Origin of the sequence: Paenibacillus andongensis (assembly GCF_025369935.1) — a bacterium.
GTDB classification, from domain to species: Bacteria; Bacillota; Bacilli; order Paenibacillales; family NBRC-103111; genus Paenibacillus_E; species Paenibacillus_E andongensis.
Genome location: NZ_CP104467.1, coordinates 4147887 through 4205557, shown reverse-complemented (window position 1 = coordinate 4205557; position 57671 = coordinate 4147887). Strand labels below are relative to the sequence as shown.

The following is a 57671-nucleotide window of genomic DNA, read 5'->3' as shown; positions in this document are numbered from 1 at the left end:
TCCGCTATGCCTTCACAACGAAGGATGGGAATGCTTCGTCGAACCAATCGCCATATGAACAAAATCGAATTGTCGTTCACGGCGAAGATGATCTTGAAACATGGGCTCAGAAGCTTTCATATCCGGGAAGAGGGAGTAAAGCTTCCCCTTAGAGCCATTGAGTCTAGACGCTTTATCATTGCTTAATCACACTAAAGCTTTTGGTTTAGTAGTGGATTTACCGAGATTTTTTAGTATAATCGTAGATAGAGATGATAAGTTATAACTACACTATTTCCGGTTAAGGAGTCGTACAATGTCAAAAACACTAATTTTCGGACATAAAAATCCGGACACTGATTCAATCACATCCGCAATTGCTTATGCTGCACTGAAAAAGAAACTAGGCCTAGAGGTTGAGGCTGTTCGTCTTGGCAGTGTGAATGGTGAAACTCAATATGCTTTGGATACTTTTAAAGTTGCAGCGCCTCGTCAAGTTGAGACTGTAGCGAATGAAGCAGCCAATGTGATCTTGGTAGACCATGTTGAGCGCCAACAAAGTGCTACAGACATCGATCAAGTACGTGTTGTGGAAGTCATTGACCACCATCGGATTGCTAACTTCGAGACTAGCCATCCGCTTTACTATCGCGCAGAGCCGGTTGGTTGCACAGCAACAATCCTTAATAAATTGTACAAAGAAAACGGAGTTACTATCGACAAAGACATCGCAGGTTTGATGCTTTCAGCTATCATTTCGGACTCCTTGTTGTTCAAATCCCCGACTTGCACGGAGCAAGATGTTGCCGCTGCTCGTGAACTTGCTGCAATTGCTGGCGTTGACGCTGAGACGTACGGACTGGAAATGTTGAAAGCCGGAGCAGATCTAAGCGACAAAACTGTTGCACAATTGATTTCTTTGGATGCCAAAGAATTCCAAATGGGCAATTACAAAGCCGAAATCGCGCAAGTGAATGCGGTTGATGTTAACGATGTTCTTTCTGGGCAAGCTGAGATTGAATCCGCGCTTAATGCCATCATCGCTGAGAAGAACCTGGACTTGTTCTTATTTGTTGTGACAGACATTCTTAACAATGATTCCGTCGGTCTTGCTCTTGGACGCAAAGCAGATGCAGTGGAGAAAGCTTATAATGTTACGCTTGTAGACAACAAAGCGCTGCTCAAAGGCGTTGTTTCACGTAAATCACAGATCGTGCCTGTTCTTACGGATATCTTCAACACCCTGTAAGATTCAGCTTTATTACGAAGACACCGTTCGGATGGACGGTGTCTTTTGGTTCTTTGCTCATCATTTGGTATGATAGAAGGGATACGAAAGGAAGAGGTGAAGCAGAAATGGTTAATAACGTTCAACAAGGCAATTATGAAAAGGCAACTTTTGCTGGTGGATGTTTCTGGTGTATGGTTACACCATTTGAGGAACTGCCAGGTATTATATCCGTTGTGTCAGGTTATATTGGCGGTCACACAAGCAATCCGACATACAAAGAGGTATGTTCGGAGACAACAGGTCATGCAGAAGCCGTTCAAATTACATTTGACCCCGAATTATATCCTTATGATAAATTACTTGATACATTTTGGCGTCAAATTGATCCTACAGATAGCGGAGGTCAGTTCCATGACCGCGGATCTTCTTACCGGACTGGTATTTTTGCCCATAGTGACGAGCAGAAAGAGAAGGCTGAAGCTTCCAAGCAAGCCCTCCAGGATAGCGGCCGATTCGATCGTCCTATCGTAACGGAAATCGTTCGGATTGATGCGGAAGCCTTTTATCCTGGTGAAGACTATCATCAGGACTATCATCATAAAAATCCGCAGCATTACAAGGCCTACCGCAAAGGGTCAGGACGCGATTCCTTTATTGAGAAGCATTGGAACACAGCCAAGGATAAAGCTGAGCGCAAGCAAAAATTAACACCGCTTCAATATGAGGTAACGCAAAATAATGCGACCGAACGCCCATTTGAGAATGAGTTCTGGGACTCTCACGAGAAGGGTCTATATGTAGACATCGTTTCGGGCGAACCGTTATTTAGCTCCTATGACAAATTTGATTCAGGCTGTGGCTGGCCTAGTTTCACGAAACCCGTCTTCGAAGGCAGTGTAAAAGAGAAAGCGGATCATAGTCATTTCATGATACGTACAGAGGTGCGTAGTCATGAGGCGGATTCCCACCTAGGCCACGTGTTTAATGATGGTCCAGGGCCTAACGGACTTAGATATTGCATTAATTCGGCTGCACTTCGTTTTATTCCTTTAGCTGATTTGGAGAAGGAAGGGTACGGCGCTTATCTTCGTTTTTTTGAGGAGAAGTAAGACATTTAGGTGAGAATTATAAAAAAGACGCTAATTAGGAGGAAGATCCTGGCTAGCGTCTTTTTCATTGTATAGGAATTATAGGAAATTATGCGAGATGCCTATTTGTGGATAAGTGATGTAAAATAACGAAGTCGATTTTCGACTTCTCAGACTCTGTTAGCGAGCTTCGACTCGCAGAGCTCTCGCTGAAAGCGCGGAAAACGCGCTTATTTGTTCTTTAAAGGGAAGCACGATTGACTACATAGATAATCAGCGCAAGCACTCCAAGGGCAATAGCAATGACATAGAAGAATGTAAGTCGAGACCAATTGCCTCTGGTTTTGTTGTCATATTCGGGATTGCCTTCTTTATTTGTTCGGGAGTTTCCAATGATCACTGTAAATATGACAGCTGCTATTAAAATGACAGAAAAGATTAAATAATAAGCATTGCTTGACATCTCAGCACCGCTTTCTGTTATTTTTTTACATGTTATTCTTTGTACCAAGGGTTCAAATGGATAAGGACTTCATCGACGTCACCATGCTGTTCCATAATGGATTTCTTGATAGCACGGGAGATATCATGCCCTTGTTGGATCGTGAGCTCACCGGGAATGGCAACTCTGGCATCCACTAAAATGTAATGACCGTGCTCCCGTGCACGAATACGGTCGATTCGTTTTACCTGTGGAACCGCTTGGATTAATAGCGTATATTGATGCAGCTTTTGTTGATCCACTGTTTTCTCCATAAGGACATCGAAGGCTTCCTTGCCCATTTCCACGGCTAATTTCAAAACCAATAATGAAACGATAATTCCCGCTTCTGCATCTCCGTAAGATAACCAGTGAATGTTATAAGTTTTACCAACAAAGGCCAATCCAATTCCAACAACTGCCGCCAGAGAGGCGTAGACATCGGCTAGATGATCCTTGGCAGTTGCAATCAGCCCCTTACTGTTCGTTCTGCTGCCAATCCGCATCGTATATACATAGAGGACGTATTTCCAAACCATAGACACTGCTGCTGCAATAAAGGCAATTAAGCTAGGCGTCAGAGGCTCGTGGAAAAATGCGGCTGTCGAATGATAGGCAATATAAATGGCAGCTAGCGCAAGGATAAAAGCTACAAAACCCGACCCTAACACCTCTGCTTTGCCATGGCCATAGGGATGGTCTTCATCAGCTGGAAGCTTGGAAATTTGCATCGCACTGAGTGCTGCGATCGTGGCGATAATATCACCTGCGTTATGAACCCCATCAGCTAATAAAACTTCACTATGAAAAAGCAACCCAATTACGATTTTCATGATAGTGAGAATGATGTTGCTAATGAGGGATAGCCATATCGCCCAAACAGATGATTTGTTGTCGTTGTTCATCAATGATGACCTCCTACAGAAGTGTTTCCCCAAGGAAAAAAAATCCCTTGACCAAGGGTCAAGGGATTAGCTTCATTTTTTATATGAGAATCTAGCAAATTATAATAGGACATAGTTCAACACTTCACTTTACACAAATATCTTTGTATAATACCACACATAGCAGCAATTAACAAATCATGATTCCGTCGCCTTCACGTAAGTAAAACAAGATGGAAGGGGAGCAGAAATAGTTCAATGTTAAAGATTTGGTTGATTGAAATTGAACACCACTTGCTCCCGAATTTGGAGCTTTACAGTAAACAACCTTACGATCCAATTGTAGTACATTATATACCTAAGCCATGGAAGCTCGTTGGTTCTGGTAATTATGCAGCCGTACTAGCACACCCGGATTACCCTGAGGTCGTTGTTAAAGTGTATGCGCCAGGTCGACCGGGAATTGGAGAGGAAAAGGAAGTATATAGACGTCTAGGGAATCATCCCGCCTTTTCAGAATGCTTGCATGCAGGGGATAATTATTTGGTATTGCGCCGTTTGACGGGAGTTACTTTATACAAATGCTTACATCGAGGGATTCCGATACCACGCCAAGTCATTACTGACATAGATGAAGCACTCGCTTACGCAGTTAGCAGGGGCCTAAATCCTCATGACGTACATGGGAAAAATGTGATGATGAAAGATGGCAGAGGTTTAGTAGTTGACGTGTCTGACTTTATGAAAAGCGAATATTGTCCCATGTGGGACGATCTCAAAAATGCTTATGATCGTTTCTATTATCCGTGGGTTCGTAAAATGCCCATTCCCGATTTTGCCCTGAATGTTGTTCGGAGAAGCTATCGGAAATGGAAGAAATACCGCAGAAAAAGTAATGAAACCGAAATTTAAATAAAGGAAGGTTTGTTTTATGAGAGTACATGAATTTGTGATCCATTCAGATTTACAACGAGCCGCTTTATCGGCCATCTCTGCAAAGTCTTCTCATTTTATTTCGGACATTACAATAGACTTTGAGCTTGATCATAAGCACCATATTGTAGATGTGAAAAGCCTGTTGGGCATGCTTCTAGTCCCGATCAAAGCGGGGACGACACTTCGTTTGCTTACAAAAGGCAAAGATGAGGAAGAAGCCATGCACTTTATGTTTGATTTGTTTGCGCCATACCGATGAGATTCATGACTAGGCACAATATTTGACCCTATTCTCACAAGATTGGATAGAGATTGTCCCTAAGAAAAGGGATAAAATAAGCGTAATAAGGTAGCAATACGCAATTTAGGGATGATATTGGAGGAATGTGCGAGATGAGTAAGTATCACATCGTGGTCGTTGGTTGCGGCAGCATGGCGAATGTATGGGTTGAGTATATGTTAAAACGTGAGGATAGCGACATTGTTGCGCTTGTTGATATTAAGACGGAATTCGCACAAGCCATGGCTGACCGCCATGGTCTTTCCTGCGGCGTCTATACCAATCTAGAGCAAGCTATTCAGGAAAGCGGTGCTAATCTGGTGCTGGACATCACGATTCCGTCCAGCCATTTCCAGGTGTGCGGTACTGCACTTCGGCAGGGATGTGATGTCTTCGGTGAGAAGCCGATGGCCGCAACAATGGCGGAAGCGCGGGAGCTAATTCAGCTGGCGGAGCGGACGGGAAGATCCTTCTCCGTCATGCAGAACCGCCGCTACGACGCGAACATCCGTGCACTGCGTGAAATCATCAACGCGGGAACGATCGGCCGCGTTGGTTATGTCGGCGCCGATTTCTTCTTGGGGCCGCATTTTGGGGGCTTTCGCGAGGCGATGGAAAGCCCGCTCATTCTAGACATGGCGATCCATACCTTCGATCAGGCTCGGTTTATTACGGGGGCAGACCCCGTTTCGGTGTACTGCCAAGAATTCAATCCGCCCGGCTCGTGGTACGCCGGGAATGCCTCTGCGATCTGCATCTATGAGCTATCAGACGGCTCTGTGTTTTGTTATCGCGGCTCCTGGTGCGCGGAAGGGGCGCCGACCTCATGGGAGGCGGCTTGGCGTGTGACCGGCGAGCAGGGCACCGCTCTTTGGGACGGAAGCGGCGTGCCGTATGCCGAGATCGTAGCGGCCGGCGACCAAGCCGGCAAGTTCATCCGCGACTACACGAGAGTGGACGCGGAAGTGAACTGGCCCGGCCGCAGCGGCCATGCCGGCTGCCTGGACGAGATGTTCGCGGCGCTGGAAGAAGGCCGCCGCGCGGAGACGGACTGCCGCGACAACATCAAGAGCATGGCGATGGTGCTGGGTGCGCTTGAAAGCGCCAAGCTTGGTCAGAAGGTTGATCTGAGGAACTACTGGAACTAGGATGCTGTATGTGCAGCTGCCGCAAGCTGGTAGTTGAAGCCTGCTGATTCGCTGATGTCTACGTAAATTCTGGCTGCAGCGGTATTCTTCTACTTGTAGCAGTAACTCCGCACTTATAGTATATGCAACATTTCGCTCATCGCTTGGGACAAAGTTGTACAGAGTCAGCTGCTATTATGCGAGTTCATATTGGATTTTTAACAAAGTGGCGAGCGGTTTACCAACAAGATGCAGAATGTGCAGCAAATCTCAGATTATTTAAACTACTGAGGAGTTTATATGCATCTTGTACATCTAATTTTCATATTTCAGCCTAAATGAGCCAAATTCTTCGAATTAGCTGTACTATTGCACCTAGAATTAAAAGTGGACATCTCTTAAGTGAAACTAAGATAATATCAATAAGAGGGAGAGGTGTCCGGGATGGAACGAAATCGTTATAGTGAAGAATTTAAGAAGCAGACAGTGAAGTACATCTTAGAGCAAGGTAAATCAATGCCGCAGATGTCCGAAGAGCTCGGGATATCTGCGGGTGTTCTGCACAACTGGAAAGCTACATACCGTGACGAATTTCAGACGGAGTCAGTAATTACTCCGGAAAGAGTGCGCCAGCTTGAGCAACAGTTACGTGAAAAAGATCTGGAGTATCAGGAGAAAGAACGCCAAAATCAAGATCTCCAAGAGGAACTCGCTATTTTAAAAAAGGCGCTGCACATCTTCAGCAAAGAAAAGAACTAAGGTTCCAATTCATCGAGGATCATCGCTCCGAGTTTCGATTGGAGAAGATGTGTGACGTGCTACAAGTGTCTAGGAGCGGCTATTACAAATGGAAAACTGTTGTTGTGTCCGAGCGTAACAAGCGCAAAGAGGAACTAACTAAACGCATTAAGTGGCATTTTTATGATTCGGATGAAACTTATGGCAGCCCGAGGATATTCAAAGAACTTGTGAAAGAAGGCTGGACCGTAGCGGAACGTACGGTGGGTCTTATTATGCGCGAACATGGATTACGTTCGTGTATGGCGCGGAAGTTCAGGGTCACTACGACAGATTCTAATCACGATCAGCCCATTGCTCCCAATATCCTTGAGCAAGACTTTAAAGCAACGAAACCAAATGAAAAGTGGGTAGCTGACATAACCTACATTCCTTGCCGTCAAGGGAGGCTCTATCTGGCTAGCATCATGGATCTGCACACGAAACAAATCGTTGGATGGAAACTTAGCGATCGAATGACGACTGACTTGGTAATGGATGCGCTAAATCAGGCATACGCCTCAAAGAAGCCAGGCAAAGGCCTTATCCATCATTCTGATCGCGGCTCCCAGTATGCCTCAAAGGAGTACCGTGAGCAGTTAGCAAGCTACGGTATGAAGCCAAGCATGAGTCGTAAGGGCAACTGTTATGACAATGCTTGTATTGAGGCTTTTCACAGCATCTTAAAACGTGAGTGTATCTATAGCAAACCCAAATTTAAGACGAAGCAAGAAGCGCAGGAGAAGTTGTTCCGATACCTCGAAATCTTTTACAACCGGAAACGATCTAACAGCACGATTGGCTACATGTCTCCGTTACGCTTCGAAAAGTTGTACTACCAGAACGCAGCTTAACTAAAGAAGTGTCCACTTTCTTGACAGAAGAGCATATTTGCAGTATCTCTCGTGAAATTTCCTGTTGGGACAAAATTAGCTGCACTTTTTGCATCAAACTGAGGACCTAGCTGCAACCGTAGTGTCTCAATAGCTCCCATTGCTACTTTTGGCACCTTAGGGATGAAATCAACCTAAAAGAAGCCAAAACCGGTCTTATTCTATTTTATGACCACGTTACATAAAAACAAAGAAGAGGTTAAACAGAAAACTCTGTTTAGCCTCTTCTTGCCATTTAATGAATATCTTTCTTTTTAAATCTACCGCCTTTAACATCATGAATATTGCCTATGGCGAGGAAAGCTTTGGGATCCAATTCGTCCAAGATGGACTTCAGCTTGGCTTCTTCCAATCGGGTGATTACGCTGAAGATCACTTTCTTGTCATCTCCTGTAAAGGCGCCTTCGCCTTTAAGGTAGGTTACGCCGCGGCCAAGTCGGGATGTTATGGTGTCCCCAATTTTGTCGGACTCATCGCTGATGATCCAGACGGCTTTGGATTGATCCAGGCCTTCGATGGTGATATCAATCATTTTGAAGGCAATGTAATACGCAATGAGCGAGTACATCGCATGATCCCAACCGAAGACAAAGCCTGCGCTGGCGAGAATAAACAGATTGAAAAACATCACGATTTCGCCGACGGAGAATGGCGACTTTTTGCTAAATACAATGGCTACAATTTCTGTTCCATCGAGAGAACCGCCAGAGCGAATGACTAATCCTACACCAATACCAAGTATGATTCCACCGAATACTGCAGCTAGCAAAGGATCAATGGTAATTGCTTGTACCGGATGCAGCAGGGAGGTTCCTATGGACATAAGGACGACAGAGAATAAGGTGGAGATGGCAAATGTTTTGCCGATTTGTTTGTACCCTAAAAGTAAGAAAGGGACATTCAAAATAACGAGAAACACGCCTAATGGGATTTTTGTCAAATGTGAGACGATGATTGAAATCCCTACAACGCCTCCATCAATAATATTGTTGGGGACTAAGAAAATTTCTAAACCAATAGAAAATAAGGCAGATCCGACGATCATAAAAATAATTCTACGTATAAATTTAATGCGGGTTAACTTTTGATGTTGGGAGCGTGCTTGTTCAGTTCCAGCTGTTAGGTTTGACATAAAGGGTTCCTCTTTTCCACATTTTCATTCAGTTGGGTTCTAATGAATAATGAAGAATGAGGCCTGTGTAACCCGATATGAATTTGAGAAAAGCTAATAAGATACCTTTCAGTCGCTCCCATATGTTAGATAATATAAAAATAATAAAAACAACAAATACGGTCATTTCATATTGTTTATCATAATCATCGTGCCACTGAATCTTGTCTTCGTGAGCTCGTAATGTGTCTCTGGATGGCGGATGTGCTTGAACGGTTAAGACATGGGTCGTATTGGATAATACGATGCTATCGGTATCGAAAGAATAGTGGTGTGAAATTGGCGGTGTCAAAGGAAATACGAACAACCCAAGAATGATCCAGACCAAAATCGTCCATTGCCATTTATGTTTAAAATGATGCAGGAGCATTCCCTCCAATCATGTTTTGTAACCAAATTTGCTTGAATTGTAGCACTTCAGTCCCACTGAGTCAAACCTGAAAGCGGTATCATTTTTATATTCAAATCATGAACGGCGTGATAAGATTGGAGTGTATATGTGATTTCAAAGTTGTAAGCGCACTCATGTTGTACTCCTTCTCAAAATTCCTTCAAACGCTTGACCTTAACCTTAGGTTAAGGTTTATTCTTAGAAAAACTTGAAGGAGGAATGAGCATGTCTCGTGATACTAATATTTATCAAGATAACACTGAAACATACGATCTATTAATTAGTAAGCAACCAAATTTAGCAAAGGTAATTCATGAGATAAGGCCTTATGCGCATTTGGATGTGATAGACTTAGGAGCAGGTACTGGAAGGCTTTCCATGTTTCTGGCCGAAGAAGCCAATTCACTTTGGTGTCTGGATAGCTCAAAGGCCATGCTTCGTGTGTTAGAGAAAAAGTTAACTTCATCATCTTCTAAAACTAACTGGCGGACGATTGTTTCCGACCATAGAGCCCTGCCAATTGAGGACGCTAGCAAGGATCTCGTCGTAGCAGGGTGGAGCTTATGTTATCTTGCTAGCTCGAATAACGTGGGTTGGGAGAATAATTTGAAACAAATGATGTCTGAAATTAGACGCATTCTTAGACCAAGCGGAACAGCGATTATTCTGGAGACTTTGGGAACAGGTTTTGCGAAACCGACGAGATATGATTATTTGGCACCTTATTACCAGTTGTTAGAAACCGAATATGGGTTTGAACACACCTCGCTAGCCACCGATTATAAGTTCAAAGATGTGGATGAGGCTGTACAATTAACCTCCTATTTCTTTGGGGAGGATTTTGGAATGCAAGTAAGGGCAAATAATTGGCATGTGGTGCCTGAGTATGCGGGTATTTGGTATAAGCATTTCCATTAGCAGCACCAAAAATTATCGTAATAACTTATAATAGACAATTATCCATGGATATAGTCCAATAGACCTATAGAGTTTGTGAATTGCATGGTTTAGAAAATGATCCAGCATCCTTGGGGGGAGTTTGCTTGTTGAGGATCTCATTACAGAAATACAATTGGTTGAAGTATGTGATAGCAGGCATCGTTACTTTAAGTTTATACATCGGTTTAAATCACATCATCACCGTTGAAGGAGCCGATAATAATCCGCGATTCATGATGCTTCGGTTAGAGGACATAGGTCCTGGAGGCTATTATAGTACACCTGAAGGGCTCGGAAAGTTGAGAGCCGTCTTTGATTATTTGCATCAGCAGCATGTTCACTATAGTATGGCGGTCATCCCGCGTTGGATCAATATAAGTCAAGACGGTAAACGTTATGATCGCGCTATTGATCAGTTGGATAATGACTATATTCAAGCTTTTGATCGAGTTCTACGCGAAGCTGCGGAGCATGGCGGATCTATTGGCATGCATGGTTATACGCATCAAGTGGGTGATGTTTATCGTGAGGATGGACATCAAGCCTCCGGTATTGGCAACGAATTTAATATCGTTGATAAGCCTGAAACTGCGACTACTGCTTTTGCGGAACAGCGTGTGCAAGAAGGTTATCGCCGTTTTCGCCTTGCTAATTTATCACCTCATTTCTGGGAAGCGCCGCATTATCATACAACACCCGAACAGGATAAGGTGTTTCGTTCGTATTTCGGCCTTTTTTATCAACCTGATGTTACGATCGATTCCAACCCACCTGCAGCGCAATATATGAATGTTCTTAATAAGGGGTTTGGAAATACGTCGTTTGGCAATGTGTTCGTACCGACAACACTTTCCTATATCCCTAGTGGTAAAGATGAGAAGTTTATTCTAAATCAAATGGGGAAAACAGAGCGAATTAACTCATTTTTCTATCATCCTTTTTTGGAGTTCAGCTATCTCGTGCCGGTCGTGGATGATTGGGGAGAACAGATACTGAAGGACGGTATACCGCAATATCAATACGCTGGTGAGAATAAAAGTGTGTTACAAAGGTTAATCACGCAAATTCAATTGAAGGGTTATCCGTTCTATTCCATTCATGATTACATACCGTTTGCACCATCTGTGAGTTTGAAAGTTGGAAGCTCAAAATCCACACTCGTACAAATCGGCAATGTATCAGGCAGGAATCAAGATGACATTGTGACATGGGATAAGAAGACCTCCAATCTGTCGGTCATTCAAGCTCAGTACGATGGATTACGTAATGAAAACCAACCTGCACCAAGGGTTTGGGCGTCCTTGCCGTATACAGATGGCTCATCATTTACACTTAATAGTATGAATGACCGCCGTAAAAAAGGTCTTTGGGTCGTTCGACCTTCTGGCAAGCTGGAAAGCTACGCATCCAATGGGACTTCGTTCGAGCGACAACAAATTTGGGCGATTCCGGCTAAACGTTGGTATGATTTGTATGAATTGCGTCAGTCCAATGGGGACTGTATCCTTGCCGGTCAATCGCAAGATCGAAGTCAACTTCTAGGTGTATACATGCATGGTGGGAAAGTTAAAGAAATTAAGCCTTACACATTTAGGTCCAATTCTTCCAGGGATCTACTTGTGAAGAATTTACGAAATGAAGACAGTCAACGCTTGTTTTTGTTCAAAGAGAATACCTCCCAAGGCGTGGAATTTGAATTGGATACAGTGAACTTGCAATGGAAGCTGAATAAGGTTTCATTGAACATTCCCGATGAGCTTGGCGGCATCCGATTCGGCGATTTTAACGGGGATGGCAAGGAAGATATTTTACGCTCTGACTCCAAAAATTTAACGAACCGAGTGTATCTACAAACATCGGAGAATGAATACAAGCTACTCTCGGTTTTTGGACCATGGGGCCGAGCGAATGGACGTATCACCGTTGCAGATTTCGATGGAAACGGGAAAGTTGATATCGCGATGTTACCAAACGATGAGGGGCAATTAGATGTTGCTTTATCCTATCAAAGTCTGAATGTTAATGAATAATTAGCAGATAAGGGGCCATTTGGCTCCTTTTTTTGCTATATTTATACAATTTACAATGCAAGCAGCAATCTGATAAAATCAGTTAAATGTTAGTGGGATTTTAAGGAAGTCTGATAGGGATATGTTGATGAAGGGGGATCATTTTGAGAACACCTATTTTATATGGCTCTGTGCATGTGTTGTTTTATCGAAACGAAGAAGTTTTATTATTGAAGCGACAAAATACCGGCTTTCAAGACGGCAATTGGAGCGTTGTTGCAGGCCGAATGGATGGCGGTGAAGAGGTCATCGCAGCTGCAATAAGAGAAGCGAAAGAAGAAGCAGGGGTTGTCATCAAGCCTACAGATATTGAAATTATCGGTGTCATGCATCGTAAAAATACGACCTCGGAATGGGTGGACTTCTTTCTAAATGTACATAGCTGGCAGGGGGAGATCACGAATAAAGAGCCAGAGAAGTGCGAGCAATTGAAATGGTTTCATTTGCGGGAGCTTCCTGACAATATGGTTACATATATTCGGCTTGCCTTAGAGAAGAAACAACAGGGACTCTGGTTTGAAAGTGTGGGATGGTGAGTATATGAGTAGTACTAAGATTGAGATCAGAGATATCCGGGTAGAAGAAGCGAAGGCGTATTGGGCGCTGCGGCTTGAGGCACTGCATAAACACCCTGATGCGTTCGGTGCAGCATATGAAGAATCGGTTCTGCTGCCTTTAGAAGAAATTGTGAAACGAATTGGTCAAGATAGCAGCAATTATATATTGGGTGCTTTTACAACGGAAGGTCAGCTTATTGGGACAGTAGGTTTTAAAAGAGAGCAAAGTCTAAAGATGAAACATAAAGCCTTTATTTGGGGTGTATACGTATCGGAGAACTACCGCGGGCATGGGATTGCGAAGCAATTAATGGTAGAAGTGATCCGTAGAGGGAATCAGTTGGAAGGTTTAAAGCAAGTGACGCTTAGCGTGGTAACCACGAACGGAGCAGCTATTGACCTTTACCGCAAATTAGGCTTTGAGACGTATGGCGTTGAACGCAATGCTTTGGAATATGCGGGACAGGGCTATGATGAGGAAATGATGGTTTATATGTACAAGAAGCAATAGTTATGGAACCAGGAGAGCTGCCACCCCCGCGGCTCTTTTTTGCAGTAATTTGGACCAGGTGGACTCTGACTGCATACAGTGTAAAAGTGATCCTATTAGACGAAGGTGATGACGTGAGCAGTGTGGTTGGAATTCTTCTAGATCGAAAAACTTATTTGGGTATTCACAGGCAGCAGACCGGATATGAACGAATCGATCTTTATAATAATGCCGCTGAAAATCTGGGGATGACGCCATTCTACATGTGCCTTCAGCATATCAATGAGAAGTCTGTTTTAGGCTTATGCTATGAAAATAAAAAGTATCGACTCATTAGGCTGCCTATTCCCAAAGTCACTCATAATCGTGCGATGACCCTTACGCCGTATTTACAAAAGCAATTAAGTCTTCTTTCCAAATCAAGTATTGTATTCAATGGGCAAAATCGCCATGATAAACTTCGTATTCACAAGTTATTATCGACATTCAAAGCAATTCGAGAGTATCTTCCTGAAACTATGGCTTACTCAAGAGAGCAAATGGTAGATGCTATGAAAAGATTTTCATCTCTATACATTAAACCGACGAATAGCAGTGTTGGTAAAGGGGTGATTAAAGTCACTCAGAAGGAAAACGAGGATTGGCAGGTTTGCTGGAGTAATAACGAACCGAAAATGCTTAGTGAAAAGAAAGCCCAAGATTTTATCCATGAAAAGGTTGGAAAACAAAGCTATCTCATCCAACAAGCGATTTCATTGGCAACGTATAATGGTCGACCCTACGATCTAAGGATTTCCGCCCAGCGCGGGGATAAAGGAAAGTGGCAGATTACGGGTATTGCAGGCAAAGTTGCAGCGTCAGGTAGACATGTTACGAATTTGGCTAAAGGCGGAGAAGCTAGACGATGTGAAGAATTGTTTCGGGCTAGCGGCTTTGATCCATACCGAATAAAGGCATCTGTTGAGCAAGTATCTCTGTTGATCGTTGAAAACCTAAGTGAGCGCATCCCATCTATGGCTGACGTCGGACTGGATGTTGGCGTTGACCTGAATGGGCGAGTTAAACTTATCGAAGTGAATGGAAGAGATCAACGGTATGAATTTAAGCAATTAAAAATGCATCAGACTTTTAATAATACGTATGAGACACCGTTAAGATATGCTAAGTTTCTATTAAACCGATGAAGATCAATTAATCCAGCCCTATCTTTTGCGGGGCTATTACATAGTTAATAGAAGAAATGGGGAATAACACTACTATAATTGGCTTATTCAACTAGGACACAAACAGCGTGATTGGAATAAACTTTAATATGACGCTGTAAAGGTGGAATTCGAGGTGAAAAGTCGTTTGTTAATTATCAAAATGAATTTATTGCCCTGGTATAACGAACTTGATGATAATCTAGATATCCATCATTCCGAATTTCCAGGGCTTGTCCGTGATCAAATAGTAGCAATTGGCGAGTATTCGATAGAATTCATAAGTCGATTTGAAACGAGATTGAGGCAAATTAACGAAATTACTTAGCAAATTTGTAAGCTCGATACTCTTTGTACCATTGAAATAACCATACTCCTAATGTGAAGTAGACCCCGCTAGCTAAGTATCCGCCCAAGACATCACTCGGGTAATGAACTCCAAGATAAATTCGACTTATTCCAATAAGAACGATCATGATGCTGCAAATGATGATAGTGATGCTTCTACTGATTCTCGTAGAGAGGTGCCGCCAAAGGAGAAAAGCAAGCGACGCGTAAAGCGCGAAGGCTTCCATAGAATGCCCACTGGGAAAGCTGTAGCCAGTTTCTTGGATAAGTCTATGCAAGTCGGGTCTTTGACGAGCAAAATACAATTTGAGGAGCAAATTAACAATACCAGTACCAGCAACTATGGAAATAAAGAAAATGAGCTCAAAACGATGATGTAAAACAAAATAAAGAAAAAGTATGGCAGTGAGGGCAATGACGACAACGATCGGGGTTGAACCAATGAAAGTGAATACTTTCATGAATAGGGTGAGTCCAGGCGATTCCATTCCTTGAATGAGACTAATGACATTGTGATCGAAATGCGCGATTCGTTGGCCTTGAATCTGGGTAGCAACAAGGGAGAAGCAAATAAGTGAAAAGATGCAAAGAATGAGGACAAAGGTAATTTTAAGTTTCGGGATCATGTAGGTTCTCCAAATTCACAAGTTTTAATATTTACAAATATTTAGTATAACATATGGTTATTTATGTATACGAGCCTATTACTATTTAAAGGTATTTCATCATGCCTCTAGAATTATGGATCATGAAGAGGTGATCTAATGGTGTTATATCATTTTAGCCATGAACCCGATATTGAGGTATTCATCCCAAGAGTAAAGGCAAATCGTACAGATATGCCTCCAGTCGTTTGGGCAATAGACCCTGAGCATGCCTTTACTTTTTATGTGCCACGGAATTGTCCGCGCATTGTGTACAAGAGAACAGAAACGATGAGTGAAGAAGATGAGCGAACATTTTTTGGAGTAAGTTCCTCTGACACGGTTATGGTGGTGGAGAACGATTGGTATTCACAAATCAGTCAGACAACGATGTATCGGTATACATTTGCAAGAGAAGGCTTTGAAATGTTTGATGAAACCGCAGGTTACTTCATTTCTGAGCAAACGGTCAGACCATTGGACATGCAGCCCATTAGTCAATTATTAGATCAATTGATGGCATTAAATATTGAAGTGAGATTTACGCCAAGTTTAATTAAACTTAGAGAAGCTATTCTTGCTTCGACGCTTACTGATTTTGGCATCCATCGATTTGAACATGCGAAACGTGTTTAAATCATTTTAAATTTATTAGAGTTTGAATCTTTCGATCTGCTCCCATTTATTCTCGAGTTCTAATATTCGCTTTTGCATGGGGCCAAAGAGGTCGAAATGGGGATAGGAAGGACTATAGTGAATATATTGCGGGTCTAATCCATGTGATATACACCATTTGGATAGTCGATCCAAGTCAGAACACCCCACTTTCGTGACGGTTCGAATGCCAACAAAGCGTTTATCCAACCAGTAATGAGTCAAAAAGGCAATTTCGCCGCGGCTAACGGCAGCCTTCCATTGTTGAAGTTCTTCTCTTTTTATGCCAAAGGCCATTGAGATTCCATCCTTTTTGCTTAGAATTCATAAAAGTGTGTTATAATTATACAATATAAGACAAGAAGAGGCAGGGAATGACCTGCTTCTTTTTATTTTTAAAAATGAATTTGGCTTTTGTATTGCTTCATACCCATAAAAACAAGTAAAATAGAAGAGAAGCATTATTTGATCGATGTAAAGCCAACGATGCCAACAAGGGATTGGATCCTTTTCAATGAGGAAGAACCAGACGGTCAGCATGTTTTTACCACAAGAAAATAATCGGTTTTATAGGAAAAGGGGACATTTAAAAGTGAACGTTCAATTAAATTTTACGAACAAGGGAAAACTGGTTATTGAAAATTTTAACAATGAGGAATTACTTGAAATTTTCAGCCGATACATCAACACGTTAACAAAGAAATACGCGGTAGATGTTAAGGTCCTTGCAGAAGCTAATCAGAACATTGTCGAAGACGGTTCATTCAAAGTTATCCTTTCCAATGTACAGTGTGATGTTGAAACTTTTTTCAAAGAACTCGGAAGAGACATTAAAGTGCCTTTGAAAAAAAGATCAGATGGAAAATTGGAGAATGTGTTTAAAATCCAGGTTATTGAGTAGGTTACGGAGGCTTGTATGCTTAGTTTAGAGGAAAAATTAGCTATCGTGGAATCTTTTCCCGAGTTAGAACGGAAAAATGTATCACTTGGCCGGATTAATTTTCATTATGAAGAAAGTGCTTATGATAAGAAGACGGTTGTTTATCACCTGCACCCAAACGGAAATGGATTTGTATACGCTGAATATATCAAAGGATATGCTACGGATAACAAAGGGTTAATAAATATTCGTGATTTCAGCGCGGAAGAGCTTCGAGACATTATCGAGAAGTCGATTCATTCTTTAACGGGTAAGACATCCAAGAAGATTCCAAAGCATGAAACAGACCAACAAGAAGAGAATTGGATAGATGAAGACGGCCATCTCTTGGTCGTTACCTTTGTTGAAGATTTATGGTATATCTATGCCGGAAGCAATCTAGACTGCGCCTTTGAAACCTATGAAGAGGTTCAAGAGTATCTGGACGAAGAAGGATTCACTAGAAAGTAAATTTTATCGCAAAATATCAAGAAAACCTCATCTGTGGATGAGGTTTTTTTTCATGAAGATGACTGGGTGAAGGCAGCTTGTTAAAAATGTTAATTGTACTCCACCCTCATCAGAGAGCTATTTGTGCTATAATTGATGGAAAATTGATCTAGCAGCAATTGATTCTAGTGGGGGTATTTTCGTGAAATTTAGACCTTGTATCGATTTACACAACGGAAAAGTTAAACAAATCGTAGGTGAGACATTAAGTACGGAGGGGAAGGAAATCATTGAAAACTTTGTTTCCTCTTATGACTCAACCTATTATGCCGCGATGTTCAAAAGGGATCATCTACTTGGAGGGCATGTCATCATGCTTGGTGACGGGAATAAGGATGAAGCCGTGAACGCGCTGCGAGAGTATCCTGGCGGTTTGCAAATTGGCGGTGGTATTCATGCGGAGAATGCTAGCTACTATCTTGAACAAGGTGCTTCGCACGTCGTTGTTACCTCCTATATTTTCCGCGACGGGAAATTGAATATGGACAATCTTAACCGAATCGTAGCTGAGGTAGGAAAGAATAATTTGGTCATAGATCTCAGCTGTAAGGAGAAAGATGGCAAATGGTTCGTCGCTACTAACCAATGGAAGCAAATAAGTGACTTTGAATTGAATCATGAAAACATTCGGTTTTTGGAACAATATTGTGATGAGTTTCTAATTCATGCTGTTGATGTTGAGGGCAAACAAAGCGGGATTCAGCAAAGCTTGGTCAGTACGCTGGCTGAATGGGTTGTTATACCTACTACCTACGCAGGAGGAGCAAGATCATTCGCGGATCTTGAGCTATTCAAAGAGTTGTCCCGCGGGAAGCTCGATATCACCATTGGGAGTGCCTTAGATATTTTCGGTGGCAAGCTTTCCTATGATGAAGTCGTGAAATATATGAACGAGTTAACTTAGTTAAAAGCAGCAGATACCTTATGATTGGGGTGTCTGCTCTTTTACGATTCGGTGAAATAGGAGATGTTTGAGGGATGGCACGCTGGCAAAGACTTTACTATTTGGGTATGGTTTTAGCCCTGATATTAGCTGTAACAGGGGAATTAATTTGGCTGCCTGATCCCTTGCGTTTGGGTACAAGGATTTATTGGATAGATGCGATTGATCTGCTGATCTATGCTCTTGCCTTGATTCCTATTATTTGGATGGCTGGCGCATTATGGCATATGTTCTCGCAAAGAAGTATCTGGCTTCGCGTTCGAAGCATCGCGATAATCGCAGCTTCCTTGGCAAGTGTCATTATTCTGCTAACGATTCCGAAGAAAGTTGAAATTTCGGTGAGTACTTTTCTTATAACTTGGTTATTAGTATTTATAAATTTATTTTTCCATGAACGGATGCGTCGCAAGGTGCCTGTTCAGAGTATAACCGTGTTTGGTTCCATTTTGTGTCTATTGCTTGTGATGTTCTGGCCGACGAATTCCATGGTCACTTACCCAGGATTGACCTTAAATATGAATCGTTACGCTCAGGCGGGTGGGGGAAATGTTCATGGTGATATTTCGGGTGTGCTCGTCTTTGAGCGACCAGCATTCCCAATCGATTGGCTATATGCGAAGCTTTTTCCTAAGTATACATTTGAGCCGAAGAATCTCGGTATGTCTCTAGGGGAGTACAACCAAGAAGTTCGCACGATGAAGGAGGATGCGAACGCCGCAGGAAGTGCAATTGCTTATCAGAAACTAGGTAAGGGCAAGGGAATCACCTCGCATGGGGTTCGCATTACGGCGATTCTAAAAGATAGCCCCGGCGCTGGCGTCTTACAGCTAAGTGATGTGATCGAGAAAGTAAATGATGATAGCGTTACTACGGTACAAGAGCTGACAGCCCGCATGAAAATGACCAAGCCCGGAGATCAAGTGAAGGTGTTGGTGCTGCGCGGCGGGCAGCAAGTTAGTCTATCGGTTAAGACACGGGAAAATCCGGATGATCCGAGCCGTGCTGCTTTCGGCATTCAAGTTGCGAATGAGGTGCAATATGATATTCCAGACCCGGTGAAATATCATAACTATCTGCTGCATGAGGGAGGACCCTCGCATGGTGCAGTGTTGGCACTAACATTGATTGATCAGCTCACACCATGCGGTGTTACATATGGGAATCGTGTAGCAGGCACGGGTACCATGGAACCCGATGGTTCGATTGGTCCAGTTGGTGGCTTAGAGCAGAAAGCCTATAGTGTCAGCAGAACGAATGCCGATGTATTCTTTGTTCCAGCTCAAAACGAGGCAGAAGCAAGACGAGGAGCACCCGGGCTGCTAATTGTACCTGTGCATACGATTGACGATATGTTGAATTGGTTGCGAGATAATCCTAAGCAAAAAAATCAGTCAACTTGCACTTAAACTAAAAAAGCGCATGTTGTCACATCAACAACTGCGCTTTTTCATAGTTTTCTTAGTCATACTCATATTTTCTTAACAATATTTGTATAAAATATATAAATAATAGACTATTCACTGGAGGTCATGCACGATGGACTCGTTAATTGAACTAGAGAAGAAAATAGAAGCTAAAAGAGATGAGCTTAACCATGCTGGAAACATGTACGAGCTGCGCTCCGAGTTCATATTGCGATTATCCAGTGAGTTGGATGAATTATTAAATACTTATCAATTATTGATAGCTTGTTAGTCTCTAGATGCTTCATAAATCTTTCGTGCAATAAGCTTCGGCTCGTATTCCGTTGTTGACATATGATCACCGTGTGTTTGAATAAATCGATATAATCCCAGTCGGCTTGACATATGCGGATGCCAGCCATAATCTGGATTTCCAAGTGGTATGACTGTATCTTCCATCAGATGGACATAGCTTTTGGGTACTTGCAGGCTGTAAAATTTCTTCAAATCAAACTTTTCAAATAAGGGCCCAGCTGGTTCGGGTGTAACTTTTTTATAGAGCTGTTGAGCTTGCGCATAACTTGCTAGATTGGCAAAGGATTCTCTGAAAAAAGGAAATGGAAGCATCACTGTATTGTCTTTAGAGCTTTCTATGAGCTGTTTAAACATGGCTTGCATAGAAGGAGGAAACTCATCGGCTAGCGATCCACCATCTTTAACTACAAAAGCGTTCATGAAAACGAGTCGTTTCAGACGATCGGGGATAAGCTCTGCTACTTTTTGGACTAAACTTCCACCGAAGCTGTGGCCAACCAAGATAATGTTTTTTAAATTGCGAGATGTTACGTAATCGGCGATGGATTTGGTCATCACTGCATGTGTAACATTCTTGTTAGGGTCAGCGCCATGTCCTGGGTATTCAGGAACATAGACGGTATGGCCTTTTTTACGTAATTCAGACGCAACCCCGGACCAAAAGCTTGTATCTGCCCACGAGCCGTGAATCAGTACAAAAGTGAGAGGCTGATCTCTTTCACGGTACTCATGTTCATAATCCCGAGCCCAAGGAGCCTGAGTCATGTAAGGCCATGCGGGATGCGGAATCGGGGGGTGGTTCGTATGCTGAAACGGCCAAGCTTGAAGTGGTTGCGGCGGGTTAGAATAATTGTAGGTCATAATGGTCTTCCTCTCGAAGTTTATGCATTAGTCTATGCCCAGAATGCCCAATTGCCACAGCAAAGCAAAATGACGTCCATTCTGGACGTCAACGTTAGAAAATGCGCCCTCCAAAGTTGTCATTTTTGCGAGCAGATGGCAAATGAATGGTTTTCACATGCTCACTATGCAGAATCGATTTCCCGGTAGCTGTATGAAGCTCGAGAAAAGGATAGTCCGCTGAGTGAAGGACGCCAATTTTGCTTGGATTTTCCCCAAGATCCAGGATAACAAACTGGCTTTCCAGTTTTTTTAATTGTTGATCAAACGTGCGTGAAAACGTAACTTGAGAAGGTTGTACGAGAAAATTTTCCATTTTCATCGAGTACGGTGTCGTATTAGGATGGTAAGGGATCACATATTTGACGTGCTTCATCGAAATAAAAATTGTATGAAACACAGGGGAGTGGAAGGCAAAATAATCATTCATGATATGAGTCAAGTACCCATGTATGCTTTGATTGCCAGTGATATATATTTCAACGAACATCCCTTTAGCGCTCATCAACATCTTACGATAAGAGATTGACGCAGACTGAAGGTCAAAAGGATATTCCGAAGGTGGGTCTATGGAAGAGTTGGCATAGGTATCGATCTTTAAATACTGTAAATGGATAATTGGAATATAGTAAAAATGAAATTCATTGAAAATCACGATAAGATCACTGCCTACCTCAAGCAGCACGCCCTTTAAAGGTTGTTGGACCCCCGAGAATGATAGCTCCACTTGTTTGTCAATTAGTTTTGTCATGGCTTCCACAGTTTGCACCTCCTTTCAATCTAGTAGAAATGCTTTAGCCTTATTGATTTCGTGCATAAATAACCCCAAATGGCGCGCTGAATGCCGTAGCAATCAGCGCGCCTGCGACGAGATTGGGGTTATAGGATATGGGAATCATATGTGCAGCAAGTTCTACTAGATTTAAAGAGCGCGGTATTTTTTCAGTAAAAGTTTAATGGCTACGATTTGTGAGGCTGTTGCTTTATTGCTTTTGTTATTGTTGCTTTTATTATTGTTGCTTTTGTTGTTATTGTTGTTTTTATTGGAAGAGCTATTCGAGTTATTGCCTTTGCTATTATTTCTGCTGCCTACACTAATACTTTTAATATGGAAGATTGGAATACGGATGATTTCATTATTCACAACAAGCAGCAAGACATTATCCCCGGAATATACGACAAGACCTTCAATTTTCTCAGGGCCTCCGCGGTTGATTTGAACAAATGTGTATCTCATTTGATTCAAGAGTCCTTCAAAGGTATACGCATGCTCAAAACGTTGAGGAGTTCTGCCGCTTCTATTGCTTCTGTTACTTCTGTTGCTTTTGTTTCCATTGCTACTGTTACTTTTGTTACCTCTGCTAGCATTGCTGCCACTAATGCTTTTGATATGCTGTAATTGAATGTAAACAATTGTTCCATCATTCATACGGACTACTAAGTAATCATGATGGACGGAGAGTAATCTACCAACGATAGAGTCAGGACCTCCACGATTGATTCTAACCTCAGTACCGATTAATGAACCTAAATAGTTTAAACTCATTTTGTCATTTCCCCTCTCAGGAATGTGGTTTAGTTGAATATAAGCAGCGGATACTAGTTTGTGTTCACCTCCTGTACCAATGTCATTGCTGCTCATTTGTAATATAAGTATATGTATCCGTTAAAGATGAGGTACTAGATTAGAATCTATTTTTGCAATAATTCCACCAAAAGAATGAACCTACTAATAATTAATTTTTCTATATCAACCAATATCTCTATCCAATTCAAATCTCCTATCATAGACTGCACTATCAACTATAAGGAGGTTTTTGAAGATGGAGGTTAGTTTATCTAACAAATGCAATTGCGACAAAACAAGAGGCAACAAGAGCGACAAAACGAGAGGCAACAAGAGCGACAAAACGAGAGGCAACAAGAGCGACAAAACGAGAGGCAACAAGAGTGACAAAACGAGAGGCAACAAAAGCGACAAAACGAGAGGCATCAAGAGTGACAAAACGAGAGGCAACAAAAGCGACAAAACGAGAGGCAACAAAAGCGACAAAACGAGAGGCAACAAGAGTAATAAAACAAGAGGAAACAAAAGCGACAAAACGAGAGGCAACAAAACTCGCGGAAACAAAACAAGAGGTAACAAGAGCCGTGGCAATCGTTCATAATCACGAATAAATTAATCTAGAATGAAAGTCTATCTACTATAGATAGGCTTTTTATTATGCAAAAAGGCGGTGTGCCATGATACCGACTCGACATATCGTAATCCAGGATCAGCAGCTTAGGAAGTTGAATGAAGATGTTTGGAGTAATCAATTCGTAAACGGTGTACTAATGAGTAAAGGGAAACATGTTCCTATTAAGGTTCGTTATCGGGGTGGGCACACGCGAGAGTATAGGAAGAAATCGTATGAAATTGTATACGGGGGTAAGACTTACCATCTGAATGCAGAGTATGATGATCCTTCGATGATACGGAATGCGCTCTCCTTTCGATTTTTCCAACGAATTGGTGTACCTAGTCCACAAACAAAGCATTTTGAATTGAAGCTAAACGGTGAGAATCAGGGGGTTTATTTAGAAATAGAAGCTGTTGATAAAAACTTCTTCAGGAAACGGAGGATTAGTGCGCAATCCCTTTTCTATGCCGTGGACGATGATGCCAACTTTGAACTGTTTCACCCGGAAACAAAAAGGCATAAGAAGTCGATGTTTGAAGGATACGAGCAAATCATGGGCTTAAGCGCCGAAAGAAAAGAACTGAGCGCATTCATTTCCAAGATCAATAAACTGTCTGGGAAACCATTAGCTCAATACTTACAATCCCATCTGGATATAGATAATTATTTGCGATGGTTAGCAGGAGCCGTTTTCACTGGAAATTTTGATGGCTTTGATCAAAATTATGCGATCTATCGTCACAGGCCAAGCAAATTATACCGCATCATACCCTGGGATTATGAAGGCACGTGGGGGAGGAATTGCTACGGGAAAGTATGTGGCAGCGACTTGGTTCGCATTAAAGGCTACAATGGCTTAACCGCAAAACTGATGAATTTCAAGAGCGTTAGGCTGCGTTATAAACAAATTCTTACTTCCATTCTTCGTACATCATTTACACGGAAACAGATATCCCCGATGATTGAACATTTACACGGTACGATAGCCCCCTATATGCTGAATGATTATAATCGTAAATGGCCTTATTCGGAATTCAGAGGTGAGCCAGAATTAATATTGAACTACATTAAGGAAAGGCGGGAAATTATTAAGCAAGAAATGGAAAAGCTCTAGCCAACCAAATGCCCCATAGCATTTGGTTTTTTTGTTGTTCCAGTTCATCCTTTACTAGACATAAGTGGAATATTTGAAAGATGGGGGTAAGCGTTTATAGCAAAATGTATACAGGTCCCGTATACATACTGTATCAGTAACTACTAATGATAGATGGTGGTAGATGGTAGAAGGGAGGGAATGACAATGGTCGTCATGTTTATCATTATATTTGCAGGGATTCTACTATACTTTTTACTTAAACCGCCTTTACAGCCCGAAATAGAAGCCGTTTATGAAAATGCACCTTCCGTAGACTTGACTATGCCTGATATGGCATTCATTAAGAGAATAGACGTATGAGGCAGTCTTCACAGATAGTTAATAAGAATTCTTCTTCAAAAAGCGGGGTGAAAATTTATGATCGGTTCCTCAATGGTAACCCTAACAATAGCTGCATTTCTAATGACAGTTGTCCTCATTCTATGGCGTCCTAAGGAGTTGAATGAAGCGATTCCGGCAATAGGAGGAGCTGTCCTCGTCATTCTAAGTGGCAGTGTTTCGTTTGCTGATTTGCTGAAAATAACAAATACGATCAGTGACGCTGCTATCACGATTATGGCTACCATCGTCATGGCCATCGTATTAGAGAGCTTTGGATTCTTCCAATGGGCAGCAGAAGGTTTAATGGCAAGAGCCAGAGGATCAGGGGTCCGTCTATTTTGGTACGTTAATCTACTTTGTTTCCTGATGACTCTATTTTTCAACAATGATGGCAGCATTATGATAACAACGCCTATATTAATTATTGTTCTTCAGAATTTAGGTTTAAAAAATCATCAGAAAATTCCCTATTTACTCTCAGGCGCCCTAATTGCTACTGCTTCTAGTGCTCCTATTGGTGTTAGTAATATTGTTAATCTCATTGCGCTAAAAATTGTCGGCATGGATTTATATATGCACACATTAATGATGTTTATCCCCTCTACGTTAGGTTTAATCGTATTTTTATTGCTTTTATTTCTCTGTTTTTACCGCATACTTCCTAAGAAATTGCCATTAAACGCGATAGGACCTGGAAAACATCCCTTATACGTTGATCCTCCAAAATCGATGCCAGTCATTAAAGATCGAACAAAATTTATGAGAAATATATTATTGTTTGTATTTATGGTTCGTGTAAGCCTTTTTGCTGCTTCGTATATGAATATACCGGTAAGTCTTGTGGCTGTTATTGGATCAATTATTCTACTGACTTGGCGTTGGATATATCTCAAAATATCTCCTGTCGATATGATAAAGAAGACTCCGTGGCATATTCTCGTGTTCGCCTTCGGGATGTACGTTATCATTTATGGATTAAATAATATTGGCCTTACTCATATGCTAGTCAATTTCTTGAAGCCGCTAGCTTCAGGAGATTTATTAAATGGTAGCTTGCTAATGGGTGGACTAGTCACAGTCTTGTCTACATTAGTAAATAATCACCCAGCATTAATGATTGGAACTCTCACGTTAACGGGTTTGGGATTAGACCCTCTGACTTTAAAGGTTACCTACTTAGCAAGTGTCGTGGGTAGTGATTTAGGATCTTTACTTCTGCCAATTGGGACACTGGCTTCGTTGATTTGGCTCCATATCCTCAGGCAGCATAAAGTGAAAATATCATGGAAGGATTATTGCAAGATTACATTTATAACGATTCCTCCAGCTTTAATATTCACATTGGTTTTTCTTGCCTTTTGGGTAAAGTGGATTTTTTAAAAAAAATGAAAGTTAAGGAGGTTATCAACCATGATGTTTTTCAACACGTATATTGGAATGATGGTACAGATTGAGATGATGGGGGATCGGGATAAAATTGGCTACCTGATCGATGTAGGACCAGATATCATTGTCATTTACATGGAGAAGAAGTATTTGTATATTCCTATCGCTCATATAAGAAATATCACATTACAAGCCGATGACAAAATGAACACGGAGTCTCCACCAGCCCCAGTTAAGCAAACAGGAGAGATCACTTATGCACAGATCTTAAACAGTGCGATCGATCGATTCGTAGAAATTTATATTTCCAGTAATCAGACAATCCACGGTTATGTGAGACATATTGCACAAGACTACTTTGTGTTTTATTCACCCCTTTATCAAGTCATGTACATTCCGTTATTTCATCTAAAATGGATCAGTCCGTATCAAAGCAACCAGACTCCCTATTCACAAGTACAAAGTCAAATGGCAGCCCGTTCATCTGATCCAACTTTTGCCTTGCTCCCGAGTACCTTTGTTCAGCTGCTCAAAGACTTAGAAGGAGAAATCGTCTGTTTTGACACTGGGTTACATGCGAACAAGATGGGCTTGCTGCAGAAATTAAACATTCCTTTTGTTGAACTAATTACGGCCGACGAGAAAAAGCTGCATTACAACATTCAACATATCAAGAATTGCATTCCCTTCAATAAGTGAAAAAATTTTTCTTTATCTGGTAGAAAGGTAGTTAACCAGAAATTTGGGTAACTGTCTTTCTTTTTTGATTAGGAGGTACTTTATGGTAAGATGGGAGTTGTTTTTTCATAAAATGGAGTAAAGTAGGTTCAAGCCGATGACACATAGAGATCAGAAGATTTATCGTTTCAGTGAGGCACCTATATGGGAGCTTCAGCGAACTTATTATGAAGAGCAGGGAATTGGCGCATGGCAGAGTGAAGAGGTTCCACAATACATAACTAGTAATCCAAGTATTGCGGTAGCCTATGCCGAGATCATTTTTGGGTTTCTTCAAGATAGAGCAAAGCTTGGTTACACATTGGAAACGGTGACGATTCTGGAGCTTGGTGCGGGTTCGGGCAGGTTAGCCTATCATATTGTAAAGGAACTATGCGAACTGAGGGATTATGCAGGTATAACACTTCCTCCATTTCGATATGTCATGAGTGATTTAGCTTTCAAAAATATCGCCTTTTGGCAGCAGCATCGCAGTTTACTTCCCTTTGTGGAACAAGGGGTTTTGGATTTTGCACAGTTTGATGCTGTACATGGCACCGAACTTCATTTGATGCAATCTGGTGATCGAATTAGAAAGGGTGACTTGCAGCAGCCTCTGCTGGTTATTGCGAATTACTTTTTTGACAGTATCCCGCAAGAACTAATTTATGTAGACGAAAACAAAATTTATGAATGCATGGTATCTTTGCACTTCCCTGAGGGTGATACCGAACGTAGCGCTGGGGAAATGTTGAAGAGGGTCATTCCCGAGTATCATTATCGAAGAGCCGATGAATATGAAAAGGAATCGTACCTATATCGTGAGGTTCTAGCGTTGTATTCGCAGAAGCTGGAGGATTCCCATATCCTCTTTCCAGTCGTCGGACTGCAATGTTTGGAACGACTTGGTCAGCTCTCACAAGAGGGATTTCTCCTGCTCACTGCGGATAAAGGTGACCACCGAATAGAGAATTGGGAATTTAATGAACCTCCCAAACTAATTCATCATGGAAGCTTTTCCCTGACAGCCAATTATCATGCCATTGGGTATGTATTTGAGCAAAAGGGTGCCATGAGCTTATTCACATCGCATCCTTACAACCATTTGAACATAGGGTGTATGCTAATGCTACCCAATCCGCATGGTTATGGGCATACTCGATTAGCCTATCGTCGGTTTGTCGAGCGTTTTGGTCCTGATGATTTTTTCAGTATCAAGGAATGGTTTGATTCGCATTTGGATCTCATGGAAATTAACCAACTCTTAGCTTTTTGGCGTTTGGGCGGATATGATGCTCAATTGTTTCTCCAAAGCGCGAAGCGCCTATCGAACCTAATTCCAGCGTGTGATGAAGAAGAATTAACGGACATTCGACAAGGTATACTTCTGATGTGGCAAGGATATTATCCAATGGAATTAAATCGCGACTTAGCTTTGGACTGCGCGATGTTATTGTATCAAATGGATATGTTCCAGGATGCTTTGCTATTCTTTGAACGGACCAACAATGAGTACAAGAACGACGCTTCTGTGCTTTATGAGATGGCCATTTGCTATTACGAGGTCGGCGAAGATGCTTCTGCTAGGGAATTTGCTCGTAACACACTAGAATTAGCACCAGAACATGAAGGTGCTATGGCGCTTATGAAACTGTTTCCATCATAGTCAGTTAGCAAAAAATATATGAAAAAAGTGGTGAGATTCTTGGAGGAGCAACGGAAGAGACTGGGATGCGATCACAAGCTTAGAGTCACTAGCCAAATATTATCAGAATTCTCGCATTCTTGATAATGTGATGGCCTTTACTTCGCGCCATATTATGGGAGCTGATAGTATCGTTAAACTTATGTATGCCGAAAAATTGATGGATTTAATCCAATCCTTAAAGAAGGTAGTTTCGAGAGAAATAAAGCATTCGGCTTATCAACTTACCTATAAGAAGAAATGTTCGGGATTGAGCTATAATTTAAGTGCAAAAGGCAGAACCTTCGGTTCTGCCTTTTGTTTACCCAATGGCAATTGTACAAGCAAATATGTAGAAATCTCATAGTATGAATCATATATTCACAATCAGTATAAAGGAGAGGATGAATATGGCTTGTGGGGCGCAAGCTTTGGGGGCATGCTCCGAGGCAGAAGGAAATAACACCTTGGCGAGTGGAGATTATTCTCACGCGGAGGGCTTTAATACAACGGCGAGTACGATTGCTTCTCATGTGGAGGGCTATTTGACCCATGCGTCGGGTCCTGCTTCTCATGCAGAAGGCGGTGGCTCTACAGCCATTGGTTTATACTCGCATGCCGAAGGGCAGCAAACCAGTGCTGAAGATTTGGGCGCGCATGCGGAGGGGTTCTTGACTCGAGCGCAGAGCTTTGCTTCTCACGCGGAAGGGAGAGGTTCACGTGCAATTGGACTCAATGCCCATGCAGAAGGAGAGTCGACGCAAGCAACGGGTCTCGATTCTCATGCCGAAGGCTTAGAAACGATCGCGTCTGGTCAAAGCGCCCATGCCGAAGGCGAGAACAACACGGCTAGCGGCAGAGCCTCTCATGCCGAAGGGAACTTAAACGTAGCAAGCGGGCTGTTCGCCCATGCGGAAGGGCAGAGGACAATGGCTTCAGGCGATTTATCGCATGCTGAAGGGAATCAGACCATAGCTAGTGGTCAAAACTCCCATGCGGAAGGTGCATTGACAACCGCGAGTGGCTTCACTTCGCATACCGAGGGTGTTAACACGTTGGCGAACAGTTTTTTTTCTCATGCCGAAGGACAAGAGACTTCAACGAACAATTTGGAAGGTGTGCACATCATGGGGCAATTTGGCGCCGCGAATGAGCTGACCTATTCTTGGTATTTAGCCAACGGGACAAGCAGCGCAGCACAAGGATTAGCCGCGAAAATCTTAAGCAATGGTAATGTTAAAATAGACGGAACGGTAAGCAGTCCGGCGGCAGATTACGCGGAGATGTTCGAGACGATAGACGGCAACCCCATTGAACCTGGCTTTTTCGTCACTTTGGAAGAGGACAAAGTTCGCATAGCTAGTCCCACGGATCACTTCGTAATCGGAATTACAAGTGCGAAGCCGGCTTTTCTCTCGAACAGCGGGGAATTGCGCTGGAATCAGAAGTATCTGACGGATGAGTGGGGAAGAACACTATATCATGAAGTGGCAGTGCCAGCATTGACAGATGCTCTAGGGGAAATTATTATACCCGAAAGAAATGAGCGACAACCTATGTTAAATCCAGAATGGAACCCAACAGAAGTCTATATCCCTAGGGCAGAGAGACCCGAATGGGTAGCTATAGGGATGCTTGGTAAACTTCTGGTAAGGGATGATGGATCCTGCCAAGCGGGCGGACTTTGCGGACCGAACGAGAGTGGTATGGCTACTGCAACTGGAACAGGATTTTATGTTCTGAAAAGAACTCGTCCAAATCAGATTTTGGTATTGATGGGGAAATCATTTTAAGATTCTTGTAAGATGAAAGGGATGTCAATACGACTTTCTCCAAATATTTCAAAAGGGATGAAATGACAAAGAACCCTCCTTTGGAAAAGGAAGGGTTCTTATTTGCAAAATGAAATTAGATTCTGCGGCCTGTGATGTAATGGCTTGTCCAATACGAACTATTGAAGTCGCCGATGACAACACCTTTGTTTGGCAAGTTGTTAATGAATCGGCCATTACCTATGTAAATGCCTACATGGTTAATTTGACCTGGTGTACTTACGCTGAAAAATACCAAATCACCCGGTTGGAGCTGATTACGTGGAATGTATGAGCCCAATTTGGCTTGAGCCTTAGATCCCCAAGGAATTTGAACGCCATTTAGTTGAAATACATATTGCGTGAAGGAGGAACAATCTAAACGCAAACGCTGTTGATCCCTCGAACCAAATACATAGGTTACACGACCCTGAAATGAGGCAGCTGTGTTGACAATTTTATTCGCTAAACTGCCGCCAGCAGCCGGATTAGAAGGGGCTGGAGCGGGAGCAGGATTTGAAGGTGCAGGTGCTGGAGCAGGTTTATTTTCATGTACGGTGACATAAGAACGTGAAACATAGCCCTGTTTTCCATTGTAATCGACTAAAACCCAGTAGTCATTAGCAGCTTCAACAGGAAGCACAGTGCCTTGTTTAACAAATCCCCAAACAGGTGCACTCGTACTCTGATCGGCACGGAAGTTAACACCTTTATTCACGGTTGCTGTTGCTACAGGGGCAGCAAAAGCACTAGTGGAAAAGCCACCAAACATGGAGAGTGCTAAGCCTAAAGATAATATTGTTTTTCCAAGGTAGTTTTTATTCTTTTTTTGCATGAATTAACTTCCTCCTTTTGGTATAAAAGCTGAGGTGAATCTAGCACCTAGAATTACTTTATCACAGTTGAAAGTCCCTAAAATTTACCGAATAGAGCGGGAAGCCATAGCTGACCTAGCATATTTCATCATTATTAGAATTTCGTTAGAATTTGATGAGTAATAATTCCTTGACAGGAAAATTTACCTCATCTTAACATTGAAAGCACTTTCGTCCCAATTGAATAATGTGGGTGGCAAATGGATGAATAACCTTACTTTTCAAGGACAAGATACCATTGGAGGTGACCCATGGTAAATCAACCAACTTTAGCAGCTCACGAGTCCCTAGAATTGCATGAAGCCCTTAATTTTAAAACACTTTGCGTCTTAAAATCCAAGATGATGCAAGGTTTAGTTTTTGACCAAGAATTAAAAGCATTGATGCAAAAAGATGTGGAGCAGTCCATGCAAGCCATAGCTGATCTACAATCCGTTTATGCGAAAGCGCCATTCCAAACCCCCGTCCCCCACCGCCCGACACCTATTATAAATGAAGGTGATTATAGATGAAGGAAGACTACGATTATCTAGACCCGAGTCATGCACTCAACATGCCAGAGATGGCCGACATGACATTTGCGATGGATTTTCTCGTCCGAGTCAAAGAAGGAGTAAGAAATACGGCGATTGCCTTGACGGAAACGGCGTCTGATGGGGCAAGAGCGATCCTCCGCGGCCAGCTGCATCAAGGCATTGCGCTGCATCAAGAAGTATCCGACCTTATGATGAGGAAGAAATGGTTCCATCCTTATGAGCTCAACGAACAATATAAACTAGATCAGCTAGGGACTACTCATGCTGTTCAAATGGCTCAAATGAAGCTGTTCCCAGACGACACATCTCGTAAAGGCATGTTTGATCGGACACCAGATCAATAACGTTATTTGAGGAAATAAAGCATGAAAGCTGTTACGTATCAAGGCCTCAAAAATGTCGTAATGAAAGAGGTATCCGATCCGATAATTGAGAAAGCCGACGATATGATCGTCCGAATGACGACTACGGCTATCTGTGGTTCCGACTTGCATTTGATTCACGGGATGATCCCTAATTTACAGGAAGATTATGTCATCGGACACGAGCCTATGGGCATCGTCGAAGAGGTCGGTTCTGGCGTTACGAAGTTAAAGAAAGGCGATCGTGTCATTATTCCTTTCAATATTAGCTGCGGGGAATGCTTTTTCTGTAAAAATCAACTCGAAAGCCAGTGCGATAACTCGAACGAGAATGGGGATATGGGAGCTTACTTCGGGTATTCCGGCACAACAGGCGGGTATCCGGGCGGACAGGCTGAATATTTGCGGGTACCCTTCGCGAACTTCACTCACTTCAAAATTCCGGAAAGCTGCGAGCACCCGGATGAGAAGCTAGTCTTGATTGCGGATGCCATGACAACAGCTTTTTGGAGTGTAGATAATGCTGGTGTGAAGGAAGGGGACACGGTTATCGTGCTGGGATGCGGTCCTGTAGGGCTGCTGGCACAAAAATTCAGTTGGTTTAAAGGAGCAAAGCGGGTCATCGCAGTTGATTATCTAGATTACCGCTTGGAGCATGCGAAACGAACGAATAAGGTTGAAACCGTTAACTTCGAGCATTGGGAGAATATCGGAAATTATTTGAAGGAAATCACAAAAGGCGGTGCAGATGTTGTCATTGATTGCTCGGGGATGAGCGGAAAAATGACTCCACTCGAATCCATTGCCTCTGGACTAAAGCTGCATGGCGGTGCGATGGGCGGTATTGTCATAGCTTCTCAGGCTGTCCGCAAGGGTGGTACGATTCAGATTACGGGTGTATATGGCGGACGATATAATGCTTTTCCACTCGGAGATATTTTCCAAAGAAACGTCATTATTCGTACAGGGCAAGCCCCAGTCATTCATTACATGCCGTATATGTATGAACTGATTGATACTGGCAAAGTGGATCCAGGTGATGTCATTACACATATCCTGCCGCTTAGCGAAGCAAAGCATGGTTACGAGATATTTGATACCAGACAAGAGAATTGTATTAAAGTTATTCTTAAACCGTAATGGTGCAACTAGTGATTCGGAGGTGCATGTTAGAAGATGTCATTTGCTCTACACGAAACCTTGGAGGTTCATGAAATAGCAGCTTTTAAAACAGTCTGTTTAACCAAGGCGAAGACGATGAAGCTCTTAGTTTCAGATCCAGCTTTGAAAGAAATTTTACTGCAAGATATAGAAGTATCAACGCGGCAGCTGCAGGAGCTTGAGGCGATTTTAACCAAAGCGACCGTATAGGAGGTGAAAGCATGAACACCATTCTTGAGCATTTGACAGGTATGCATACGATGACTGATCAAGTGATTGCTATGGACTTTTTGATTACTGCGAAGAGCGGGGTAAGAAACTACGCGATGGCTGTAACGGAGGCGGGTACTCCGGAGATTAAGGCATTGCTCACTAAGCAATTAGATGAAGCGATTGATACGCATGAGAAAATAGTGAAGTACATGATGGAACAAGGCTGGTATCATCCTTGGAACATCAAAGAGCAGATTCAATTTGACTTGACTAACATTCAGACTGCTTTGAATGCACCAACGCTGTAAATATACGATTCTATTTAACCGGGAGCTGAGGCTGCTGGTTATTTGTTTACATAAACTTGAGGCAGAGCCTAAGGTCTATTCAAGGTGGTATAGAACCCGTTGATGCACGTGATGAAAAGGAAACCAATTGGTTCTCAAGAATATAACTAAAACTACGATAGAAATGAGAATTCACAAATGGATATCACGGAACTACATGAAATAATCGAAAAGCTCAGTCTGAATCAAATTCAATATTCCCTTGGTGGAAGCGGGTTACTGTTTTATCTAGGACTCATCGATAAAGTTAACGATTGGGATATCGTCGTGCATGGTGTGTTGCTTATCACATGATGGGTAGAGAGTATAAAACAGATCTCATATTAAACTATCTAAAAAGCAATAGCATTAATAAACAGTTGGTGTTGAAATATATCGGTAATGCTCACTTAGATGACTGTTTTAAGCAAGAATTAGTATCGGTAATTGAACGGAAATAAAGTCTTTTTATAATAGTAAATCATTGTGCAACATAATTTGTCTGCTCTACGTTTTATAAGTAACTCAAATAAAGGTTAAACAATTACATGCCCAAAGGAGAACAGAGCTGATGAAAAAAATAGCTGTTTTAACGTTAACAACCTTGTTGTGCAGTAGTTTGACTTTCGGTTCAGCATTTGCTTTTTCGGATTTAGATGAAGGGCAAGCAGAATCCATTCTAGCCTTAAAAGACCGTGGCGTCGTAAGCGGAATCGATAATGAGCACTTTGTACCTAAAGGTAAAATTAGCTATGCACAGAGCGTGCAAATGATTGTAAAAGGCTTAGATTTGAACTTGGATTTAATGCGTTTCAAAAAACAGCCGGTAGCAACGGACATGTATACGAACATCGCGAATGACGCTTGGTATGCGGACGCCTTCATCATTGCTCATTATCACGGTTTGGCGATTCCTAAGGATGTGAACCCGAATTCGACGATTACGCGCGAACAATTTGGGGACTTATTAGTTCGTGCCTTAGAAATGAAAGGCAATTTCCCACTGGTCAAAGTGTTCATCATGATCAAGGATGAGGATCAAATCACGATTGATTATCAAGGTACTTTACAGAGGCTGCTGCTTTATAAAATTACTACGCTGGATAAGGACGGTAAGTTTAATCCTAAAAGTGAGCTTACACGTGGAGAAGCAGCTAGTTGGCTCTATAACGCTATCCGTGTGTTGGAAGCTCATACTCAAAAGCCGGCTCCAATTGAAGAGGTAGCGGTAAAGGTCGAGAAAGTCAATGATGATGTGAACAAAGTAACGCTGTCCAGAGGTGATAAACCGAACCCTGGATACGGTATAGAAATCAATGCGATCCAGTTTAATCAAGAGGGTCAGGCGGTCATTACCTATACACTAGTCGAGCCGAAACTTGACGTGATGTATGCTCAGGTGATGACCGAAGCCAAAACTGTCACCTATGTTTCGTCAAAGTATAAGGTAGCAGCCGAACCTGCTGCTTCAAAATAATGATCTAAGTTTTAAAAAAGTGCTGCAGATCCTTTGAAGTGAAGGGAGCAGCACTTTTTTTGTGATTTATGGTGCCAAACATATTGACAATTAATAAAGAGATGAACTATTCTGTAAGAAAGCGCTTGCCCCAAATATCAGGATAACGTTTGGGCAAACGGCTGGATATAGGTTTGGATAGAAGGAGCTGTATGAATTGCCTACTCTCAAAGATATTGCAGATTTAGTCGGAGTCTCCATTTCAACAGCCTCACGCGTGGTACGAAATGATACCAGCAGGCACATCAACCCGGAAACGAAGGCGAAGGTTTGGGAGGCTGTGCGTCAATTGAATTACACACCTAATGAATCAGCGCGTCTCCTTGTGAACAAACAAAAGACAGAGAAAAAGCAGACGAAGCAAATTGGCTGTATCATTCAAACGGCTCGTCTGAACGACGATCACCCCTATTACTCTCCGATCATTACGGCATTTACCAAGAAAATATTGGAATCCGGTTATTCTCTGGGTTTCATGCATACCTCCGATGAGCTTAAAGATGAAGCGTTGCTGCATCGTTGCGTACATGACATACAAGTCGATGGCATTATTATCGTTGGCGAAGTAGGTTCCGAGATCGTTGACTATTTGCTAAAAGTGGAGGACCTAGCACTGATCGGGATTTGTACGAACGGTACGGAAATTACCATGGTTGATTACGACCGTATTCATGCCGCGAAGTCAGCTGTCGATCACCTCATTGCGCAAGGGCACCAAGTGATTGGTTTTGTCGGCGGGCCAGGTCATACAAGTGAATTAAACAGTGAAGAGAGATTTCAGGGCTATAAATTTGCGATGTACGATGCGGGTATTCCTTTAAATAAAGAATGGGTGATAGACACCCGATGGGAAATCGACCGCAGTTATGAGAGTATCATGGAGCGTTTGAAGCGTACAGATCTGGAACGGCCTACGGCGATATTCTCGGCAAGTGATCAATTAGCGATTCCTGCTATGCGAGCTGTCATTGAGAACCAATTGCGCATTCCAGAGGATATTGCGTTCATCTCGATGGATAATATTGATTTTGCCCAATATACAACACCGCCGTTATCGTCGGTTCATGTACCTAAAGTCGAGATAGGCACAACAGCGGCTTCAACCTTGTTGGATATGCTGAATGGCGAGCAGCCGCAGCTGTCTAAAGTTCTGCTGCCACATCGACTTATTGTGAGAGAATCTTCTGTATGTAAGAGAAATTAATTTTTTTTGGATCATTGGATAACGTTGTCCTGAATTTGGTGCCAATAATATTCAGTCAACTGAAGGGGGGTGAAATAGGTTTTCGGCGTATGTACGATTGGCATGTTTGATCTTAAAAAAATGAAAAAAGGGTGATAGCGAAATGGTCAACAATACAAAAAAGGTTGTTCTCGTCACAACGCTCATGTCGGCAATGGTTGTTGTAAGCGCTTGCGGTAATTCTGGTTCATCAAACACTACATCCACAGCAGCTCCCAAATCCGACGCAAAGGCTACGTCTGCAGCATCTGCTGAAAAAGTGACAATTACTTATGGCGGCTGGGGCATGGATACGATGACCGATGTCATCAAAGCGTTCCAAGCGAGTCACCCGAATATTGAGGTAAAAGCGGAGAATACGCCGTACAAACAATATTTCACCAAATTAGAAACAGCCGCTCAAGGCGGGACAATGCCTGACGTACTTTGGATGAATGGTCCTAATTTCGTCAAGTATGCAGGTAACGGCATGTTAAAGGATTTGACAGATACAATCAAGACCGATCAATTAGACCTCTCCAAATATCCGAGCTCGCTGGTATCACTCTATAGTCTTGGCGGCAAAAATTATGGGATTCCTAAAGACTTTGACACGATTGGCTTATGGTATAACAAAAAGCTGTTCGATGATAAAGGAATTCCGTATCCGGACGGCACTTGGGATTGGAGCAAGCTGACGGAAGCGGCTAAGAAATTAACAGACCCTGCCAAAGGCATCTACGGTTTCGCTGCTCCAATGATGAATCAGGAGGATTTCTACAATACGATTCTTCAGGCTGGCGGCTACGTCATTTCGGATGACCATAAGAAATCAGGATTTGACCAACCGGAAGCGATTGAAGGTTTGAAATTTCTAACCGATCTGATTCAAGTTCATAAAGTATCTCCGACACTAGCTCAAATGACGGAAACAGCACCTGCGGATATGTTCACATCCGGCAAGCTCGCTATGTATTTTGATGGCTCCTGGGCAGCGTTTACCATCAATCAAAATGCCGAAATGAAAAACAAGGCAGACGTAGCTGAACTGCCAAAAGGGAAAAAGCAAGGCGTTGTCATTCACGGTCTGGGTCATGTGATATCTGCGAATTCCAAACATCCGAAAGAAGCATGGGAATTCGTTAAATTCCTTGGGTCCAAGGAAGCGGCTGAAATTGCTGCAAAACAAGGTGGAGCGATTCCCGCTTACAAGGGCAGCGAGACTTCTTGGTTAGCCACATTCCCGCAATATAAAGCAAAAGCTTTCATTGACATGGCAGCGTATGCAACGCCATATCCTGTGTCCAAGAATACTTCGGTTTGGAATATTTACGAAACAGAAATTTTGAAAAATGCATGGACAGGAGATAAACCGGTAGCTGATGCGGCCAAAGAGCTCGGAGCTAAGATGAACCAAGCATTAGCAGCAGAAAAATAAGGCTCAGGGGATCCGTTTCGGAAAGCAACATGTTCGTAAACGGATCTCCTTCCCCAATTCCACTCATAGGAGAGTGAGTAAACATGCGATTCAGCTCGAAGCGACTATCCGATTGGAAGTGGGCATATATCATGATTATGCCACTCATGCTTGGCTTACTGGTGTTTTATATTTGGCCAGTGTTTCAAACCTTTTATTTTTCCTTTACGGAATGGGGGGCTTTTGGCAAATACACCTGGACTGGCTTGGCGAATTACAAGGTGCTGTTTACGGATAAAGAGCTGCTTCACGCGATCCGGAATACTAGCATTTATATCGTTCTAGCAGTGCCGATCGGGATCATCCTGGCTATTCTGCTGGCTGTTCTGTTAAACCAGCAGGTCAAAGGGTTGTCCATCTACCGCACAATGTATTTTCTTCCGGTCGTCACTATGCCGGCCGCGATCGCAATGGTCTGGAAATGGCTGTACAACTCTGATTTCGGTTTGATTAATTACTTACTTGGATTATTGTCCATTCCTGGTCCTCACTGGTTGACGGATAATCGCACGGCGTTATTATCGATTATTATTGTTGCCATATGGTGTTCCATTGGCAGCCACATGATTATATTTCTATCCGGACTCCAAGGTATTTCATCTTCCTACTATGAAGCCGCATCCATTGACGGTGCGGGGCCTATAACCAAATTTATGCGTATTACGATACCTCTCTTGACGCCAACCATTTTTTTCGTGCTGGTTACTTCTTTGATTGGCGCCTTTCAGGTATTCGACTTCATATATATGATGGTAGGCGATATCGTCATGGAATCCACGCAGTCGATTGTGTTCTTATACTACAAATACGGCTTCTTGAAAAATAACAAGGGCTATGCGTCTTCAATCGCAGTCCTGCTGTTTACCATTATTATGATTATTACGTATATTCAAATGAAAATTCAGAAGAAATGGGTTCACTACGAATGAGGAGGGCGGCTGCATGAACACCAGAATCCATCAACGAAAATCGGTTCAGACCGGGGCTATTCATCTTATTCTTATCCTAGGTGCTGTCATTATGGTAACTCCTTTCATCTGGATGTTTCTTACTTCGGTGAAAACGTTAGGAGAGTCAACAGCGATACCACCGGTTTTATTTCCTAAAACGTTTCAATGGAGCAACTATACGAAGGTATTTGTGAACTTGCCATTTTTCACATTTTATTGGAATACATTGATTACAACAGTGATAAAAGTAATCGGCCAATTAATCATTTGCTCACTAGCTGCCTATGCTTTTGCCCGAATCAGCTTTCCGGGGCGTCATTTCTTTTTCATTCTGATGCTGTCCGTACTTATGGTGCCGGGGCAAGTATTCCTTATCCCGCAGTATATGATTATGAAAGACCTAGGGTGGCTCAACTCGCTTACCGCACTCGTCGTTCCAGGCTTATTCAGCGCTTTCGGCACATTCCTGTTGCGCCAATTTTTCATGACGCTGCCGCACGAGTTGGAGGAAGCCGCTAAACTTGATGGCTGCAATCAATTTCGTATTTATTGGCAGATCATGCTGCCTTTGGCCAAATCGGGGATGATCGCTCTCGCCATTTTCACCATGCTGTGGTCGTGGAACGATCTGATGTGGCCGCTCATCGTTAACAGCTCACCGGACAAAATGGTGCTGTCGGCGGGCATTGCGTTCCTGCAAGGCGAGCATAAAACGAATTATACGATTATTATGGCAGGCTCGATGATGGCTATTTTGCCTATGATTATTATTTTCTTTATTTTCCAACGCTCATTTATTCAAGGGATTGCCTTTACAGGCAGCAAGTCCTGACAGACAAAATAAGGAGAGAGACCAACTATGCAAAAAATTACAGCCATTCTGCTGGGAGCCGGCAACCGCGGTGCTCAAGCTTATGCGCCTTACGCGCTTAATTATCCTCACGAGCTTTCTATTATCGCGGTAGCAGAGCCGGATGAAGATAGAAGGGCAGCATTTGTTGCTGCTCACCAGATTTCACAGGAGCATGCCCATGCGGATTGGGAAGAGCTTTTGGCACAGCCGAAGCTAGCGGATATCGCCATCATTTGTACGCAAGATCAGATGCATTACGAGCCGACGCTTAAGGCGCTTGAGCTTGGTTATCACGTCCTTCTTGAAAAACCGATGTCTCCAAGTCCAGCGGAATGCGTCGAAATGGAACGTATGGCTAAAAAGCATAATCGCTTGCTGACGATATGCCATGTACTGCGTTATACAGCATTCTGGACGGCGATGAAACGTGTCATCGATGAAGGGAAGATTGGACAAATCGTCTCCATTCAACTCAATGAGAATGTCGGCAATATGCATATGGCGCACAGCTTTGTGCGCGGCAACTGGAATAATTCGGATACTTCGAGTCCGATGATCTTGGCCAAATCGTGCCACGATATGGATATTTTATCGTATATCATGGGCGAGCCTTGCGAGCGTGTGAGTTCATTTGGATCACTTATGCATTTTAATGAGGAGAACGCGCCAGAAGGTGCTCCTGCACGCTGTCTAGACGGTTGTCCGGCGGAAGCCAGCTGCCAATACTATGCGCCGAAATATTATTTGGGCTCCGGCCGGGGCTGGGCAGCTAAGTTCACAACGGATACGAGTCTGGAGGGCATACTCAAAGCACTGCGCACAACGCCATATGGAAAATGTGTTTATCGCAGCGATAATAATGTCGTTGACCATCAGGTCGTCAATATGGAGTTTGCCAGCGGGGCTACCGCGATGTTCAGCATGTGCGGCTTTACGCGGGATAATACGCGCATTGTGCAGGTCATGGGAACGAAGGGTGAAATTAGAGGGAACATGGAAGAGCATACATTCACTGTCCATGATTTTGTAACTAATGAGCAGAATGCGATTCATGTCCATGCATCCGAAGAAGGGCACAGCGGCGGCGATGTGGGCATCGTGCGCAGTTTTCTTCGCGAGGTTCGTGCGTATGCAGGAGGAGAAAGCGAATCATCCGCGGCGGCATCTGTGCGAAGCCATCTGATGGCATTTGCTGCTGAGGAATCGCGTGTGAATGGCGGAAAGCCGATTGAAATCGAGCAATTTTACAAGACATTAATCAAGGTATAATGAAAATAAACGGCGTACGCCCGTCCAAGGATAAGAGAGTTTCTGAAAGTGGAAGCAAAGCAAGTTAGGCCTAGACGAATATGCTTTAACAACTGCATGATGATCTTTAATGTTGTTTGTACAACATTACATTATGCATGCTAATTGGCGATTTTTATGCAAATGTTACAAAAAATACAACAATTTTTGCCGAAAATCGTTCATTCACCTAAAAAAAGGATAAATTGTTGTATAACCTACAACATCTTTCGCATTCCCAGAAGAAATCAAGGAAATTGTTGTACGCTGTACAACATCTCCTTGATTCCACATTTCTCCCAAGAACCAGACAATAAAATAATAGGAAAAGTAACACATAAAATTTATGCTTATCTTTCGAGAAATAACGCAAGCAGCCTTGGTATTCGGCAGCTTGCGTTCGTTCTTTTAATAGAGATAAACGACCTGTAAATTCATCTATCCATTAAGAAGGGGGATAATATATTAAAGTTTTATAGACGGCTTTAGCATCAGATGTATTCGTATACGTATGAGGGCGATCGGCTGTGAAGTGAATGGCATCGCCAGCTTTCAGCTTATAGCTTTCCTGGGAGATGGTTATATCCAGCTTTCCTTCTACCATAAGAATGTATTCTTCAACGCCTTCATTATGAGGTTCGGAGGCATGGGTACAGCCTTGGTCCATTTCGACGGTATAAATTTCAAAGCTCTTTTGAGGGTGAAAAGGGAAGAGCGGGAACGCGCGGTACTGTCCATCTTCTTCTTCAAATGGTGAAAGCCCGGCTGCGCGGACTACTGTAATTTTCGGTTCGGTATCTTCAATTAGACTTGTAAACGAAATTTGTAAGCCGCTCACAATTTTCCAAAGTACGGAAATCGTCGGATTCGAATCTCCTCGTTCAATTTGCCCCAGCATCGCTTTGCTGACACCAGTCAGATCAGCGACTTGATCTAAGCTTAATCCTCTTGTTTTGCGAATATTTAAAAGTTTTCGACCTACCATTTTATGAATGGGTTCGTTCATTTCAGTTCCTCCAATATTTATTTTCCGTTTTGTCAAAATGCCTATTTACAATATAACATACATTTGTATAATATGGTATATAGATGATAAAGCGCACGTTTGTGCATTATAGTAAACTTAAATTGGGGGAACGATGATGGGCGCTACGATGATTGGATTGGTTAAAGAACACAGAGGACCTGGTGCCATACTGAAAGAAGTTCCTATTCCGACTTGTGGAGCCGACGAAGTTCTTGTCCGCATTAAAGCAACATCGATTTGCGGAACAGATTTACATATTTACAATTGGGACGCTTGGGCAGACAAAACCGTTGTAACGCCGAACGTTTTCGGTCATGAATTCGCAGGCATTGTTGTGGAAGTCGGAGAACGGGTTACGAGTGTTGCCATCGGAGATTATGTTTCTGCGGAGGGTCACATGGTATGCGGTTCCTGTAAAGCCTGTCGCACAGGAAATGCGCATGTTTGCCCGAATACCAAAAGCTTCGGGATTACGGCACCTGGCTGCTTTGCCGAATATGCCGTCGTGAAGGCAAGCAACATTATTCTGAATGCACCTGATCTGCCTTTTGAAATCGCTTGCTTGCAGGACCCGCTGGGCAATGCCGTGCAAACGGTACTATCCGGCGACATTGTTGGAAAGTCTGTTGCTATTATTGGTGTGGGCCCGATTGGCTTATTGGCCATTCAAGTTGCAAAGGCTTGCGGAGCTGGAGCTATTTATGCCGCGGATATTAACCCTAACCGATTGGAACTCGCTAAACAAATGGGTGCGGATTTTACGATTAACGCCATGGAAACGCGCCTATCTAAGGCTCTCCGAGAAATGACGGATGGAGAAGGTGTTGAGGTTGTTCTTGAAATGTCCGGCAATCCTCAGGCGATCGTAGATGGCTTTGAAGCTGCAGCCAACGCGGGCAGAGTGTCCTTGCTTGGTATTCCAACCAAAGAGGTGAGCCTGGACCTAACGAATCACATCATTTTTAAAGGGCTGCGCGTTGAAGGGATTACGGGTAGAAAGATGTATCAAACCTGGTATCAAATGAAGGGTTTGCTGAACCAGAAGCGAATTGATCTGGCACCGGTTATTACGCATAGATTTACATTAGATCAGTACGAAGAAGCTTTCCGGTTAATGAATCAAGGTCAATGCGGGAAAATTGTATTTACACATTAGGATAAAAATTTGCTCCGTAAAACTTTTAGGAGGTTCACATGAACTATTTAAACGATTTGGCAGCGGATATTGAAGGATGGAAGCGTGAAGGAAGATATCGCTCGATTAAAGTATGGGAGAGCGGTTCCGACTCCTGGATGTATTTAAATGGTAAGAAAGTTCTTCAAATGTCTTCCAATAATTACTTGGGATTAACTCATCATCCGAAGCTTAAGGAAGCTGCGATTTCCGCGATCGAGAAGTATGGAGTTGGAAGCGGTTCAGTGCGTACGATTACGGGAACTCTTGATATTCACGATGAACTGGAGATCGAGTTAGCCAAGTTTAAAGGAACAGAGGCGGCCCTTGTGTTCCAGTCCGGTTTCACAACGAACCAAGGCGCTTTGTCAGCTGTTCTTGGAGCCGACGATGTAGTGATCAGCGATGAGCTGAATCACGCGAGTATTATTGATGGCATCCGTTTGACGAAGGCGAGCCGCAAAATTTTTGCACACAAGGACATGAATCAGCTTGAAGCCATTTTGAAAGAAACGCAAAAGCATCGTAAACGCGTCATTGTGACGGATGGTGTATTCAGTATGGATGGCGATATCGCTCCGCTTCCTGACATTGTTCAACTAGCAGAAGCCTATGACGCTATTGTGTATGTGGATGATGCCCACGCGAGCGGAGTGCTTGGCACCAACGGTAAAGGTTCGACAGACCATTTCGGTCTTCATGGCAGAGTGCATATCCAAATAGGCACGTTATCCAAAGCAATCGGAGCCGTTGGTGGCTATGTTGCCGGTGCCCAGCTCTTGAAAGAGCATTTGATTCATACGGCAAGGCCGTTTCTGTTTAGTACCTCGCAAACGCCTGCGGTTGCAGCAACTTGCTTGGCCGCTATTCAAGTACTTAAGGAAAGCTCGGACTTAGTAACAAAGCTTTGGGAAAACGCGAATGGATTCCGAGCATCTTTACAGCGGTTAGGCTTTGATACCGGCGCAAGTGAGACACCTATCATTCCGATTATTATAGGCGATCCCGCACAAACCATGCGCTTTTCGGATCGTTTGCTGGAAGAAGGCGTGTTTGCCCAAGGAATAGTCTATCCGACAGTTGCCATGGATAAAGGCCGAGTGCGGCTTATTGTTACGGCTCAGCATACTAAGGAAGACTTAACTTTTGCCTTAGATAAATTGCAGAAGGTCGGTAAGGAATTCGGACTGATCTAGTACGAAGTAATAAGTAAAAAGTGCGGCCAAACTCTGAATAAGGGTGGCCGCACTTTTTTGTGCTTTTGGAACCATGCCATATGGATATGTCCAACTCTTAATCTCTCACATAAGATATAGCATCCTATTTTTATAGGAGGTGAGAGAAGTGAAAGTGAACTATTATACGTTAGCTTTGGGGTTACTAGGAGCAGCCAAATTGATATTGAACGCTTACGGATTAGATATTATTCAAGACGATGAGATGAATGCTATTGCTAATGGCGTAGCAGCTGTTTTATCTATAATCGGGGTATACACCAACCATCAAAAACCTGCCTAGTATGGATGGAATTGCAGGGGTTATTAAGCAGGGGTACAGGAAACAAAAAATGAGGTGGCCATGTTCATGCCTTCTCATTTTTTGTTTTTTTGTCGATTAAAGTGCAAGGGAAGGACGGCGAACACTAGTTTGCGGAATGTACGATCGCTATTTCAGGAATTCAGCGCTATAAATCGAATAAGTGGAACGAGAGGGCGTTATTTGATCAAAATGAACGCTCCGGAAGCAAAAAACTGTGAAATAACGCCTCCTCGTTCCTCTTCCTCTTGATTTCAAGTGGTTTTCGACCATTTAGAGGCGCTACGTTCCCTAAGCAATTTATAAGAATTGGCGATTGATAATAATTCGTTACCTAGTTGTAAATAATTAAACAAGATGCTAAGGAAAGGAGCAATGAATATGGGTGACAACGGTCCAATCAAACCTAACGGGTCTCAACATGCCGAGAAACCTTCGAATGATCCGGAAAAACAAGGAAGATCCGCAGCAAAGAAAAAATCAAAGTAATTGGTGAACATTGATAGAAAAAGCTTGATTGGCAAGTTTTTTAAATAGGATCGTCGTTAATCTCAATCACGGCTGCCGAGTGCAGGCGTGATTATTTGCGTTAATCCTAAATAAGCACAATGACAAATTATTTATATTAGCTTGAGGAAACAGTCAAATGGCCGGATACGAGCTGGACCGTTCCATGATTGGAGCCGCTATTTATCTTCTATTAAACAGCAGTTATGTAATCTCAATTGATTCTTTGTTCAAAAAAGGTCAAAAACCAAAGTCACTTTTTTCATATGCACGAGAAGAAGTTAGATCGATCATTTGATTGGTTAATGGTATACTGTGCTTGTTAAAACCTACCATTGATAAGGAATGATACAACCAATGTCATCTGCTATGCTTGATAAAGTCCCGCATATTGTAACGTGCTTCCCAAGCTTATCCGATATTTCCATACAGGACTGGAGCAATGAGGGAATTATAATGTTAGATTTACAGCCTAGCTTTGTATTCGAAGAGGGCCAGTTCTTGGATCATGCTGTTTTAATTCTGGAAGGAACAGTAAGAATGTATAAGATCAGCAGCAGCGGAAGAGAGATCACTTTGTATCGCGTTAATGGCGGGGAATGCTGTCCCCTCATGATGTCCAGTATTCTCGGCGAGACCGAATATGAAGCTTCTGCTTGCATCGAAAAGCTTTGCTCTGTAGTTGCTATTCCAGTTGACGTATTTAAAGATTGGATGGACCGTTACAAAAGTTTTCGGCAGTTTATTTTCAAAATGTTCGCCAAACGAATTATCATTATGTCCAACTTGTTGGATAGCATCAACTTCAAATCAATCCGCGGCCGAATAGCTGAATATCTGGTTGAGATGACCGAAGATGGACGTGATACTCTTACCATTACGCATGATACCCTATCCATTGAGCTGGGTTCAGCCCGCGAAGTCATAAGTCGAACACTGAAGTCGCTCGAGAAAGAAGGGCTGCTGAAGTTATCTAGAGGCCAGATCTCTCATATATTACGGCAGGAATTGAAAAAATATATTGAACTATAAATGGTTCTCTTATTTACCTTCAAACGTTCATTTTATTGCTATGTGACAAAGTTACGGTTCTATCGAAACGCTTCTGTTAAGATCGTAATCAGATACACAATAAAACAAACAATACATTTATGGAGGTAATAGAATATGAAAAATGTTGGCGGAACAGATCGTGCGGTTCGTATTATTCTGGGTGTTGCACTATTGTCGTTATTTTACTTCTTACCTGGTTACTGGAAATTAACCGGATTATTCTCACTTCCGTTCCTTATTACAGGCATAGTGCAAAAATGTGCGATTAATCAAATGCTGGGCCGTAATACTTGTAAAATTCGTTAATTGTTGAAAAGCAAAGAGGCTATTCCAAAGTAGAGTTACTCTACGCGAGGGATAGCCTCTTTTTTGAGGATTAGAAGTTCGTATAAAATGATTCATTGTAGGAGATAAATATGTTTCGTAATATATACAGATACAAAGGAGAGAACGGATATGGAAAAATTGTATACAGCCACGGCAACAGCTGAGGGTGGAAGAGAGGGGAAAGTCACTTCCAGCGATGGGGTCATTGACCTAGAATTGAGAGTACCCAAGGAATTAGGTGGGCCTGGCGGACATGCAACGAATCCGGAGCAGCTATTCGCCGCTGGTTATGCCGCGTGCTTCGATAGCGCATTGAAGCTAATCATTAGGACGAAGAAAGTCCAAGTAGAGAGCACGAAAGTAACCGCGAATATTTCCATAGGCAAAGATGGGAGTGGCGGCTATGAATTGGCAGCCAAATTGGATGTTTCCGTCAATGGCGTCGAAGCCGATGTTGCCAAGGAATTGGTTGAAGCAGCTCATCAATATTGCCCCTATTCCAAAGCAATCAAGGGGAATATCGGAGTTGAGGTTAATGTCGTATAATCAATGAAGGAATATGCAGATCGATGACAAATAGGCAGGATTTGCTTTTGGCGATCCTGCTTATTTTTTTATCAAAAAATTTCATTTAAAATATCGACACAAGATGTGTGGTGGACAAATTCCATTTAGGACAGAAAGGCTTCAGAGCATCCGTGGTTACCAATGTTGTATGTAGTATTTCCTACAACAGTTCACACGCCCAAAGGCTATTTTGCCACTTGAAGTTGCAGTTTGTACAACATTTCGAGCTCATTTGTTGCAAAATCGCCTGTATTGGGCGAAATTGTTGTACAGTATGCAACAATGTAGGGAAAAAGGCGGGATTTAGGCAGCAATTTTTGCACTTTCTACAACATCATCTACCGATAATATCTATTCATTCTACTCGTTCATCCGGCAGCTCAAATTAGCAAATAAGAGGATGGACTTTATTTAAGACACCATAATGTGTAACAAGATTGTATGAATGAATCGACGGTCTAATAGTCTTGTAATCTATTATTTGTAAAAGTAGATATTGTAAGTGATATAATAGTCTTGTAAATTTACATATTCTGGTGTGTAGAAGGAGAGACAAGAATGAGTCCAATTCGATCCCTACCAAGAAGTCAGCCTGAGCGTCAAGGTATCGCGTCTTCCTCGATTATGAGCTTTCTAAAAGAAGTTCAAGACCGCAGTCTAGAGCTTCACAGCTTCATGCTCCTCCGGCATGGGCACGTTGTTTCGGAAGGATGGTGGGCACCTTATTTGCCTGAACGTCCGCACATGCTGTTTTCTTTAACTAAAAGCTTTACTTCAACAGCTATCGGTTTGTTAGTGGGAGAAGGGCGAGTCTCGCTCGATGACCGGGTTCTCTCCTTTTTCCCAGAGGATATGCCGCCAGAAGTGACACCAAATCTAGCTGCGATGGCCATCCGACACTTACTCATGATGGGTACAGGTCATGCAGAAGATACGACTGGAAAAATGCAGTCATCAGATAACTGGGTCAACAATTTCTTGAATCTTCCCGTAGAACATGAGCCAGGTACACATTTCGTGTATAACAACGGGGCGACCTATATGCTCTCGGCTATCTTGCAGAAGGTGACCGGTCAAACGTTATTGGACTATTTGCAGCCGCGACTGTTGGAACCGCTGGACATCCGAGGTGCCACAGCGGAAAGCTGCCCCCGCGGTATCCACATTGGCGGCTGGGGAATGAAGATCAAAACGGAGGATATTGCCAAGTTTGGACAGCTATATTTACAAAAAGGTCAATGGGGTGGAAACCAGCTCATTCCTGAGTCGTGGGTAGAAGAAGCAACAACGAAGCAAATTTCCAATGGCTCCAACACCAACAATGACTGGGCTCAAGGGTACGGGTATCAATTCTGGAGATGCCGTCACGGTGCTTATCGAGGCGACGGAGCTTTCGGGCAGTTCTGCATTGTTCTCCCGGAGCAGGATGCCGTCATCGCGATAACGTCCGGAGTGAATAACATGCAAGACGTTCTTGATACAATTTGGGAGCATCTGCTGCCTGCGATGAAATCCGAAGAGCTGTCAGTGGACCTGGAAGACTCAGAGCCACTAACCAATGCGCTGCAAGGACTTAGCTTGGAACCGCCACGAGTTCTTTTAAGCTCAACGCTGGAGACCAGCATTTCGGGAATCGAGTTCGAGTTAGAAGAAAATGAGGAACAAATTCAAACACTTTCGATTGATTTTACTGAGAATTCGGCCAACGTTACGATTCAAAATAACAACGGAAAACATACGGTTTGCTTTGGTAGAAACGAATGGTTTGAAGGAACGTATACGCTGCATATGAGACAGGAAAATGTGGCAGTTGGTTCAGCAACTTGGCAGGATTCGAATACGCTCTTATTAACGCTAAGATACGTGGAAGCGCCATTTTGCGTGACTGTAGTATGTACGTTCAATGAAGGAAGCTTACAACTGCAATTTCGACAGAACGTTTCGTTCGGCAATGAGGAACCTAAGTGGATTAAAGGAAAAATTAGATGAACGATTGGTGAATAAGAGAAAGGTCGGTCTGCAGCAGCAGACTGACCTTTTTCTATATACTTAAGTCACCAGATAAGACCGATTTCGATAGTCTCGGGGAGAGCAGCCGGCGTAGGCTCTGAATTGCTTATTAAAAGAACTCAATGACTGAAAACCGCTTCTTTCAGCGATTTCGATGATCGAATACTCTGATGTGCGCAGTAAATCCATGGCAGACTGAATGCGCAACTGATTCACAAAATCATGCGGCGACAAGCCCGTAAGTGATCGAAACTCGCGATAATAGAACGAGCGCCCGACACCCGCCCGACGGGCAAGCTCATCGCCGTCAAGTGCCTCCAGGTAATGGCTAAGAATATATCTGACGGATTCTGCTATCGTGTTCGTTCCTCTTGGAGCCGCTTGCTCCATTTGATCGCTAAAGAATCCGTCCACTTGTAATAAAATATTTATCAAGTGCATGTACTGACGCGTAACCCATGCCGTTTGCCCTTGCTCCTGTGCTTCAGCAGCGGAACGCGCAGATTTTGCAATTGCTTTGGCGTAAGTCGTATCCCCCGGAATGAGCGGGGACATACCTCGTCCAGCATAAAACGGCATTAGCAGCCGGCTGCCATCGGGAAGCTTCAAAACTGGTGATGGTGTAAAAAGCACTAGGATCGCTTCGAATGGTTGATCTGGATGCGCATAGCTCCAGTGCGGTTCGAAAGGTCGACACAGGAACACGTCTCCCGGTTGACCGTGATAGATGCGATCGCCGAATCGATACTCCAACTCATGATCAAGCAGCACGCCGATTTCTAAGCAATCATGGACATGCAGATCGTGTTCCTCATCTGATCCCCATACGCGGCTAAAGGCAAAAGAGCGTGTCAGCCGCAACTGCTCCACATACATCCAAATCCCCCCTCGAAGTCATTATACCTTTTTCTGTTCGTGGACAAAATGACTAGTTTGCTGCGCATTTTGAAGAGAATCGCAATTTCGTGATGTGATACATTAGGGTCATATTCGAAATTGGAGGTTATCCTTATGCGATTGTATTTAATTGGAGCCGGTGTCATAGCACGCACGCATGCTGAGGCAGCAGCCAAGCTTCCTCAAGCGGTCGATCTTCGGGTAGCTGACCCGAATGCGGAAGCGCTGAAGTCGTTTCTCAGCAGCTTTCCAGAAAGTATTACGTTTGCGGATGCCGAGCAAATGCTATCCTCCGAACCGCCGCTTGAAGATGATATCGTGATCGTAGCTACGCCTCCATTTGCCCACTTGAAGGGGACGCGTCTTGCGTTGAAATCTGGTCGGCATACGCTATGCGAAAAGCCGTTAGCCATGAACGATGAAGAAGCGGAAGAGATGCTTCTTCTGGCAAAAGCAGAAGGAAAGCTGCTTGGCTGCTGCAGTGTGCGTTATAAGGGCATGCTTCATAACGAAGCTGTTAAGAATGTCATTCGATCTGGCGCGCTTGGAGATATCTATCACGCTACGTTCGTTAACAAATGGACGCGCAGTCGTGCAGGAATCGAGTACCAGCCAGCAAGCCGTTGGTTTCTCGACAAAAGCAAAAGTGGCGGCGGCATTCTCATGGACTGGGGACCCTATGATTTCGCCACCTTAATCGATGTGCTGGATCCTGCTGAAATTGAGGTCAGCAGCGCTTGGACGGCGAAACCCCAAACAGCCGCAGATCCTGGGGATGTCGTGTACGATGTTGAGCACCATGTGGGTGCGCAATTAACGTTTCGGTCTCGTTCAAATGCCCGTTCAATCGCTGTTCATTACGAAAGAGGCACGTGCACTCACGGGAGTGAGCAGTTTATCGGCGAAATTGAGGGCACACTCGGTGCTATCCGCTGGACGCCTTTTGACTCGCGTCAACCGGTTTTTTTCAGGAAAGACCATGATGGGGCTGTTGTGGAAGAAATTGTAGATCCGGGGCCACGCGGACCTTACACCGTCATGGATCACCCGCTTATACATTTCTATAACGAAGTCAACGCTTTGCCGTCACATGCGAACGTAGGTCGGAGAGCCGTCGATCATTTCCTATGTATTGGCGCCTTATATAAATGTGCAGACTCCGGAGAAAAGCAGTTAGTGACTGTAGCGCCGGCAACAGATTCAAGGGAGGTTTCTGAATGAATATTCGCGGTTTTTCGAGCAACATGTATGGTTGGTTTGAACGATGGAAGTCAGATGGTAAGGAGCCAGTGTGGGACGATTTGTACCGTGCCTGCGCTGAAGCGGGTCTTGACGCTGTCGAGACGGATGCAACACCTGAGAAGCTGGCACTAGTCCGTGCTTACGGACTAACGGTTTCAGCTTCCTATATCGGTCTTTCTCTGCATGGCGAGTATGCAGCTCTTGAAGCGGAAGTTCTTCCTTATGCAGAACGGCTCGCCGCTGCGGGCGGTACTGATCTACTCGTCAACGCTGACCCCTATGGCGGTTGGAAGCATCCGCTGCCAAAGCCGGAAGAGCTTGTCCAGCGACAAGGAGACAACCTGTCTCGTCTAGCCGACAAGCTAAGCCCATTTGGACTGCAGCTCTCGCTGCACAATCATGCGGCGGATCGCTATAATGCTGAGGCTGATTTGCGCTCTGTCGTGCAGTTCGCCGACAAAGCGGTTGGCCTTTGCGTTGATACGGGCTGGGCGCATGTAGCAGGCTGTGATCCGGTTGCTTGGGTGCGTTCATATCCTGAACGCATCAAAGCATTTCACCTGCGCAACCAACGTGGCCGCGGTCCTACCGAGGACGTGACCGAAGGGGAGATTGACATGCGGGCCTTGCTGGAAGCAGCAGCACATGCAAACTATGGAGGTTGGATAGCGCTCGAGCTGTGGCATCCGCCAGAAACGAACCCTGTGCGTACGATGACCGAGGACGTGCAGCGGTCCATCGCTTTTTTACGGGAGATAGTGGGAAAACTGTAGGGGAAATGATTCGATTCTATCAAGCATTGCTTCTATCAACCGTTAGGAAAGAGTGCGAAAATATTTATAATACGTATTAGAATAATGTGAATGGATCGGAGCCGAAAGGCTCCTTTTTTATTTCTTGACAGTTGGAACGAAATGGAATAATAATAAAAATAATAAAACGACTGGTCAGTCATTTTTATTTCTTATTTTAGCATGAAGGAGGATTTCAATGAATTCATTCCAAGGCAATTTAGATAAATATGCATCTCTAGCTATACAATTAGGTGTCAACATACAACCGGGACAATCATTGGTCGTCTTCGCTCCATTAATATCGGTGGAATTCGTACGCAGATTGGTAAAACAAGCCTATGAGGTCGGTGCTAAGCACGTTTATGTCGAGTGGTTCGACGATGAGCTTACTCGGTTAAAGTATGAACTAGCGCCCTATGAAGCATTGCTTGAGTACCCGATGTGGCGGGCAAAAGGGTATGAGGAATTAGCGGAAAATAATGCTGCATTTCTATATGTCGTGGCGAATAACCCCGATCTTATGAACGGTATCGATCCCAAACGTATTCAAACAGCGAGTAGAACATCCAACAATGCTTTGCGGGAACTATCTGCTGCTAGGTTAACTAATAAAGTCAGTTGGTCGATTATCGCCGTTCCTTCACCAGCATGGGCGGATAAAGTGTTTCCATCACTCCCCGAAGAAGAGCGGGTTGGCGCCCTATGGAATGCCATCTTCGAGGCAACCAGAGTAGACCGGGATGATCCGGTACAAGATTGGAAAGAACATTCAAGCGCTTTAGACACTAGATCAAAAAGACTGAATGAACGCCAATATAAGGCGCTTCATTACCGCGCTAATGGTACAGACATTACAGTAAGTCTGCCGCCTGGTCATATTTGGGTTTCGGCCGGTAATACCAACAGCAATGGCATTTCTTTTATAGCGAACCTGCCAACCGAAGAAGTCTTTACATCTCCTTTAAAAAATGGCGTAAACGGAATGGTAAAAAGTACCAAGCCGCTCAGTTACAACGGTAATCTTATTGAAAACTTTTCATTAACATTCAAAGATGGGCGAGTTATTGATTTTAACGCCGAGAAGGGGGAAGAAAATTTGCGAAGTCTCATTGAGATTGATGAAGGTTCTCACTTTTTGGGTGAAGTTGCATTAGTTCCTCATCGCTCGCCTATTTCTAATACGAATCTTATTTTCTACAATACGCTTTACGACGAGAATGCTTCATGCCATTTTGCCATCGGAAGAGCTTTTCCATTTTGCCTGAGTGGCGGAATAGAGATGAGCCAACAAGAGCTTCAGAATCATGGGCTCAACGACAGCTTGACCCATGTTGATTTTATGATGGGCTCAGCAGATATGGATATTGATGGGATCTTGGAAAATGGGGAAAAAGAGCCGTTGTTCCGTAACGGAGATTGGGCATTTTGATGTGAAAATAGAAAAAAAAGGAGGTGCTGAATGTCACCTAAAGTTACGCAAGCTTATAAAGAAGAAAAAAGGGCGATTATTCTTGAGGGAGCGCTGCATTGCTTTATAGAAAAAGGATTTCAAGCTACGACAATTGATGATATCGTACGGCATTTGGGGATGAGCAAAGGCGCTATCTACAGTTACTTTTCCAGCAAAGAAGAGATGTATATCCAAATGGCTGACGATAAAATGAACGCGATGGTGGAGAATTCCAGTGAGCATTTCAAAAATATACCAAGCGCAGCGGATCAAATCCGCTATATGTTTGACCGATTCCGTCGACAATCGCTTGCTGAACTGCGCAAATGGCTAGCTTTTCATTTGGAGTTTATGTTGTATGCAGCGCGCCAACCGGAATTAACGGAACGATGGAACCAGTATGCGAGTAAGGCTTTATTGTTCATGCAGGAAATTATGGAGGGTGGCATGAAGACTGGGGAGTTCCGTTCCGACCTTGATATTGCGGCAGCTTCTCGATTGTTCTGGTCAGTTCGGGATGGCCTTGCTCTGCAATTTATGCTTAGCGGTGAGGAAACCGACTATAAATCCATAATTGATGAGATGGAAAAGAAGGTGTTCAGCTATATCCTAGGATAATTCACTATGGAGGTAGAGGCTTATGATTTTCAAAAAAATGAGCGAACTGTCGGCTGAAGACATGGTGGCGTTGTGGAATAAGGGATTCGAAGGATATTTCTTAAATAGTACGCTGAACTTGGACAAATTTCTTTCAAGAACTGTCAACGAAGGGCTCTCACTAGAGCATTCCTTAGTCGTGTATGAAAATAGTGATCCTATTGGTTTCGTGATGAATGGGTTCCGTGTCATAGAAGGAAAGAGAGTGGCTTGGAACGGAGGTACTGGCATTGCGCCCGAAAATAGAGGTAAAGGGATCGGAAAAAAACTGATGGAAAGAAACCTCCAGTTGTATCATGAACAAGGTGTGGATACTGCTTTGCTGGAGGCACTCATTCAAAATAAAGCTGCGATAAAGCTCTATCAAAGCGTCGGTTATAGTATTACAGAGCAGTTAATCTGCTTACAACAAGCAGAAGATCTGGATGCAAGTCTCTTGCAGCCAAACTCTCCAAGCGGATATGTTACTAGACGAGGACTACCTGTGGAAGCGAAAGGACTGTCGTTCTATAGACATTTGTCAGCGTGGCAAACACAATGGGCCAGCATGAAAGATGGGGAATGTGTAATCGTCTCCGATGAAGGTGATGAGGTAGTTGGGTATGCACTTTTTAAACGTATTTTCGGAGAAGAAGGAAACCTGGCAACCATCGCTCTTTACCAATGTGAATCGATTCCGGGCCGAGCAGATGCAGAAGATATCCTTAAAGCAGCATTAAGCGAAGTATACGCACCTTTTTCTTCCTCGTGTAAGCGTATAACGATGAACATAAGAGATTCCAACAAGGAGCTCATTGGGCTATTAGAGCGTTTAGGGTTTACAAGATTTGTGGAACAAATGTACATGATTCGTCATTTATAAGAACTAGCAAAGGGACACTTTTCAATGAGGTGGCAAGAGAATTCTTGCCTTCTCTTTTTTTTGTCTCTTGCATAGGAAGTCATCGCCCAACCGCTATTTGGAGGAACGTCGATTCGTTATTTTGGGAAATCTGCACATGATGCCACAGATGAATACGATCTCATTTTTTTATTGAAGTTGTACTTAATTCAGAAAGTTCATAATAAGTATCGTATTAGAAAACTTTGTTAGTCATTCTAACTATCAAAGGGGGTGAACAAGGTGCTTGGTCGCAATCAAACTGGAAATAGCAAGCTTGTAAAACAAATGAACAGACAGGAGATCCTGCGTAAGCTTCGGGAAAATAAGCGGGTTTCCAGAGCAGATTTAGCGAAGCTAACGGAGCTAAGCCGTCCATGTGTATCTGCGCTGGTTGATGAAATGATGAAGGAAGGGCTAATCCACGAAGTTGGTGTAGGTGAGTCCAAAGGCGGACGGAAGCCGATCCTGCTTGAATATAATTTTCAAGCTTATGGAGTAGTTGGGGCCATTTTTGAGGGCAGTACGCTGTATATGTCTATCGCTGATCTAAGTGGAGATTTGTTAGTTGATTACAACTTTCGCTTGCAGCAACCAACTAATGGTGATATGGCCATACGTTGTCTGGAATTAGGTCTACAGACTTTGCTTAGCAAGAGCGGGTTCGAGAAGTCTCGATTACTGGGTGTTGGCTTAGGCTTACCCGGAATTACACAGCGTCGCGATGGAACTGTAAGTTATGCGCCAAGCACAGGATGGATGGGGTTACCGGTTAAACAGGAGATCGAAGAGAGATTAGGTCTGCCTGTTGTGATTGATAATGACGTTAATTTGATGACATTAGGGGAGTTTCATAAGGGTGTCGGATACGGAGTAAAAAATCAGGTTTATATGTATGTTGGGACGGGAATCGGCGCGGGAATTATCTTAGATGGCCAATTTTATAGAGGCTCACGTGAAGCATCCGGAGAGATCGGATATATGATGGTGGGTCAGGCAAAGAAGCTGAACCGGGGTGAATATGGCGTTTTTGAAGGGAATTACTCGGTCCCCGTCATCCAAGACAAAGCCAGAAAAGTGCTGCCTTCATTCGTAGAAGAGCTGGGTGTGATTAAACAATTAATACGCCATACGGAAGATGGACATATAGAGGCAGGGCGATTATTAAATGACATCTACAGACACTGGGCCTACGGAATTGCGAATATGGTCAGTATACTCGATCCAGACTTGTTGATTTTCAGCGGAGCGATGATTGACATCGAGGAAAGCGGTGTTGAGAAGATCCAAGGTATGCTGACGGGATGGGTTCCGTACGTACCCCAAATCAAGTTGGCGGCTTTAGGCTACAAAGCGGGCATTATCGGGGCGATTCATAGCGTCCTAGAAGCTTTCCCCATCGTTAATTCTAACAAAATATACCTTTCGGGAGGTTATGTGAATGAGAACAAGTAAGGGGAATATGTCCAGAATGCTCGTAGGCACACTAGTCAGCATCATGATGGTTGTGATTACAGCTTGCGGAGGCTCCACGCCGAGTTCGGGCAATGCTAGTCAAGCCCCCACGGTGAAACCTTCTGACAAACCGGCAGCTACAGAGGCGCCTAAACCCGCAGAGAAGCAAAAGCTTGTTATTTATACGGCTAGAGATAAAAGTGTTGTCGATGAAATTATTCCAAAATTCAATGCGAAGCATCCGGAAGTTGAAGTCGAAGTATTAACGATGGGAGCGCAGCAGATTCTGGAACGTGTACGGGGAGAAAAGGCCAATCCTCAAGCCGATTTCTGGTGGGGTGGCACCCAATCCGGTCTGATGACGGCGGCGAACGAAGATCTCTTGGAAAGCTTCAAGCCAAGTTTCGCAGATAGTATTCCAGCTTTGTACAAAGATGCTAAGGATCGTTGGTATGGTGAAATGCTGCTGCCTGAAGTGATCATGTACAACTCCAAAGCACTGAAGCAGGAGGACGCTCCAAAAGATTGGGACGCACTACTTGATCCGAAATACAAAGGCAAAATCATTATTCGTGGCGTGCTTGCATCGGGAACGATGAGAACAATATATTCCGCTATGATTTTCAAGGAAGGTGCCGCAGATCCTAAAAAAGGGTATGACTGGTTGAAAAAGTTGGATGCCAATACGAAGGAATACGCGCAGGATCCTACGAACCTTTACTTAAAATTAGCCCGTGAAGAAGGAACACTTTCGCTCTGGAATTTGCAGGACATTATGATTCAGAAGCATTTGAAAAATCAGCCGTTTGATTTTATTTACCCAACGAGCGGGGCACCAATCCTTGTAGACGGCGTGGGTATGGTAAAGAATGCCAAGAACAAAGAGTCGGCGAAGAAATTTTATGAGTTCCTTTTCGACTCCAAGCTT

General features: G+C 43.3%; 64 protein-coding genes (2 of these 64 cut by a window edge). 52 read left to right on the top strand and 12 right to left on the bottom strand.

Translation table 11 applies throughout. The features are described from left to right. The 3 genes from NYR53_RS18985 to msrB form a co-directional block, all read left to right on the top strand. On the top strand, positions 1-152 hold the 3' end of the coding sequence (locus NYR53_RS18985; protein WP_261300809.1) for a polysaccharide deacetylase family protein. It extends 673 nt beyond the left edge of the window; the window shows 152 of its 825 coding nt (coding positions 674-825); its start codon lies off the left edge, out of view; the stop codon is at positions 150-152. A 143-nt stretch (positions 153-295) separates the two neighbouring features. Continuing rightward, positions 296-1228 carry a manganese-dependent inorganic pyrophosphatase gene (locus tag NYR53_RS18980; protein ID WP_261300808.1) on the top strand — a complete coding sequence of 311 codons (933 nt, stop codon included), beginning with the start codon at positions 296-298 and terminating at the stop codon, positions 1226-1228. Positions 1229-1335: 107 nt separating this feature from the next. Next, a complete protein-coding gene (msrB, locus tag NYR53_RS18975) occupies positions 1336-2319 on the top strand; it encodes a peptide-methionine (R)-S-oxide reductase MsrB (protein ID WP_261300807.1) in 984 nt (327 codons plus the stop codon). 220 nt (positions 2320-2539) lie between these two features. Here the strand turns inward: msrB and NYR53_RS18970 are convergent, their stop codons facing one another. Both NYR53_RS18970 and NYR53_RS18965 read right to left on the bottom strand, forming a co-directional pair. Further along, positions 2540-2761: a hypothetical protein gene (locus NYR53_RS18970; RefSeq protein ID WP_261300806.1), complete on the bottom strand. Its 222-nt coding sequence runs from the start codon at positions 2759-2761 to the stop codon at positions 2540-2542. A 32-nt stretch (positions 2762-2793) separates the two neighbouring features. Then, positions 2794-3684: a cation diffusion facilitator family transporter gene (locus NYR53_RS18965; protein WP_261300805.1), complete on the bottom strand. Its 891-nt coding sequence runs from the start codon at positions 3682-3684 to the stop codon at positions 2794-2796. 237 nt (positions 3685-3921) lie between these two features. Between NYR53_RS18965 and NYR53_RS18960 the strand changes: the two genes are divergently transcribed. From NYR53_RS18960 to NYR53_RS18940, 5 genes are all read left to right on the top strand, one after another. Beyond that, positions 3922-4575, top strand: a complete 654-nt coding sequence (locus NYR53_RS18960; protein ID WP_261300804.1) for a serine/threonine-protein kinase — start codon at positions 3922-3924, stop codon at positions 4573-4575. 19 nt (positions 4576-4594) lie between these two features. Then, positions 4595-4858: an HPr family phosphocarrier protein gene (locus NYR53_RS18955; RefSeq protein WP_261300803.1), complete on the top strand. Its 264-nt coding sequence runs from the start codon at positions 4595-4597 to the stop codon at positions 4856-4858. 134 nt (positions 4859-4992) lie between these two features. Next, the gene (locus NYR53_RS18950) at positions 4993-6027 is read left to right on the top strand and encodes a Gfo/Idh/MocA family protein (RefSeq protein ID WP_261300802.1); all 1035 of its coding nucleotides are present in this window, start codon (positions 4993-4995) and stop codon (positions 6025-6027) included. Positions 6028-6450: 423 nt separating this feature from the next. Continuing rightward, positions 6451-6765 (top strand): transposase, encoded by a 315-nt coding sequence (locus NYR53_RS18945; RefSeq protein WP_261300801.1) that lies wholly within the window; start codon positions 6451-6453, stop codon positions 6763-6765. A gap of 11 nt (positions 6766-6776) precedes the next feature. Continuing rightward, positions 6777-7637, top strand: coding sequence for an IS3 family transposase (locus NYR53_RS18940; RefSeq protein WP_261306429.1), 861 nt, complete (start codon positions 6777-6779; stop codon positions 7635-7637). Between the two features lie 274 nt (positions 7638-7911). Here NYR53_RS18940 and NYR53_RS18935 read toward each other — a convergent pair whose 3' ends face one another. Together NYR53_RS18935 and NYR53_RS18930 are read right to left on the bottom strand one after the other, a co-directional pair. After that, on the bottom strand, positions 7912-8808 hold the full coding sequence (locus NYR53_RS18935; protein ID WP_261300800.1) for a YitT family protein: 897 nt from the start codon (positions 8806-8808) through the stop codon (positions 7912-7914). Positions 8809-8836: 28 nt separating this feature from the next. Next, entirely contained in the window at positions 8837-9226 is a 390-nt protein-coding gene (locus NYR53_RS18930; RefSeq protein ID WP_261300799.1) for a hypothetical protein, read from the bottom strand. Between the two features lie 237 nt (positions 9227-9463). Here NYR53_RS18930 and NYR53_RS18925 point away from each other — a divergent pair, with 237 nt between their 5' ends. The 5 genes from NYR53_RS18925 (at position 9464) to NYR53_RS18905 (ending at position 14477) form a co-directional block, all read left to right on the top strand. After that, complete coding sequence (locus NYR53_RS18925; protein WP_261300798.1) at positions 9464-10156, top strand: class I SAM-dependent methyltransferase; 693 nt, start codon at positions 9464-9466, stop codon at positions 10154-10156. Positions 10157-10284: 128 nt separating this feature from the next. Beyond that, positions 10285-12207, top strand: coding sequence for a DUF2334 domain-containing protein (locus tag NYR53_RS18920; protein WP_261300797.1), 1923 nt, complete (start codon positions 10285-10287; stop codon positions 12205-12207). A gap of 143 nt (positions 12208-12350) precedes the next feature. Next, a complete protein-coding gene (locus NYR53_RS18915; protein ID WP_261300796.1) occupies positions 12351-12782 on the top strand; it encodes an NUDIX hydrolase in 432 nt (143 codons plus the stop codon). A 4-nt stretch (positions 12783-12786) separates the two neighbouring features. Then, complete coding sequence (locus NYR53_RS18910) at positions 12787-13314, top strand: GNAT family N-acetyltransferase (protein WP_261300795.1); 528 nt, start codon at positions 12787-12789, stop codon at positions 13312-13314. A 113-nt stretch (positions 13315-13427) separates the two neighbouring features. After that, on the top strand, positions 13428-14477 hold the full coding sequence (locus NYR53_RS18905) for a YheC/YheD family endospore coat-associated protein (protein WP_261300794.1): 1050 nt from the start codon (positions 13428-13430) through the stop codon (positions 14475-14477). 338 nt (positions 14478-14815) lie between these two features. On the opposite strand, the gene NYR53_RS18900 is transcribed toward NYR53_RS18905, so the two are convergent. Next, positions 14816-15469, bottom strand: coding sequence for a phosphatase PAP2 family protein (locus NYR53_RS18900; protein WP_261300793.1), 654 nt, complete (start codon positions 15467-15469; stop codon positions 14816-14818). Between the two features lie 138 nt (positions 15470-15607). Between NYR53_RS18900 and NYR53_RS18895 the strand changes: the two genes are divergently transcribed. Next, complete coding sequence (locus NYR53_RS18895) at positions 15608-16123, top strand: DUF6886 family protein (protein WP_261300792.1); 516 nt, start codon at positions 15608-15610, stop codon at positions 16121-16123. Between the two features lie 15 nt (positions 16124-16138). On the opposite strand, the gene NYR53_RS18890 is transcribed toward NYR53_RS18895, so the two are convergent. After that, positions 16139-16438 (bottom strand): hypothetical protein, encoded by a 300-nt coding sequence (locus NYR53_RS18890; RefSeq protein ID WP_261300791.1) that lies wholly within the window; start codon positions 16436-16438, stop codon positions 16139-16141. A 295-nt stretch (positions 16439-16733) separates the two neighbouring features. Here NYR53_RS18890 and NYR53_RS18885 point away from each other — a divergent pair, with 295 nt between their 5' ends. The 5 genes from NYR53_RS18885 (at position 16734) to NYR53_RS18865 (ending at position 20208) form a co-directional block, all read left to right on the top strand. After that, positions 16734-17042: a hypothetical protein gene (locus NYR53_RS18885; protein ID WP_261300790.1), complete on the top strand. Its 309-nt coding sequence runs from the start codon at positions 16734-16736 to the stop codon at positions 17040-17042. Between the two features lie 15 nt (positions 17043-17057). Then, positions 17058-17531: a hypothetical protein gene (locus tag NYR53_RS18880; protein ID WP_261300789.1), complete on the top strand. Its 474-nt coding sequence runs from the start codon at positions 17058-17060 to the stop codon at positions 17529-17531. Positions 17532-17712: 181 nt separating this feature from the next. Then, positions 17713-18474, top strand: coding sequence for a phosphoribosylformimino-5-aminoimidazole carboxamide ribotide isomerase (hisA, locus tag NYR53_RS18875; protein ID WP_261300788.1), 762 nt, complete (start codon positions 17713-17715; stop codon positions 18472-18474). A gap of 74 nt (positions 18475-18548) precedes the next feature. After that, positions 18549-19919 (top strand): PDZ domain-containing protein, encoded by a 1371-nt coding sequence (locus NYR53_RS18870; RefSeq protein ID WP_261300787.1) that lies wholly within the window; start codon positions 18549-18551, stop codon positions 19917-19919. A gap of 130 nt (positions 19920-20049) precedes the next feature. Further along, positions 20050-20208 (top strand): aspartyl-phosphate phosphatase Spo0E family protein, encoded by a 159-nt coding sequence (locus NYR53_RS18865; RefSeq protein WP_261300786.1) that lies wholly within the window; start codon positions 20050-20052, stop codon positions 20206-20208. Here the strand turns inward: NYR53_RS18865 and NYR53_RS18860 are convergent. The 3 genes from NYR53_RS18860 to NYR53_RS18850 form a co-directional block, all read right to left on the bottom strand. After that, positions 20205-21092 (bottom strand): alpha/beta fold hydrolase, encoded by an 888-nt coding sequence (locus NYR53_RS18860; protein ID WP_261300785.1) that lies wholly within the window; start codon positions 21090-21092, stop codon positions 20205-20207. The genes NYR53_RS18865 and NYR53_RS18860 overlap by 4 nt on opposite strands. Positions 21093-21186: 94 nt before the next feature. Next, positions 21187-21882 (bottom strand): YwrJ family protein, encoded by a 696-nt coding sequence (locus NYR53_RS18855; RefSeq protein WP_261306428.1) that lies wholly within the window; start codon positions 21880-21882, stop codon positions 21187-21189. Between the two features lie 171 nt (positions 21883-22053). Beyond that, positions 22054-22773: a DUF2642 domain-containing protein gene (locus NYR53_RS18850; protein WP_261300784.1), complete on the bottom strand. Its 720-nt coding sequence runs from the start codon at positions 22771-22773 to the stop codon at positions 22054-22056. A 308-nt stretch (positions 22774-23081) separates the two neighbouring features. On the opposite strand from NYR53_RS18850, the gene NYR53_RS18845 reads away from it, so the two are divergent. The 7 genes from NYR53_RS18845 to NYR53_RS18815 all read left to right on the top strand — a co-directional run bounded on the left by NYR53_RS18845 (position 23082) and on the right by NYR53_RS18815 (position 30371). Next, on the top strand, positions 23082-23309 hold the full coding sequence (locus NYR53_RS18845; protein WP_261300783.1) for a hypothetical protein: 228 nt from the start codon (positions 23082-23084) through the stop codon (positions 23307-23309). Between the two features lie 66 nt (positions 23310-23375). Continuing rightward, positions 23376-24428, top strand: coding sequence for a CotH kinase family protein (locus tag NYR53_RS18840; protein ID WP_261300782.1), 1053 nt, complete (start codon positions 23376-23378; stop codon positions 24426-24428). 186 nt (positions 24429-24614) lie between these two features. Further along, positions 24615-24770, top strand: a complete 156-nt coding sequence (locus NYR53_RS18835) for a hypothetical protein (RefSeq protein ID WP_261300781.1) — start codon at positions 24615-24617, stop codon at positions 24768-24770. 57 nt (positions 24771-24827) lie between these two features. Further along, positions 24828-26171, top strand: a complete 1344-nt coding sequence (locus NYR53_RS18830) for an arsenic transporter (protein ID WP_261300780.1) — start codon at positions 24828-24830, stop codon at positions 26169-26171. Positions 26172-26201: 30 nt separating this feature from the next. Then, complete coding sequence (locus tag NYR53_RS18825) at positions 26202-26876, top strand: YwrJ family protein (RefSeq protein ID WP_261300779.1); 675 nt, start codon at positions 26202-26204, stop codon at positions 26874-26876. 136 nt (positions 26877-27012) lie between these two features. Continuing rightward, positions 27013-28560: a class I SAM-dependent methyltransferase gene (locus NYR53_RS18820; RefSeq protein ID WP_261300778.1), complete on the top strand. Its 1548-nt coding sequence runs from the start codon at positions 27013-27015 to the stop codon at positions 28558-28560. 428 nt (positions 28561-28988) lie between these two features. Continuing rightward, positions 28989-30371: a peptidase G2 autoproteolytic cleavage domain-containing protein gene (locus tag NYR53_RS18815; protein WP_261300777.1), complete on the top strand. Its 1383-nt coding sequence runs from the start codon at positions 28989-28991 to the stop codon at positions 30369-30371. A gap of 115 nt (positions 30372-30486) precedes the next feature. Here the strand turns inward: NYR53_RS18815 and NYR53_RS18810 are convergent, their stop codons facing one another. Then, a complete protein-coding gene (locus tag NYR53_RS18810) occupies positions 30487-31224 on the bottom strand; it encodes a C40 family peptidase (RefSeq protein ID WP_261300776.1) in 738 nt (245 codons plus the stop codon). Between the two features lie 291 nt (positions 31225-31515). Here NYR53_RS18810 and NYR53_RS18805 point away from each other — a divergent pair, with 291 nt between their 5' ends. The 12 genes from NYR53_RS18805 (at position 31516) to NYR53_RS18750 (ending at position 41149) form a co-directional block, all read left to right on the top strand. Then, entirely contained in the window at positions 31516-31776 is a 261-nt protein-coding gene (locus NYR53_RS18805) for a spore gernimation protein GerQ (protein ID WP_261300775.1), read from the top strand. Further along, positions 31773-32144 (top strand): spore coat protein, encoded by a 372-nt coding sequence (locus tag NYR53_RS18800; RefSeq protein WP_261300774.1) that lies wholly within the window; start codon positions 31773-31775, stop codon positions 32142-32144. The genes NYR53_RS18805 and NYR53_RS18800 overlap by 4 nt, the downstream gene beginning before the upstream one ends. Positions 32145-32165: 21 nt before the next feature. Further along, complete coding sequence (locus NYR53_RS18795) at positions 32166-33302, top strand: zinc-dependent alcohol dehydrogenase (protein WP_261300773.1); 1137 nt, start codon at positions 32166-32168, stop codon at positions 33300-33302. A 36-nt stretch (positions 33303-33338) separates the two neighbouring features. Then, positions 33339-33533 carry a hypothetical protein gene (locus tag NYR53_RS18790; RefSeq protein ID WP_261300772.1) on the top strand — a complete coding sequence of 65 codons (195 nt, stop codon included), beginning with the start codon at positions 33339-33341 and terminating at the stop codon, positions 33531-33533. An 11-nt stretch (positions 33534-33544) separates the two neighbouring features. Next, positions 33545-33844, top strand: a complete 300-nt coding sequence (locus NYR53_RS18785; protein ID WP_261300771.1) for a spore coat protein — start codon at positions 33545-33547, stop codon at positions 33842-33844. A 177-nt stretch (positions 33845-34021) separates the two neighbouring features. Continuing rightward, the gene (locus NYR53_RS18780) at positions 34022-34177 is read left to right on the top strand and encodes a hypothetical protein (protein WP_261300770.1); all 156 of its coding nucleotides are present in this window, start codon (positions 34022-34024) and stop codon (positions 34175-34177) included. A gap of 256 nt (positions 34178-34433) precedes the next feature. Beyond that, on the top strand, positions 34434-35339 hold the full coding sequence (locus tag NYR53_RS18775; RefSeq protein WP_261300769.1) for an S-layer homology domain-containing protein: 906 nt from the start codon (positions 34434-34436) through the stop codon (positions 35337-35339). A 196-nt stretch (positions 35340-35535) separates the two neighbouring features. Then, the gene (locus tag NYR53_RS18770; RefSeq protein WP_261300768.1) at positions 35536-36582 is read left to right on the top strand and encodes a LacI family DNA-binding transcriptional regulator; all 1047 of its coding nucleotides are present in this window, start codon (positions 35536-35538) and stop codon (positions 36580-36582) included. Positions 36583-36724: 142 nt separating this feature from the next. Further along, a complete protein-coding gene (locus NYR53_RS18765; RefSeq protein ID WP_261300767.1) occupies positions 36725-38038 on the top strand; it encodes an ABC transporter substrate-binding protein in 1314 nt (437 codons plus the stop codon). Between the two features lie 83 nt (positions 38039-38121). Continuing rightward, positions 38122-39006: a carbohydrate ABC transporter permease gene (locus tag NYR53_RS18760; RefSeq protein WP_261300766.1), complete on the top strand. Its 885-nt coding sequence runs from the start codon at positions 38122-38124 to the stop codon at positions 39004-39006. Positions 39007-39019: 13 nt separating this feature from the next. After that, on the top strand, positions 39020-39859 hold the full coding sequence (locus NYR53_RS18755) for a carbohydrate ABC transporter permease (protein ID WP_261300765.1): 840 nt from the start codon (positions 39020-39022) through the stop codon (positions 39857-39859). A 27-nt stretch (positions 39860-39886) separates the two neighbouring features. After that, positions 39887-41149, top strand: coding sequence for a Gfo/Idh/MocA family protein (locus NYR53_RS18750; RefSeq protein ID WP_261300764.1), 1263 nt, complete (start codon positions 39887-39889; stop codon positions 41147-41149). Between the two features lie 463 nt (positions 41150-41612). Here NYR53_RS18750 and NYR53_RS18745 read toward each other — a convergent pair whose 3' ends face one another. Then, entirely contained in the window at positions 41613-42173 is a 561-nt protein-coding gene (locus NYR53_RS18745; RefSeq protein WP_261300763.1) for a helix-turn-helix domain-containing protein, read from the bottom strand. 136 nt (positions 42174-42309) lie between these two features. On the opposite strand from NYR53_RS18745, the gene tdh reads away from it, so the two are divergent. From tdh to NYR53_RS18710, 7 genes are all read left to right on the top strand, one after another. After that, a complete protein-coding gene (gene tdh, locus NYR53_RS18740; protein WP_261300762.1) occupies positions 42310-43350 on the top strand; it encodes an L-threonine 3-dehydrogenase in 1041 nt (346 codons plus the stop codon). Positions 43351-43388: 38 nt separating this feature from the next. Next, positions 43389-44564: a glycine C-acetyltransferase gene (locus tag NYR53_RS18735; protein WP_261300761.1), complete on the top strand. Its 1176-nt coding sequence runs from the start codon at positions 43389-43391 to the stop codon at positions 44562-44564. A 148-nt stretch (positions 44565-44712) separates the two neighbouring features. Next, positions 44713-44886, top strand: a complete 174-nt coding sequence (locus tag NYR53_RS18730; protein WP_198146374.1) for a hypothetical protein — start codon at positions 44713-44715, stop codon at positions 44884-44886. 981 nt (positions 44887-45867) lie between these two features. Further along, on the top strand, positions 45868-46443 hold the full coding sequence (locus tag NYR53_RS18725) for a Crp/Fnr family transcriptional regulator (RefSeq protein ID WP_261300760.1): 576 nt from the start codon (positions 45868-45870) through the stop codon (positions 46441-46443). Between the two features lie 135 nt (positions 46444-46578). After that, positions 46579-46770: a YgaP family membrane protein gene (locus NYR53_RS18720; RefSeq protein ID WP_261300759.1), complete on the top strand. Its 192-nt coding sequence runs from the start codon at positions 46579-46581 to the stop codon at positions 46768-46770. A 150-nt stretch (positions 46771-46920) separates the two neighbouring features. Beyond that, a complete protein-coding gene (locus NYR53_RS18715; protein WP_261300758.1) occupies positions 46921-47337 on the top strand; it encodes an organic hydroperoxide resistance protein in 417 nt (138 codons plus the stop codon). Between the two features lie 579 nt (positions 47338-47916). Continuing rightward, positions 47917-49347 carry a serine hydrolase domain-containing protein gene (locus tag NYR53_RS18710; RefSeq protein WP_261300757.1) on the top strand — a complete coding sequence of 477 codons (1431 nt, stop codon included), beginning with the start codon at positions 47917-47919 and terminating at the stop codon, positions 49345-49347. A gap of 60 nt (positions 49348-49407) precedes the next feature. Here the strand turns inward: NYR53_RS18710 and NYR53_RS18705 are convergent, their stop codons facing one another. After that, on the bottom strand, positions 49408-50244 hold the full coding sequence (locus NYR53_RS18705) for an AraC family transcriptional regulator (RefSeq protein ID WP_261300756.1): 837 nt from the start codon (positions 50242-50244) through the stop codon (positions 49408-49410). 135 nt (positions 50245-50379) lie between these two features. On the opposite strand from NYR53_RS18705, the gene NYR53_RS18700 reads away from it, so the two are divergent. The 7 genes from NYR53_RS18700 to NYR53_RS18670 form a co-directional block, all read left to right on the top strand. Next, positions 50380-51486 carry a Gfo/Idh/MocA family protein gene (locus NYR53_RS18700; protein ID WP_261300755.1) on the top strand — a complete coding sequence of 369 codons (1107 nt, stop codon included), beginning with the start codon at positions 50380-50382 and terminating at the stop codon, positions 51484-51486. After that, a complete protein-coding gene (locus NYR53_RS18695) occupies positions 51483-52280 on the top strand; it encodes a sugar phosphate isomerase/epimerase family protein (protein WP_261300754.1) in 798 nt (265 codons plus the stop codon). Before NYR53_RS18700 ends, NYR53_RS18695 begins: the two co-directional genes overlap by 4 nt. A gap of 217 nt (positions 52281-52497) precedes the next feature. After that, positions 52498-53730, top strand: coding sequence for an aminopeptidase (locus tag NYR53_RS18690; protein ID WP_261300753.1), 1233 nt, complete (start codon positions 52498-52500; stop codon positions 53728-53730). Positions 53731-53760: 30 nt separating this feature from the next. Beyond that, positions 53761-54369, top strand: coding sequence for a TetR/AcrR family transcriptional regulator (locus NYR53_RS18685; RefSeq protein ID WP_261300752.1), 609 nt, complete (start codon positions 53761-53763; stop codon positions 54367-54369). A gap of 22 nt (positions 54370-54391) precedes the next feature. Next, positions 54392-55270, top strand: coding sequence for a GNAT family N-acetyltransferase (locus NYR53_RS18680; protein ID WP_261300751.1), 879 nt, complete (start codon positions 54392-54394; stop codon positions 55268-55270). Positions 55271-55531: 261 nt separating this feature from the next. Beyond that, positions 55532-56743 carry an ROK family transcriptional regulator gene (locus NYR53_RS18675; RefSeq protein ID WP_261300750.1) on the top strand — a complete coding sequence of 404 codons (1212 nt, stop codon included), beginning with the start codon at positions 55532-55534 and terminating at the stop codon, positions 56741-56743. Further along, positions 56730-57671, top strand: partial view of an extracellular solute-binding protein gene (locus NYR53_RS18670; protein WP_261300749.1) — the 5' portion only. Its footprint extends 189 nt past the window's final position; the window shows 942 of its 1131 coding nt (coding positions 1-942); its start codon is at positions 56730-56732; its stop codon lies beyond the right edge, outside the window. Before NYR53_RS18675 ends, NYR53_RS18670 begins: the two co-directional genes overlap by 14 nt.

Bases quoted from the DNA above. Each gene is read 5' to 3' on its own strand.
- NYR53_RS18965 (WP_261300805.1), bottom strand. From the start codon at position 3,684: ATGAACAACGACAACAAATCATCTGTTTGGGCGATATGGCTATCCCTC.
- NYR53_RS18805 (WP_261300775.1), top strand. From the start codon at position 31,516: ATGGTAAATCAACCAACTTTAGCAGCTCACGAGTCCCTAGAATTGCAT.
- NYR53_RS18865 (WP_261300786.1), top strand. From the start codon at position 20,050: ATGGACTCGTTAATTGAACTAGAGAAGAAAATAGAAGCTAAAAGAGAT.
- NYR53_RS18945 (WP_261300801.1), top strand. From the start codon at position 6,451: ATGGAACGAAATCGTTATAGTGAAGAATTTAAGAAGCAGACAGTGAAG.
- NYR53_RS18680 (WP_261300751.1), top strand. From the start codon at position 54,392: ATGATTTTCAAAAAAATGAGCGAACTGTCGGCTGAAGACATGGTGGCG.
- NYR53_RS18830 (WP_261300780.1), top strand. From the start codon at position 24,828: ATGATCGGTTCCTCAATGGTAACCCTAACAATAGCTGCATTTCTAATG.
- msrB (WP_261300807.1), top strand. From the start codon at position 1,336: ATGGTTAATAACGTTCAACAAGGCAATTATGAAAAGGCAACTTTTGCT.
- NYR53_RS18835 (WP_261300781.1), top strand. From the start codon at position 24,615: ATGGTCGTCATGTTTATCATTATATTTGCAGGGATTCTACTATACTTT.
- NYR53_RS18820 (WP_261300778.1), top strand. From the start codon at position 27,013: ATGACACATAGAGATCAGAAGATTTATCGTTTCAGTGAGGCACCTATA.
- NYR53_RS18700 (WP_261300755.1), top strand. From the start codon at position 50,380: ATGCGATTGTATTTAATTGGAGCCGGTGTCATAGCACGCACGCATGCT.
- NYR53_RS18980 (WP_261300808.1), top strand. From the start codon at position 296: ATGTCAAAAACACTAATTTTCGGACATAAAAATCCGGACACTGATTCA.
- NYR53_RS18925 (WP_261300798.1), top strand. From the start codon at position 9,464: ATGTCTCGTGATACTAATATTTATCAAGATAACACTGAAACATACGAT.
- NYR53_RS18695 (WP_261300754.1), top strand. From the start codon at position 51,483: ATGAATATTCGCGGTTTTTCGAGCAACATGTATGGTTGGTTTGAACGA.
- NYR53_RS18815 (WP_261300777.1), top strand. From the start codon at position 28,989: ATGGCTTGTGGGGCGCAAGCTTTGGGGGCATGCTCCGAGGCAGAAGGA.
- NYR53_RS18880 (WP_261300789.1), top strand. From the start codon at position 17,058: ATGCTTAGTTTAGAGGAAAAATTAGCTATCGTGGAATCTTTTCCCGAG.
- NYR53_RS18775 (WP_261300769.1), top strand. From the start codon at position 34,434: ATGAAAAAAATAGCTGTTTTAACGTTAACAACCTTGTTGTGCAGTAGT.
- NYR53_RS18720 (WP_261300759.1), top strand. From the start codon at position 46,579: ATGAAAAATGTTGGCGGAACAGATCGTGCGGTTCGTATTATTCTGGGT.
- NYR53_RS18870 (WP_261300787.1), top strand. From the start codon at position 18,549: ATGGCACGCTGGCAAAGACTTTACTATTTGGGTATGGTTTTAGCCCTG.
- NYR53_RS18800 (WP_261300774.1), top strand. From the start codon at position 31,773: ATGAAGGAAGACTACGATTATCTAGACCCGAGTCATGCACTCAACATG.
- NYR53_RS18755 (WP_261300765.1), top strand. From the start codon at position 39,020: ATGAACACCAGAATCCATCAACGAAAATCGGTTCAGACCGGGGCTATT.
- NYR53_RS18810 (WP_261300776.1), bottom strand. From the start codon at position 31,224: ATGCAAAAAAAGAATAAAAACTACCTTGGAAAAACAATATTATCTTTA.
- NYR53_RS18765 (WP_261300767.1), top strand. From the start codon at position 36,725: ATGGTCAACAATACAAAAAAGGTTGTTCTCGTCACAACGCTCATGTCG.
- NYR53_RS18725 (WP_261300760.1), top strand. From the start codon at position 45,868: ATGTTAGATTTACAGCCTAGCTTTGTATTCGAAGAGGGCCAGTTCTTG.
- NYR53_RS18840 (WP_261300782.1), top strand. From the start codon at position 23,376: ATGATACCGACTCGACATATCGTAATCCAGGATCAGCAGCTTAGGAAG.
- NYR53_RS18750 (WP_261300764.1), top strand. From the start codon at position 39,887: ATGCAAAAAATTACAGCCATTCTGCTGGGAGCCGGCAACCGCGGTGCT.
- NYR53_RS18860 (WP_261300785.1), bottom strand. From the start codon at position 21,092: ATGACCTACAATTATTCTAACCCGCCGCAACCACTTCAAGCTTGGCCG.
- NYR53_RS18910 (WP_261300795.1), top strand. From the start codon at position 12,787: ATGAGTAGTACTAAGATTGAGATCAGAGATATCCGGGTAGAAGAAGCG.
- NYR53_RS18760 (WP_261300766.1), top strand. From the start codon at position 38,122: ATGCGATTCAGCTCGAAGCGACTATCCGATTGGAAGTGGGCATATATC.
- NYR53_RS18795 (WP_261300773.1), top strand. From the start codon at position 32,166: ATGAAAGCTGTTACGTATCAAGGCCTCAAAAATGTCGTAATGAAAGAG.
- NYR53_RS18780 (WP_261300770.1), top strand. From the start codon at position 34,022: ATGGATATCACGGAACTACATGAAATAATCGAAAAGCTCAGTCTGAAT.
- NYR53_RS18855 (WP_261306428.1), bottom strand. From the start codon at position 21,882: ATGACAAAACTAATTGACAAACAAGTGGAGCTATCATTCTCGGGGGTC.
- NYR53_RS18685 (WP_261300752.1), top strand. From the start codon at position 53,761: ATGTCACCTAAAGTTACGCAAGCTTATAAAGAAGAAAAAAGGGCGATT.
- NYR53_RS18715 (WP_261300758.1), top strand. From the start codon at position 46,921: ATGGAAAAATTGTATACAGCCACGGCAACAGCTGAGGGTGGAAGAGAG.
- NYR53_RS18960 (WP_261300804.1), top strand. From the start codon at position 3,922: ATGTTAAAGATTTGGTTGATTGAAATTGAACACCACTTGCTCCCGAAT.
- NYR53_RS18690 (WP_261300753.1), top strand. From the start codon at position 52,498: ATGAATTCATTCCAAGGCAATTTAGATAAATATGCATCTCTAGCTATA.
- NYR53_RS18735 (WP_261300761.1), top strand. From the start codon at position 43,389: ATGAACTATTTAAACGATTTGGCAGCGGATATTGAAGGATGGAAGCGT.
- NYR53_RS18955 (WP_261300803.1), top strand. From the start codon at position 4,595: ATGAGAGTACATGAATTTGTGATCCATTCAGATTTACAACGAGCCGCT.
- NYR53_RS18900 (WP_261300793.1), bottom strand. From the start codon at position 15,469: ATGATCCCGAAACTTAAAATTACCTTTGTCCTCATTCTTTGCATCTTT.
- tdh (WP_261300762.1), top strand. From the start codon at position 42,310: ATGGGCGCTACGATGATTGGATTGGTTAAAGAACACAGAGGACCTGGT.
- NYR53_RS18890 (WP_261300791.1), bottom strand. From the start codon at position 16,438: ATGGCCTTTGGCATAAAAAGAGAAGAACTTCAACAATGGAAGGCTGCC.
- NYR53_RS18950 (WP_261300802.1), top strand. From the start codon at position 4,993: ATGAGTAAGTATCACATCGTGGTCGTTGGTTGCGGCAGCATGGCGAAT.
- NYR53_RS18970 (WP_261300806.1), bottom strand. From the start codon at position 2,761: ATGTCAAGCAATGCTTATTATTTAATCTTTTCTGTCATTTTAATAGCA.
- NYR53_RS18745 (WP_261300763.1), bottom strand. From the start codon at position 42,173: ATGAACGAACCCATTCATAAAATGGTAGGTCGAAAACTTTTAAATATT.
- NYR53_RS18785 (WP_261300771.1), top strand. From the start codon at position 33,545: ATGAACACCATTCTTGAGCATTTGACAGGTATGCATACGATGACTGAT.
- NYR53_RS18790 (WP_261300772.1), top strand. From the start codon at position 33,339: ATGTCATTTGCTCTACACGAAACCTTGGAGGTTCATGAAATAGCAGCT.
- NYR53_RS18850 (WP_261300784.1), bottom strand. From the start codon at position 22,773: ATGAGCAGCAATGACATTGGTACAGGAGGTGAACACAAACTAGTATCC.
- NYR53_RS18895 (WP_261300792.1), top strand. From the start codon at position 15,608: ATGGTGTTATATCATTTTAGCCATGAACCCGATATTGAGGTATTCATC.
- NYR53_RS18935 (WP_261300800.1), bottom strand. From the start codon at position 8,808: ATGTCAAACCTAACAGCTGGAACTGAACAAGCACGCTCCCAACATCAA.
- NYR53_RS18705 (WP_261300756.1), bottom strand. From the start codon at position 50,244: ATGTATGTGGAGCAGTTGCGGCTGACACGCTCTTTTGCCTTTAGCCGC.
- NYR53_RS18710 (WP_261300757.1), top strand. From the start codon at position 47,917: ATGAGTCCAATTCGATCCCTACCAAGAAGTCAGCCTGAGCGTCAAGGT.
- NYR53_RS18825 (WP_261300779.1), top strand. From the start codon at position 26,202: ATGATGTTTTTCAACACGTATATTGGAATGATGGTACAGATTGAGATG.